This is a genomic window from Streptomyces caelestis, from assembly GCF_001279005.1.
Taxonomy (GTDB): domain Bacteria; phylum Actinomycetota; class Actinomycetes; order Streptomycetales; family Streptomycetaceae; genus Streptomyces; species Streptomyces heliomycini.
In genome coordinates, this window is record NZ_LGCN01000194.1 from 1 (window position 1) to 57,035 (window position 57,035).

At 73.2% G+C, this 57,035-nt stretch carries 48 protein-coding genes, 2 tRNA genes and 3 pseudogenes (1 of these 53 running past the window's edge); 27 read left to right on the top strand and 26 right to left on the bottom strand.

Going from position 1 to position 57,035, the window contains the following annotated elements; translation table 11 throughout:
- Positions 1-119: 119 nt before the first annotated feature.
- The 7 genes and pseudogenes from ADK41_RS16940 to ADK41_RS41710 form a co-directional block, all read right to left on the bottom strand.
- Positions 120-2,879: a helix-turn-helix transcriptional regulator gene (locus ADK41_RS16940; RefSeq protein ID WP_234318931.1), complete on the bottom strand. Its 2,760-nt coding sequence runs from the start codon at positions 2,877-2,879 to the stop codon at positions 120-122.
- A gap of 561 nt (positions 2,880-3,440) precedes the next feature.
- A complete protein-coding gene (locus ADK41_RS43210) occupies positions 3,441-4,682 on the bottom strand; it encodes a low temperature requirement protein A (protein WP_030831026.1) in 1,242 nt (413 codons plus the stop codon).
- The gene (locus tag ADK41_RS43215) at positions 4,679-4,972 is read right to left on the bottom strand and encodes a hypothetical protein (RefSeq protein ID WP_234318932.1); all 294 of its coding nucleotides are present in this window, start codon (positions 4,970-4,972) and stop codon (positions 4,679-4,681) included. The genes ADK41_RS43210 and ADK41_RS43215 overlap by 4 nt, the downstream gene beginning before the upstream one ends.
- Before the next feature lie 82 nt (positions 4,973-5,054).
- Positions 5,055-5,504, bottom strand: a pseudogene (locus tag ADK41_RS44275) (SDR family NAD(P)-dependent oxidoreductase); the annotation flags it as partial.
- Between the two features lie 60 nt (positions 5,505-5,564).
- The gene (locus ADK41_RS16955; RefSeq protein ID WP_199822406.1) at positions 5,565-7,022 is read right to left on the bottom strand and encodes an aldehyde dehydrogenase family protein; all 1,458 of its coding nucleotides are present in this window, start codon (positions 7,020-7,022) and stop codon (positions 5,565-5,567) included.
- Positions 7,023-7,192: 170 nt separating this feature from the next.
- Entirely contained in the window at positions 7,193-7,591 is a 399-nt protein-coding gene (locus ADK41_RS16960; protein ID WP_030831034.1) for a hypothetical protein, read from the bottom strand.
- Positions 7,588-7,758, bottom strand: a complete 171-nt coding sequence (locus tag ADK41_RS41710) for a hypothetical protein (RefSeq protein ID WP_158717691.1) — start codon at positions 7,756-7,758, stop codon at positions 7,588-7,590. Before ADK41_RS41710 ends, ADK41_RS16960 begins: the two co-directional genes overlap by 4 nt.
- A 98-nt stretch (positions 7,759-7,856) precedes the next feature.
- On the opposite strand from ADK41_RS41710, the pseudogene ADK41_RS42130 reads away from it, so the two are divergent.
- Both ADK41_RS42130 and ADK41_RS16970 read left to right on the top strand, forming a co-directional pair.
- Positions 7,857-8,030 (top strand): annotated as a pseudogene (locus ADK41_RS42130) (IS5/IS1182 family transposase); the annotation flags it as partial.
- Positions 8,031-8,094: 64 nt separating this feature from the next.
- Complete coding sequence (locus ADK41_RS16970; protein ID WP_030831037.1) at positions 8,095-8,694, top strand: hypothetical protein; 600 nt, start codon at positions 8,095-8,097, stop codon at positions 8,692-8,694.
- A 515-nt stretch (positions 8,695-9,209) separates the two neighbouring features.
- On the opposite strand, the gene ADK41_RS16975 is transcribed toward ADK41_RS16970, so the two are convergent.
- Positions 9,210-9,464 carry a hypothetical protein gene (locus ADK41_RS16975; protein WP_053635877.1) on the bottom strand — a complete coding sequence of 85 codons (255 nt, stop codon included), beginning with the start codon at positions 9,462-9,464 and terminating at the stop codon, positions 9,210-9,212.
- A 198-nt stretch (positions 9,465-9,662) separates the two neighbouring features.
- On the opposite strand from ADK41_RS16975, the gene ADK41_RS16980 reads away from it, so the two are divergent.
- Positions 9,663-11,552 (top strand): ATP-binding cassette domain-containing protein, encoded by a 1,890-nt coding sequence (locus tag ADK41_RS16980; RefSeq protein ID WP_380956357.1) that lies wholly within the window; start codon positions 9,663-9,665, stop codon positions 11,550-11,552.
- A gap of 808 nt (positions 11,553-12,360) precedes the next feature.
- Here the strand turns inward: ADK41_RS16980 and ADK41_RS16985 are convergent.
- Together ADK41_RS16985 and ADK41_RS16990 are read right to left on the bottom strand one after the other, a co-directional pair.
- A complete protein-coding gene (locus tag ADK41_RS16985; RefSeq protein WP_234318933.1) occupies positions 12,361-13,578 on the bottom strand; it encodes a nucleotide disphospho-sugar-binding domain-containing protein in 1,218 nt (405 codons plus the stop codon).
- A gap of 407 nt (positions 13,579-13,985) precedes the next feature.
- Complete coding sequence (locus tag ADK41_RS16990) at positions 13,986-14,366, bottom strand: DUF4190 domain-containing protein (protein WP_234318934.1); 381 nt, start codon at positions 14,364-14,366, stop codon at positions 13,986-13,988.
- Between the two features lie 295 nt (positions 14,367-14,661).
- Here ADK41_RS16990 and ADK41_RS16995 point away from each other — a divergent pair, with 295 nt between their 5' ends.
- The 15 genes from ADK41_RS16995 (at position 14,662) to ADK41_RS17065 (ending at position 29,470) form a co-directional block, all read left to right on the top strand.
- On the top strand, positions 14,662-15,039 hold the full coding sequence (locus ADK41_RS16995; protein ID WP_199822407.1) for an ASCH domain-containing protein: 378 nt from the start codon (positions 14,662-14,664) through the stop codon (positions 15,037-15,039).
- A 283-nt stretch (positions 15,040-15,322) separates the two neighbouring features.
- The gene (locus ADK41_RS17000; protein ID WP_030831050.1) at positions 15,323-17,455 is read left to right on the top strand and encodes a cellulose binding domain-containing protein; all 2,133 of its coding nucleotides are present in this window, start codon (positions 15,323-15,325) and stop codon (positions 17,453-17,455) included.
- An 886-nt stretch (positions 17,456-18,341) separates the two neighbouring features.
- Entirely contained in the window at positions 18,342-20,756 is a 2,415-nt protein-coding gene (locus tag ADK41_RS17005; protein WP_030831053.1) for a sensor histidine kinase, read from the top strand.
- Positions 20,753-21,199 (top strand): roadblock/LC7 domain-containing protein, encoded by a 447-nt coding sequence (locus tag ADK41_RS17010; RefSeq protein WP_037804750.1) that lies wholly within the window; start codon positions 20,753-20,755, stop codon positions 21,197-21,199. The genes ADK41_RS17005 and ADK41_RS17010 overlap by 4 nt, the downstream gene beginning before the upstream one ends.
- Positions 21,196-21,594 carry a DUF742 domain-containing protein gene (locus ADK41_RS17015; protein WP_030831059.1) on the top strand — a complete coding sequence of 133 codons (399 nt, stop codon included), beginning with the start codon at positions 21,196-21,198 and terminating at the stop codon, positions 21,592-21,594. Before ADK41_RS17010 ends, ADK41_RS17015 begins: the two co-directional genes overlap by 4 nt.
- Entirely contained in the window at positions 21,575-22,165 is a 591-nt protein-coding gene (locus ADK41_RS17020) for a GTP-binding protein (protein ID WP_030831061.1), read from the top strand. The genes ADK41_RS17015 and ADK41_RS17020 overlap by 20 nt, the downstream gene beginning before the upstream one ends.
- Before the next feature lie 881 nt (positions 22,166-23,046).
- Positions 23,047-23,223, top strand: a complete 177-nt coding sequence (locus ADK41_RS42145; protein WP_167353474.1) for a hypothetical protein — start codon at positions 23,047-23,049, stop codon at positions 23,221-23,223.
- A gap of 49 nt (positions 23,224-23,272) precedes the next feature.
- Positions 23,273-23,857, top strand: a complete 585-nt coding sequence (locus ADK41_RS17030) for a helix-turn-helix domain-containing protein (protein WP_030831065.1) — start codon at positions 23,273-23,275, stop codon at positions 23,855-23,857.
- A gap of 2 nt (positions 23,858-23,859) precedes the next feature.
- Positions 23,860-24,399: a GNAT family N-acetyltransferase gene (locus ADK41_RS17035; RefSeq protein WP_037804760.1), complete on the top strand. Its 540-nt coding sequence runs from the start codon at positions 23,860-23,862 to the stop codon at positions 24,397-24,399.
- A 30-nt stretch (positions 24,400-24,429) separates the two neighbouring features.
- The gene (locus ADK41_RS17040) at positions 24,430-24,816 is read left to right on the top strand and encodes an MmcQ/YjbR family DNA-binding protein (protein WP_037804753.1); all 387 of its coding nucleotides are present in this window, start codon (positions 24,430-24,432) and stop codon (positions 24,814-24,816) included.
- Positions 24,817-24,897: 81 nt separating this feature from the next.
- Positions 24,898-24,971, top strand: a tRNA-Pro gene (locus tag ADK41_RS17045).
- 252 nt (positions 24,972-25,223) lie between these two features.
- A complete protein-coding gene (locus ADK41_RS17050) occupies positions 25,224-26,507 on the top strand; it encodes an ABC transporter substrate-binding protein (RefSeq protein WP_199821881.1) in 1,284 nt (427 codons plus the stop codon).
- Entirely contained in the window at positions 26,504-27,433 is a 930-nt protein-coding gene (locus tag ADK41_RS17055) for a carbohydrate ABC transporter permease (RefSeq protein ID WP_030831077.1), read from the top strand. Before ADK41_RS17050 ends, ADK41_RS17055 begins: the two co-directional genes overlap by 4 nt.
- Complete coding sequence (locus tag ADK41_RS17060) at positions 27,433-28,266, top strand: carbohydrate ABC transporter permease (protein ID WP_030831079.1); 834 nt, start codon at positions 27,433-27,435, stop codon at positions 28,264-28,266. Before ADK41_RS17055 ends, ADK41_RS17060 begins: the two co-directional genes overlap by 1 nt.
- A 25-nt stretch (positions 28,267-28,291) precedes the next feature.
- On the top strand, positions 28,292-29,470 hold the full coding sequence (locus ADK41_RS17065; RefSeq protein WP_030831081.1) for an ABC transporter ATP-binding protein: 1,179 nt from the start codon (positions 28,292-28,294) through the stop codon (positions 29,468-29,470).
- 6 nt (positions 29,471-29,476) lie between these two features.
- Here the strand turns inward: ADK41_RS17065 and ADK41_RS17070 are convergent, their stop codons facing one another.
- The 5 genes from ADK41_RS17070 to ADK41_RS17090 all read right to left on the bottom strand — a co-directional run bounded on the left by ADK41_RS17070 (position 29,477) and on the right by ADK41_RS17090 (position 32,481).
- Entirely contained in the window at positions 29,477-30,004 is a 528-nt protein-coding gene (locus tag ADK41_RS17070; protein WP_030831083.1) for an NUDIX hydrolase family protein, read from the bottom strand.
- A gap of 31 nt (positions 30,005-30,035) precedes the next feature.
- Positions 30,036-30,845, bottom strand: a complete 810-nt coding sequence (locus ADK41_RS17075; protein WP_030831085.1) for an SAM-dependent methyltransferase — start codon at positions 30,843-30,845, stop codon at positions 30,036-30,038.
- 116 nt (positions 30,846-30,961) lie between these two features.
- A complete protein-coding gene (locus tag ADK41_RS17080) occupies positions 30,962-31,618 on the bottom strand; it encodes an endonuclease (protein WP_030831088.1) in 657 nt (218 codons plus the stop codon).
- Positions 31,619-31,623: 5 nt separating this feature from the next.
- Positions 31,624-31,956, bottom strand: a complete 333-nt coding sequence (locus ADK41_RS17085) for a DUF3140 domain-containing protein (RefSeq protein WP_030831090.1) — start codon at positions 31,954-31,956, stop codon at positions 31,624-31,626.
- Positions 31,957-31,998: 42 nt separating this feature from the next.
- Entirely contained in the window at positions 31,999-32,481 is a 483-nt protein-coding gene (locus ADK41_RS17090) for a Dps family protein (protein WP_030831092.1), read from the bottom strand.
- A gap of 371 nt (positions 32,482-32,852) precedes the next feature.
- On the opposite strand from ADK41_RS17090, the gene ADK41_RS17095 reads away from it, so the two are divergent.
- Complete coding sequence (locus ADK41_RS17095) at positions 32,853-34,040, top strand: thiolase family protein (protein WP_030831095.1); 1,188 nt, start codon at positions 32,853-32,855, stop codon at positions 34,038-34,040.
- A gap of 75 nt (positions 34,041-34,115) precedes the next feature.
- A complete protein-coding gene (locus ADK41_RS17100) occupies positions 34,116-34,889 on the top strand; it encodes a sulfite exporter TauE/SafE family protein (protein ID WP_030831098.1) in 774 nt (257 codons plus the stop codon).
- On the opposite strand, the gene ADK41_RS17105 is transcribed toward ADK41_RS17100, so the two are convergent.
- On the bottom strand, positions 34,875-36,278 hold the full coding sequence (locus ADK41_RS17105) for a diacylglycerol/lipid kinase family protein (protein ID WP_030831101.1): 1,404 nt from the start codon (positions 36,276-36,278) through the stop codon (positions 34,875-34,877). The two genes, ADK41_RS17100 and ADK41_RS17105, sit on opposite strands and share 15 nt — an antisense overlap.
- A 121-nt stretch (positions 36,279-36,399) precedes the next feature.
- Between ADK41_RS17105 and ADK41_RS17110 the strand changes: the two genes are divergently transcribed.
- Complete coding sequence (locus ADK41_RS17110) at positions 36,400-37,149, top strand: cobalt-precorrin-6A reductase (RefSeq protein ID WP_030831103.1); 750 nt, start codon at positions 36,400-36,402, stop codon at positions 37,147-37,149.
- 222 nt (positions 37,150-37,371) lie between these two features.
- On the opposite strand, the gene cobF is transcribed toward ADK41_RS17110, so the two are convergent.
- Together cobF and ADK41_RS17120 are read right to left on the bottom strand one after the other, a co-directional pair.
- Positions 37,372-38,145, bottom strand: a complete 774-nt coding sequence (gene cobF, locus ADK41_RS17115; protein WP_030831106.1) for a precorrin-6A synthase (deacetylating) — start codon at positions 38,143-38,145, stop codon at positions 37,372-37,374.
- A gap of 55 nt (positions 38,146-38,200) precedes the next feature.
- On the bottom strand, positions 38,201-38,731 hold the full coding sequence (locus ADK41_RS17120; RefSeq protein WP_030831108.1) for a DUF309 domain-containing protein: 531 nt from the start codon (positions 38,729-38,731) through the stop codon (positions 38,201-38,203).
- A gap of 100 nt (positions 38,732-38,831) precedes the next feature.
- Between ADK41_RS17120 and ADK41_RS17125 the strand changes: the two genes are divergently transcribed.
- A tRNA-Pro gene (locus tag ADK41_RS17125) sits at positions 38,832-38,905 on the top strand.
- 241 nt (positions 38,906-39,146) lie between these two features.
- The gene (locus tag ADK41_RS42525) at positions 39,147-39,593 is read left to right on the top strand and encodes a CU044_2847 family protein (protein ID WP_063756573.1); all 447 of its coding nucleotides are present in this window, start codon (positions 39,147-39,149) and stop codon (positions 39,591-39,593) included.
- Here ADK41_RS42525 and ADK41_RS17135 read toward each other — a convergent pair.
- Positions 39,554-41,236, bottom strand: coding sequence for a chloride channel protein (locus ADK41_RS17135; RefSeq protein WP_078662070.1), 1,683 nt, complete (start codon positions 41,234-41,236; stop codon positions 39,554-39,556). The two genes, ADK41_RS42525 and ADK41_RS17135, sit on opposite strands and share 40 nt — an antisense overlap.
- Before the next feature lie 253 nt (positions 41,237-41,489).
- On the opposite strand from ADK41_RS17135, the gene fxsA reads away from it, so the two are divergent.
- The 3 genes from fxsA to ADK41_RS17150 are packed head-to-tail and all read left to right on the top strand — an operon-like array spanning position 41,490 to position 44,298.
- Positions 41,490-41,783, top strand: a complete 294-nt coding sequence (gene fxsA / locus ADK41_RS41715) for an FxSxx-COOH cyclophane-containing RiPP peptide (RefSeq protein WP_158717692.1) — start codon at positions 41,490-41,492, stop codon at positions 41,781-41,783.
- Positions 41,784-41,785: 2 nt separating this feature from the next.
- Positions 41,786-43,018 (top strand): FxsB family cyclophane-forming radical SAM/SPASM peptide maturase, encoded by a 1,233-nt coding sequence (locus tag ADK41_RS17145; RefSeq protein ID WP_234318936.1) that lies wholly within the window; start codon positions 41,786-41,788, stop codon positions 43,016-43,018.
- The gene (locus ADK41_RS17150; protein ID WP_030831119.1) at positions 43,015-44,298 is read left to right on the top strand and encodes an aKG-HExxH-type peptide beta-hydroxylase; all 1,284 of its coding nucleotides are present in this window, start codon (positions 43,015-43,017) and stop codon (positions 44,296-44,298) included. The genes ADK41_RS17145 and ADK41_RS17150 overlap by 4 nt, the downstream gene beginning before the upstream one ends.
- Before the next feature lie 52 nt (positions 44,299-44,350).
- On the opposite strand, the gene fxsT is transcribed toward ADK41_RS17150, so the two are convergent.
- The 5 genes from fxsT to ADK41_RS17175 all read right to left on the bottom strand — a co-directional run bounded on the left by fxsT (position 44,351) and on the right by ADK41_RS17175 (position 54,166).
- The gene (fxsT, locus tag ADK41_RS17155) at positions 44,351-48,904 is read right to left on the bottom strand and encodes an FxSxx-COOH system tetratricopeptide repeat protein (protein ID WP_030831121.1); all 4,554 of its coding nucleotides are present in this window, start codon (positions 48,902-48,904) and stop codon (positions 44,351-44,353) included.
- Positions 48,901-50,007, bottom strand: coding sequence for a MoxR family ATPase (locus tag ADK41_RS17160; RefSeq protein WP_030831122.1), 1,107 nt, complete (start codon positions 50,005-50,007; stop codon positions 48,901-48,903). Before ADK41_RS17160 ends, fxsT begins: the two co-directional genes overlap by 4 nt.
- Positions 50,004-51,536, bottom strand: coding sequence for a hypothetical protein (locus ADK41_RS17165; RefSeq protein ID WP_030831125.1), 1,533 nt, complete (start codon positions 51,534-51,536; stop codon positions 50,004-50,006). The genes ADK41_RS17160 and ADK41_RS17165 overlap by 4 nt, the downstream gene beginning before the upstream one ends.
- Positions 51,533-52,576: an effector-associated domain 2-containing protein gene (locus ADK41_RS17170; RefSeq protein WP_051843363.1), complete on the bottom strand. Its 1,044-nt coding sequence runs from the start codon at positions 52,574-52,576 to the stop codon at positions 51,533-51,535. The genes ADK41_RS17165 and ADK41_RS17170 overlap by 4 nt, the downstream gene beginning before the upstream one ends.
- A gap of 633 nt (positions 52,577-53,209) precedes the next feature.
- Positions 53,210-54,166: an endonuclease/exonuclease/phosphatase family protein gene (locus ADK41_RS17175; RefSeq protein WP_199821882.1), complete on the bottom strand. Its 957-nt coding sequence runs from the start codon at positions 54,164-54,166 to the stop codon at positions 53,210-53,212.
- A 175-nt stretch (positions 54,167-54,341) separates the two neighbouring features.
- On the opposite strand from ADK41_RS17175, the pseudogene ADK41_RS17180 reads away from it, so the two are divergent.
- A pseudogene (locus tag ADK41_RS17180) lies at positions 54,342-54,742 on the top strand (aldo/keto reductase); the annotation flags it as partial.
- Positions 54,743-54,754: 12 nt separating this feature from the next.
- On the opposite strand, the gene ADK41_RS17185 reads toward ADK41_RS17180, so the two are convergent.
- Positions 54,755-55,540, bottom strand: coding sequence for a GntR family transcriptional regulator (locus ADK41_RS17185; RefSeq protein WP_030831136.1), 786 nt, complete (start codon positions 55,538-55,540; stop codon positions 54,755-54,757).
- A 32-nt stretch (positions 55,541-55,572) separates the two neighbouring features.
- A protein-coding gene (iolD, locus tag ADK41_RS17190; protein WP_030831139.1) for a 3D-(3,5/4)-trihydroxycyclohexane-1,2-dione acylhydrolase (decyclizing) crosses the window boundary here: on the bottom strand, positions 55,573-57,035 show its 3' portion. 409 nt of this gene lie beyond the right edge of the window; the window shows 1,463 of its 1,872 coding nt (coding positions 410-1,872); its start codon lies beyond the right edge, outside the window — the gene reads right to left on this strand; its stop codon occupies positions 55,573-55,575.

Consider the following 57,035-nt stretch of genomic DNA (forward strand, 5'->3'; position numbering starts at 1 on the left):
GATGTCTCCACGAGGATGGCCCGGCCGGCGTGCCGTCAGCCTCCGTCAGCCGACTGACATCCGGCCGACGGCTCGCTCACGTCAGTACCGGGGCAGTGCTGGGACCCGACCGGCGGCTCTCACCGCCGGGCGGCCGGAGGCTCGGGAGGCAGCGCCTCCAGAGCGTCGCGGAGCCCGGCCCGCGACGTGACCCCCAGCTTCGGGAACACACGGTAGAGATGCGACGACACGGTCCGCGGCGAGAGGAACAGACGTGACGCGATCTGCGGGTTCGACAGCCCCGTCGCCGCCAGCCTGGCGACCTCCAGCTCCTGCGGGGTGAGGGCCTCACCGGCCTTGCCCCGGCCGGCCCGCGTCAGCCCGGTGGCGCGGAGCTCCGCCGTGGCCCGGGCCTCCCACGAACGGGCCCCGAGCTCCTCGAAGCGGCCGCGGGCGGCGGCCAGCTGCACCCGCGCGTCGCGGTTGAGCCCCTGACGGCGCAGCCCCTCGCCGTACGCCAGATGAGCACGGCCGACCTCGAAGGGCCACTGCCCGACGCCCGGCAGTCCGAGCGCCTCCTCGAAGCACCGGACCATGTCCTCGGCAGCCGATGTCATCGCCGTGACCGTGGCCGAACTCAGCGCGAACCGCGACGAGAGGTGACCGACACCGGCCTCGCGCAGCGCGTCCGCGTGCCGCCGCGCCTCCGCGTGCCGCCCGGTGCGCACGGCGGCCTCGACGAGGTCCGGCGCGGACCACACGGCCTCGGGGCTGAACGGCGGCAGCACACCGGGGGCGCAGATCGCCGTGGCGTGCCGGAAGGCCGTCTCGAAGTCGGCGGCGCCGAGGGCCGCCCGGGCCGCCGCCTGGTGGGCGCAGTTCTCCAACCGCCGCAGGCCCCTGGGCCCCGACCAGCCCCAGATGTCCTCGCAGTGCTCCCGGCACGCGTCGAGGTCGCCGCGCTGGGCCGCGGCCATCGCGGCGACGTAGTGCCCCACCTGGGCGAACAGGTGGTACCCCGTCTCCTCGGACAGTGCGACGAGCTCGTCCGCGGCGTCGGCCGACGCCTGCCACCGGCCGACGTACAAGTCGTCCAGGGCGACGAACATCAGGGCCGGCATGCTCGAGCCCACCGCGCCGCCCTCGCGTATGACCCGGGACACGGCCTCGCGACAGCCCGGCAGCCGGTCGAGGTACGAGGCGGTCAGGGCGGTGCGGATGACCACGTCGGCGTCACTCTGGTCCCGCAGCCGCGCGATCTCCTCGTCCAGGCGGCGCAGCATGCCGTCGGTGACGGAGCCGAGGCCGTGGTGGACGCGCCCCAGCGACGCCGCGGCGGCGGGCGCCGCCTCGGGGAACCGGGCGAGCACGTCGACCAGGGGCCGCCAGTGCTCGGGCCGGCCCGAGTACTGGCTGGCGAGGGTGAGGGTGAACAGCGCGGTCTCCAGCTCCTCATGCGGCGGGCCGGGCATCACCGGGGCCTGCTCGACCGCCTCCATCAGGAGTGCGTGGGCCGTATCGGCGTCGCCTTCCGTGACGAGCACCAGGAAGCCGGCCGTCGCGGCCGCCGAGAGCGACCGGGCCGCCGGATTGCCCTCGACCTCACGCATGATCTCGTGGCTGACCTCCAGATGGCCCGCCACCCAGGCAGCGGCATAGGCGGCCTGCGAAAGGCGGCGCCTGCGGTCCGCTCGGTCGGGGCTCAGCTCGGCCGCGCGCCGCAATCTCGCTATCGCGCCGTCGGCGTCACCGCGCCGCAGGCTGCTCCGGGCCGCCGACTCCACGACGGCGGCTACCGCCTCGTCGGGCGCCGTCGTGGCTCTCGCGAGGTGATCACCGCGCCGCTCGGGCTGGCCGGCCAGCGCGTCGGCCAGCCGGCGGTGGGCGCCGCGCCGCTGTTCACCGGTGGAACCGTCGACCACCGCGGACCTGACCAGCGGATGCCTGAAGCGCACCGCGCGGCCGTTCTCCGTGACCATGACCAGGTGGTCACGCTCCGCGGGAGCGAGTTCCCCCAGGCTGCCCGGCCCGCCGGCCGCCTCAAGGACGCCGATGTCGCCGGAGCCCTCCAGAGCCGCGAGCAGCAGCAGGTCGCGGGTGCTCCGCGGCAGTCGTCCGACGCGGGCGCCGTACAGAGCGCGGACATCCCGCCCCGGGCCGCTCACCCACCCCGACCCTTGGCCGTGTTGGTCGCCGGACACCCCGGTGGACCCGGCGAACTCGAGCAGCGCCAGGGGATTTCCCTGCGCCTCGTGGGCCACGGTGGAAAGAACCCGGCGGGGAAGGTGAGCAAAGCGTCGGGACAGCAGCCGCAGGGCGTCCGCGTCACCCAGCGGCGCGACCTCGAGCTCCGACAGACCGGTGGACCGGAAGGATTCGCCGGACTCCGCCCGCTGCGCTCCGAGCAGCCCGATGCGGCGGCCCCCGAGTCTTCTGGCGACGAAACCCACCGCGGCCCGGCTCGCCTGGTCGACGACATGAAGGTCATCGACCACGAGGAGCAACGGCCGCTCCTTCGCGGCCTCGTCGAACAGGGACAGTGCCGCGTTCAGGACGGCGATCCGGCTCGGCGCGGGACCGGCGCCGAGACCGAGGGCGACCTCGAGGGCCTCCCGCATGGAACGCGGCAGACGACCGAGCTCGTCCGGCAGCGAGCCGACGAGCTGATGGAGCCCCGCGAAGCTGATGTCCGTCTCGTACTCGACACCGCTCCCGCGGACGACCCGCACTCCCTTCGCCACCGCCAGCTCGGCGGTCGCGTCCAGGAGCGCCGTCTTCCCCACGCCCGGATCACCGGTGAGCAGCAGGACGGCTCCGTCCATTCCGGCCGTGTCCAGGAACGCCGCAAGCTCGGCGAGCTCGCCCTCCCGGCCGACCAGCCCGGTCGGGCCGACGCCCATGCCTGTCCCTGACTTCGCCCACATCCGCCGCGTCCCTCGTCCTGCCTCGCGAAGCAGTCGAAACACTAGCCACGCACCTGACCAGGAAGTATTGCACCCACCGGCAAACGGAGCCTGAAGCCATCGGCTTCGCCGACACCCGCAGCTCCCGAACGAAGATCCTGCAGAACACCCGTCGGGCGCTGCAGCCCCACCGCAACGGCAGCACCAAGGGCAGTCAGCCTTCCCGGGGAGCCCTTCGAGTTGGCTGATGACGGTGATGTGGGTGGCGTCGACGTCGGCGGCCGCAGCGGCGTTGGGGACCTTGGTGGTCTCGGCTCCGTCGATGAGTGCGCGACCCACTGGGCGGTGCCCACAGCGCGTACGGTCGCGTGGGGCACCGCGTCCGCGCCCCGCCGTGAGGACGTTGTCCAGGGCCGGCGGGTTCGCGGTGCCGAGCGGGTGCGTCCCCGTCGTCGGCGTGAACAACGTGTCGCCGTCGTCGAGCAGGTGCACCGGGCGCACGGCACGGGCGCCGTCGTACGCCGTGCCGGCCAGGTTCCCGCGGCGGCGAGGGTTCCCTCACAGAACTGGCACCGCGACGCCTTCCTCGCCCCTCCCGCGCTCCGGGCTCGCCCCGAGCGCCGTCAGCGTCACCCCGGCCGCCACCGCCAGCGCCGCCACCAGCCCCGCCGCGAGCACCGCCCAGTGACCCAGGAACGTACAGACGACCACCAGCAGCGCCGTGGCCGGCAGCACCGACTGCTGGGCGATCCCCACCTTGTAGAAGCGCGAGTGCAGCGCCCACACCGTGAGCAGGAACAGCGCTGTCGGCAGCGTCACCGCCGCCGACGCCGACAGCGCCGAAAGGTGCGTCTTGCCCACCGCCTGCTCCACCGCCACCTCCAGGCCGGCCCCGATCGCGGCACCCGAGACGAAGATCAGGTAATGGCCGTAGCCCCAGAGGAAGGACTGCCGGTTGGACCGGAGGTGCCCGTGGATGGGGACCGCGAAGTACACCCACCAGGCGGCGAAGATGATCAGCAGTCCGCCGGCGGCGATGGGCAGCAACTCACCCAGGGCCTCGTGCTCGTCGATCCCCGACTTCACGGCGACGGTGGCCGCCGCGATGGTCTCGCCGAGCACGATGAGCGTGAGCAGGCCGTACCGTTCGGCGATGTGGTGGGGGTGCCACGGCGTGGGGTGGGCCCGCTCCGCATACAGCGGTACGGCCATCTCCAGCAGCGCCATCACCAGGAAGGCCCACGGGCGGCCGGCCTCCGGCAGGGCCAGTAGCCCCAGCCAGCCGATCCGGCACAGCCCGATGGCGTACCGCAGCGCCATCGTCCGCTCGGGGCCCCGGCTCGACCGCGCCACGCGCAGCCACTGCGCCGTCATGGCGAGCCGCATGATGACATAGCCCAGGACGACGACCAGGTACGCGTGTTCCTCGAACGCCTGGGAGACGCCTGCCGTCAGGACGAGCACGCCGGCTGTCTGGATCAGCGTGACGATCCGGTACAGCACGTCGTCGTTGTCGTAAGCCGAGGCGAACCACGTGAAGTTCATCCACGCCCACCAGATGGCGAAGAAGATCATCAAGTAGTTGAGGATCCCCTCGCCCGTGTGTCCCTCGACCATGGCGTGCACCAACTGGGCGCCTGCCTGGGCCAGGGCCACGATGAAGCACAGGTCGAAGAAGAGCTCCAGTGAGGAGACGCCGCGGTGGGTCTCGTCGCGGCCTCGCGCCGTGAGCCTGCGCAGTGGTCTGTGGTGTGCGGGCGCCGCGGAGCACACCGGCGGCGGAGCCGGGCTGCTTGTCATCTGGTGAGCCAAGCTCCGAAGTACCGCTGCAGTCGGGGATTGATCTGCCAGACCATCGCTGCTGCCGCCGCCGGGACGAGTACGGCGAGTCGCACCGGCAGGTACAGATCCTCCAGAACAGGATTCGTGGCCAGGCCCAGCAGGACGATGGTGGGGTAGATACCGCACACGGTGAGGAGCCACAGCTTCCAACGCCGGACGGCGGCCGGAACGGTGGGGCCGAGCCGGGGTTCGGCGTTCGCGAACGCGTTCCGGCTCTGCGCCCGGAGCGTGTGCCGGATGTCTGTCACTGCCGGTGGGCTTGGCAGTCCAGGATCGTCGGCACCGTAGGCATGGGAAACAGTTCTCTCGTTCATGGACCACTCCACATCGACATGCTGCGTATCGTTTTGATTCCATCGGTTCCTGCGCGACCGAGGCGATGTCGGCGCTGCGTGATGGGCTGCCCGAGCGCAACGGCGGCAGCAGTTGCCGGGTGATCAGCACAGGGCCCAGATGGTCCACCGCCGGCCGCTGCTGGTATCCGTCCGCTGACATGCTTCGGATGGTGCCGTTCCAGGTGAAGCCCACACCCGCGTTGTTGACCGGCACGTCGAGGCGACCGTGCCGTGCCGCCACTTCGGCCGCGAGTCGCTGGGTCTCGGCCGGAGCGGACAGGTCGGCGATGTAATGCTCGGCCCCGAAACGCTGCGCGATCGGCACCGGTCGCTGCGAGGCACGACCGTGCGGAAGCAATTGGTGCACGGCTTGTGCAAGCTCCTCCGCCAAAGCGAGACCAGGACCGTTCGTCGCTCCGGTGATCAGAATCGACGCCTGGCGCAACCTTCCCGCGCAGGGGACGGCCCGGTGCCCAGGTGGGCGCCGGGCCAGGTCATGATCCGATCAGTGAGCGGACTGGGTGTGGTCCTGCTCCACGTACACCTTGAGGGCCTGGAACTCCTCGATCGCGCGCGGGCCGCACAGGTAGCCGTAACCGCTTCCCTTGACGCCGCCCTCCTCGAAGTCCTCGCTGATGGCTCCCCAGGTGTTGATCCATACGGTGCCGGTGCGGATGCGCCGGGCGATCCGGCGGGCCTTCATCGAGTCCGAGCTGAACACCGAGGCGGCCAGACCGTAGATGGTGGCGTTCGCCTTGGTCACGGCGTCGTCCTCGTCGTCGAAGATCTCGAACGTCTGGACCGGGCCGAAGACCTCTTCCTGCACGATCCGGACGTCGGTGCGGTCCACCTCGATCAGGCTCGGCCGGTAGAACGCGCCGGCGGCCAGCGGACCGTCGGTGACCACACCGCCGCGCAGCAGTACCGTGCCGTACGAGGTGGCTTCCTCGACGATCGCGTCCACCCGCTGGGCGGACGCCCGGTCGATCACCGGGCCGAGCTGGGCCTTCTCGTCGTCGCCCGACCCGAGCCGCACCTGCGCGAGCGCGGCGGTAAGCCGAGTGCGTACCTGGTCGGCGATGTCCCGGTGGACCAGTACACGGGAGCCGGTGCAGCAGAACTGCCCGTTCATCAGCACCAGCGACTGCACCACGGTGGGGATCACCATGTCCAGATCGGCGTCGGGAAAGATCACCATGGGCGCCTTGCCGCCCAGTTCCAGACCGAGCCGCTTGAGTGTGGTGGAGGCCGCGGCCGCGATATGGCGCCCGACCGGCGTACTGCCGGTGTAGTTGATCACGTCGACCTTGTCCGAGGAGACCAGGAACGGGGCCCCGGTGTTGCCGGACTCGGTGAACACGCTGACCACGCCCGCCGGGATCTCCGGGACCGAGGCCAGGACCTGCGCGAAAAGCTCATTGGTCAGTGCCGTCTGAGCCGGAAGTTTGACCACGACGGTGCAGCCGGCGGCCAGCGCCGGGCCCAGTGCCCGCACGGTCAGCATGATGGGGGAGTTCCAGGGAGAAATGATCCCGGCGACACCGAGCGGCTCGGGCACCGAGTGGGTGTACTGGCCGGGTGCCGTCTCGGCGGCGCGCCCGGCGGTCTGGGTGCGCACAGAGGCCGCCGCGTACCGCAGCCACCCGACTGCACCGCTGACCTCCCACGTGGTCTCACCCAGCAGTTTGCCGTTCTCCCGGGACAACATGGCCGCGACCTCGGGTACCCGGGCCTCGAGGGCATCGGCCAGCCGGCTGAGTGCGGTCGCCCGGAGCGAGGGAGTGCGCGCCCATTCGGTGGTCTCGAACGCGGCGGCGGCTGCGTCCACGGCGGCCGAGGCCTCTGCCTCGCCACCGTCGTAGTACGAGCCGACGACGGTGCCGTCGGCCGGGTTGACCGATTCCAGAACCGACCCGGAGCCGGTCCACTGTCCGTTGATCCAGTGCTGCGCGATGGTGTTCATGGTCCGTTCCTCGTGGTAACGCCCGGGTACCGGGCGGATTCGATGTCTCCACGAGAATGGCTCGGCCACCGTGCCGACAGCCTCCGTCAGCCGACTGACATCCGGCCGACGGCTCGCTCACGTCAGTACCGGGGCAGTGCTGGGACTCGACCGGTGGCTCTCAGTGGACGTCAAGTCCGCTTCTGGTAGCGGCCTCGTCCGGGTTGAGTGAGGAAGCCTTGGCGGGTGAGGCGTCCGAGGCGGCTGCGGGTGATGTCGACGGATGCCTCGTCGGTGGGCATGCCGAGGCGTTCGTGCGGTTCATGGGCTCGGAACTCTTGATCGGGATGCTGGTCGAAGGTGTTCACGATGGCCTGGTGGGCGGTGTTCGTCTCGGGCGGTGCGGGTTGGCCTGAAGCCGGTGCGAGTTCGGCGATGACCTTCCAGGTGGTGACCAGGTTCGCGAGTCGTGCTTCGGTCTTGGCCAGGGCGGCGGTCAAGTGCTGGATCCGATCACGCAGTTCGTCGGCACGGGCTGCGGTCTTGTCCTGCTGGGCCTGGAGGTCGGCCAGGAGCTCGATGACGCTCACGTGGCCGGTCCGAGGGTGTCGCGCCAGGCCGGACTCGGTGTGGTGAGGCGGCGGGTCATGTTCGCGATCGAGGCCCAGTGGATGCGCGAGGCGGACGTGTCGGGCCGGTGATCGTACTCGCGGGCCGGTCTGCGGTGCAGCATCGACGTGCCGTTGACCTGCTCCACGATCCACCTCTTCGGTTGCGGGACGAAGCCGCTGCCCTGGTCGGCCGGGTTGGTTGCGGCGGACGACTGCGACGTCGGTGTCCAACAACGCGCCAGGAGGCATCGAATCCTCCCAACGCCTCGGCCGTCACCGTTGGACCGTGGAGCGCACGGTGGCATGACTGTCCGGGTGCCGCCGTCTGCACCGCCGATACGGGCGCAAGGACGAACGCTTCCTGGCCTTCGCCGACAACGCCGCCGCTCTGATCTGCTATCGCAGGCTGGCAGCCTGACCGGCGAGACCTCCGCGCTGGGATGATCCTGTCGCAAAGACGACACAAGCCAGCGAGGAACGCCATGACCGACTACCTGGCCGCCGCCATGGCGATGCTCGGCCCGGCCCGGAACCGTTACGCGGACCCCTCCGCCTGGGACCGGCTCCACGCAGAACGCGGCATCCGGCTGCCGACCGACTATCAGACCCTCGTGGACGCATACGCTCCCATCCAGCCCAACGGCCACCTGTACCCGCACCACCCCGCGACCGAACGCTGGAATCCGGGCCAGGACATACAGGACGCCATCCGTGCTTGGTCCGAGGTCTCCTGGGACGACCTCGACCCGGACGAGGACCCTCGCCTGCTGTTCGGCCTCACGGAGTTGAGCTTCGGCACCCGCAACGGGCTGTGGCCGATCGCGAGCACCGACCGAGGCGAGACGCTGTTCCTCGTGGCTGCGGACGATGCGGCCCCTGGGCTCCTGGCTGAAGACGGCGAAGGCAGCTGGGCTCGGTTCGAAATGAGCTTCGCAGAATGGCTCTACCGCTACCTCATCGGCGAAGACATGACTGGCCCCCATACCTTTGCCTTCTACCCCGGCCCGGTACAGCTGTGCCGACTTCCGATGACCGCTGACGAACGCCCGGAGCCATGGAACGGGCCGGACCGCGGTATGTGACCCTCCACGCCACGGCAGCCGCAGGCTGCCCTCCCAACCTCCCGGAGAACCGAACGAGACGATCTCCTGTCCCTGTCCGCTCATGCTGTGGTGACACCGAGCAACCATGTGCGGAGGCCGTCGGGGGCAGCGGAGCGCGCTGTGGCGCAGGTCGGCCGGCACCGAGTCGGCACGCCACGGACCCCGTGCTGGTTCCGTGCCGGCTTCGAAAGCCGGAATCACGGAAAACCGCAGGTCCTAGCTCCGATCGGATGAGTTGTCGTACCACTCGACGGTGGTGCCGATGAGGGACGCGGCGACGATGTGCTTGAGGTTGTTCGGGGCCGGTGGAGCGGTTGCGGGCGGGTGGAGCGGTTGCGGGCGACGACATCGGCGCCACTTCCTGGGGTGTGACGGGGACGTTTGCGTGTCGCCACACCGTAGGAATCCGCAGGTCAGGCGCACATGTGGCGGGGCAACATAGTTCGGGGGTCGGCTATGCGTGCGGCCGCCATGCCAGTTCGTGGAAAGCCGGTTCAGGGATCGACGGTGGTCAAAACGAGTGGCGTCCGGGCCGCGAAGACCTCCGGGAGGCGGTCCAGGTCCTCGGCCGTGACGGTGACCAGACGCAGGCCGTGATGGCGGGCCGGTTCCCGTGTGCACGCGAGCTTCGCCGCGTACGCCTCCTTCGTCATGAGGCCCAGGGCTTCGACGAACGTGCCGTCCGCCAGGCGCCAGTCGGCCCGTAGGCCGGTCGTGGGCGGTCGGCCGCTTGAAACCTCATGCGTCACAAGAGTTCCGAACGTCGGCGATTCGGCCATGGTGGGCCGCCGCCCAGGAGCGGTACAGCGGGCCCAGGGCCATACGGGCCGTGCGGCGCAAGGGATCCACGCCGTCCGGAATCGAGCGCGTTCGAATCCCGGTCGGCGTCGTTAAGCCGTGCACTGCCGAACCGCCCAGGTACGGCACCGACCTCACGGAGGGACCAGGTGACTGTGACCGCCGCCTCGACGAAGACCCCCGACACGCCTCCCCCGCCACCGCCGGCCACCATCAGCTTCGAGGGCAAGTTCGGCAAGAACCCACTGGAAGGAGCCGGCTTCGGGGCGATGTGCCGACGCTTGCCCTCCGTACTGGCCCACACCGCCCGCAAGGCGTGGGCCGTCGACAGGGCAGGCTCCGTTCTCCTCCTGGTGTGCCAGGTGCTCACCGGCGTCGCCGCCGCTGTCGTCCTGGCCTCCACCGCCCGCGCCATGACGCACGTCCTCGGCGGCGGCACCGTTTCCGAACGGCTGCACGGAGCGGTCCCCGCCTTGATCATGGTGACCCTGGCCGCGGGCGCCGGCCGGGTCTGCAGCCTCCTGTCCTCGTACGCGGATGGACGCATCACGCCCCTGCTGACCACCGAAGCCGACGTCGCGCTCGTCTCCGCCGTCCTGCGCGTGGAGTCGTCCGCCTACGGGAGGGACGGTTTCGCCGACCAGCAGGAGGCGGCCGAGATCGGCGTCACCCGCACACGCCTGATGGTGCAGGACGCGCAGCGGTTCATGTCCGCCCTGATCCGCATGATCGCCGCCGGCGGGGTCGTCACCGCACTGCACCCGCTGATGCTGCCGGTGCTTCTCCTGGCCGTGCTGCCCGCCGGCGTCGGAGCCGTGCTGTCGGCCCGCGTCGACTACCGCACGCACTTCCTCAACCTCGGCGACCGCAACGTACGCGCCATGATGCGCAGCTGGGCCACCCACTCCCGCTTCGGCGACGAGATCCGCGCCAACGGCATGACCGGCTACCAGATCTACTGGTACCAAGCCCTGTCCGACCGCATCGACCGGCGCACCCTGGAAGCGGCGCCGCAGATGCTGCGCATCCAGTCGTCCACCAGCGCCCTGGGCGGCTTCTTCCTGATGTGCACCTGGGCGACCCTCGCCGGCCTTGCCGTCACCGGCCGTATCGCGCTGCCCGTCGCGGCCACCGCGGTGGTCGCCGTCCAGACCGCGCTCGCCGCGCTCTCCCAGGTCGTCATCAACGGCGCTGCCCTGTTCCACACCTCGCTCTACCTCGCCGACATGCGGGCATTCCTCGACCTCGCACGCGAACGCGCCCCGAAGCGGGGTGAGCTGACGATCCCGGAGCGGATCGACGAGATCCGTATCGAGGAAGCCGTCTACCACTACCCCGGCAAGGAGGATCCGGCCGTCGCAGGTGTCTCCTTGACTCTGCGCCGCGGCGAGATCCTGGCCGTCGTCGGCGCGAACGGTTCCGGCAAGTCCACCCTGACCAGGCTCATCACCGGGATCGTGCTCGCCGACAAAGGGCGCGTCCTGTGGGACGGCGTCGATCTCGCCGACGCGGACCCCGACTGCGTGTGGAGCCGCACCTCACTGGTCCCCCAGAACTTCGCGTGCTGGCCGTTGCGGGCCCGCGAGAACATCACTCTGGGCCAGCCGCGCACCCAGGACGACGAGCCGGTGTGGGACGCCGTCGACGCCGTCGGCATGCGCGAGGAGATCGAGAGACTGCCCCGCCGGCTCGACACCCTGCTGGCCCGGGAGCTGTTCGGCGGCGCCGAACTGTCGGGCGGCCAGTGGCAGCGGCTCGTGTGCGGCCGCGCGCTGTACCGGCAGACGCCGCTCATGATCCTGGACGAGCCCACCTCGCAGATGGACGCCCGCGGCGAGCACGCGATCTTCACGCAGATCAAGCGTCTCGCACCCCGGTGCGTGACGATCGTCGTCACGCACCAGTTGGAGAACACCCGGCTGGCCGACCGCATCCTCGTGATGGACAAAGGCCGCGTCGTCGAGCAGGGCACGTACGACGACCTGGTCGGTGCGGGCGGCCAGTTCGCCGACCTCGTCGCCCTGGCCAAGGACCGCTGACCCACCCACGGAACCGAGACCCGCATGACTGACACCCGGCAAATGATCGCCGACCTCGCCGGCCGCCTCGACGACCGCTCCACGCTCCCCGCCCGGCAGGTCCCAGGGGGTGGGGGCGAGATCCTGTCGGTCGGCGCCTCGTAACGGTTCGAGTTCGGATTCGCGGGAACCCGGTTCCCTCTCGTCCCGCTTCCGTGCACGCTGCCGGTCGACGGCTGCGGCCGCCTTGTTCGTGTCCGTGACCGGAGCGGCGGTCGAATCGACACGGACGGGGGATCTCTGTGCTGAGCCGGTCGAGTGCCTCTTCCGCGGATACTGACATGGCGCGGCACCGTACGAGCGCGGGTACGGGCGCACGAAAGTGCGCATGAGCGCTCGCGCCGCCTCGGCAAGCAGGGGACGGCCGGCTCATCCCCGTCGGCTCAGGCCGTCGATGACACCGGGCAACCATGTGCGGAGGCCGGCGGGGGCAGTGGAGCGCGCCGCGACGCGGATCGGCCGGCACCGACCTCGCCTCCTCACCCGCACAGGGCGGTCGAGCCTCCGACCGGCACGGAGACCACGCTCCGGGACACCGGCGCACGGGCCCGTGACGGACGTCGGCTCCGCGTCCCGGTTCCCGCACGGGGGAGTGGGGGGAACGGCTGTCCGCGACTGCGCGGGAGGACGCCGCGGGCGCGCCGCTGGGACTGGCGGTGAGCGGACAGGGGACAGCCGGCGAGAACCGTGCCGCGCCCACGTCGGCAGTCCGCCGCGGGGCGTGAGCGGGCGGGAGCAGGGGCCCAGGTTCATCCGAGGACCGGTGGGATCACCCCGTGGCGGCCCGCTCGATCAGGTCCGCGGCGGTACGCAGGCCGTCGCGCGCCCGGATCGTCTCGCCGGTCCCGGTGAGGGTGCGTCGCAGAGCCGTGTCGCCGAGCAGGCGGTCGATCGCGTCGTGGAGTCGGGCGTCGGTGAAGCGGTACGGGTCGAGCCGGACGCCGTACCCCAGTTCGGCCATGCGCTGGGCGTTGTCGTGCTGGTCCCAGAACAGCGGCAGCAGGATCATGGGCTTGCCGAAGTGCAGGGCCTCGGTGGTCGTGTTGTTGCCGCCGTGCGTGATGACGAGATCGACGAGCGGGAGGATCCGGGGCTGCGGCAGGAACTCCTCGCCCCACATGTTCGGCGGCAACTCGATCTCCTCGTGCAGCGGGCCTTTGGAGACGATGCAGCGGTGCGGGGTGCGGGCGAGCGAGGCGATGACCCCGCGCATGAGGTCCACGTCGGCCGAGCCGAGCGAGCCGAGGCTGAAATAGATCAGCGCGCCGTCGCCGTCGGCCAGGACGGGCGGCAGCGTGAAACTCTCCCGCGTCTCGCGGACCGAGGAGTCCAGCCGGTGCCAGGTGGGGCCCAGCGGGCGGGCGTCCGTGTAGTCGGCCGACTCGGGATAGACGTACAGGTTCAGATCGCCCTCGTGGATGAACTCCAGGTCGGGCAGCGGACGCGCGCCCTGCTCGGTCACCCAGGCGTTGAAATCGCTCCACAGGCTCCGGTGCGTGCGGTCGTACTCGGCGCGGAACTCGTCCCACCCGCTCCGTTCCCCGGTCGGGTATCCGGAGAACGGCGGCGGAACGCGCTCGCCCTTCATCTCCAGGGGGTTGCACGAAACGACCCGCACGAAAGGAACGCCCGCCGTGGTCAACGCCGGGAAGCACACGACGTTGTCCTCGACGATCACATCCGGCCGGACCCGGTCGATGATCTCCTTCAGCCGCGGCTCGCAGTACCGGGCGCCGGAGACCAACTCCTCCCACACCGGCTTGATCCAGGTGCCCAGTTGCTCGAGGGTCGGCTTCCGGAACTCGGGCGCGGTGTCGCGTACGAAGTCCTTCCAGAACTGGCCCGCGTCCTGGGGCTGTTCGGGCGGCGGAGCCAGATCGACCAGTTCCTCCTCGAAACCGAGCGGCGTGAGGCGGCCCTTCCAGGACGCCTCCGCGGCGAACACCACACGGTGCCCCCGGCGGCGCAGCACGTCTCCGATCCCCACGCAGTTGTTCGTCGGCCCGTACGCGCTCTCCGGTGCGAAGAGGATGGTCAGGGGCCGTAACGGTCCTCCCGTAGGCGACAAGACCAACTCCTCTGACGACGAAGGCGGTTCCGAAGTCTCGCACCGGATCCGAACGCCGGGCAAGACCACCGGGACCGCCGTCCGGCGACGGCACCCGGCCCACTCGCCCGCCTGCTCGGCCAGGACGGACCGGACCGGCGGCGGCGCCATGGCTCGCGCTGCCGTGAGTGCCGGTCATCGGCTCCTGTCGTCCGGCCCGCAGCAGGCCGCATCGGGCAGGGCCTCGTTCCCCGGTCGGCGCCGACTCCAACGGGCCGGCGGCGGAAGAACCGCGACTCCCGGCGCCGGTCGGACGGGTCGCCCTCGCCGGGGCAGGCGTCACCCGGTCAGTTGTCGATGTCCTCGTCGAAGTCCTTGGCGCACGCGTCGCGCTCGCTCTGCGTGTCGGCGTGCCTGACGCAGTCGTTGAAGTCCTTGAACTCGTCCGAGTTGAGGATCGACGCACCGATTGCGATGATCACGACGGACGCGATCGTTCCCAACGCGCCGAGGACCGCGCCCACGATGGACATCGTGCCGTGCGGGGCCCGGCCGCCACGCGCCGTGCGCGCACCGACGATGCCGAGGACCAGCGCCAGGATACCGAGCACGACACCGCCGACGACGGTCCAGAAGAGGACGACCGACAGGATGCCGAGGACGAGCGCGGCGATCGCCGGTCCGTTCCCCCGTCTCGTGCCCGGCTGCGTGAGGTCGTTCCGTGGCATGGGGTTCTCCGGGAAGGACATGTCGTCACCCTCGTTTCCGGGTTCGTTCCAGTGGGCCGTCGTACACGCCGTCTGCCCCGGTGCCGGGGCCGAATGCCTCCGGCCGGGCCGACCGGAGGCGGCGGTGAACCGGTCCTCGGCTCATGGGGAATCCCGAAGGCGGTGCGGCGACCGTTCCCCACGCGGTCCGCGGGGTGGCGTGCCGGAGGCGCATGATGATCGTTCCGAAGCGGTCAACGCCCGTCGTGCCGGCGATCGAGTGAGGCGATGGGTTGTGCGGCCACGAGTCGACGGCATGCGCACGATGGAGCCCGGCACCTCGGGCGGGCTGCGGGGCCGGCTCGACTCGCTGGTCCTGGCCGGGCGGAAGACCGCCACGACCTGCCTGCCGGCCGAGTACGTCGAGGAGGCCGAGGGCCTCGAGTCCGTCGGTGAGCGGATGGCCCTCCTGGACGACGACGGTCACGCGATCGCCGTCCTGGAGATCACGGGGGTGGAGCAGAAGCCCTTCGTCGAGGTCACGTGGGAACACGCTGCCGCCGAGGGCGAGGGTGACGCCTCCCTCGAGGAGTGGCGCACGGTGCACCGCGGCTTCTGGAGGAGCGGGGGCGCACCGGTCGAGGACGGCACTCCCGTCGTGTGCCTCACCTTCCGCGTCGTGAAGACCTCCTGACCGCAGGTCCCGGCACCGGCGGGAAACGGCCGCCACGGGCGGCCGGTACACCCGCGGACGGCCCGTCTGTTGACAGGACGTCACACCCCTCCCATCATGGGAGCGCTCCCACCGACGGAATCCGCCACGCGCGGCCCGTGCACGACCGCACCGCATCCACGCACCGCTTCCTGTGCCGCCGGCGCGGAACGTCCTGTTGCCGTGCCGGCAGTCCGCTTGTCCGGCCGCACGGTCCGGCGTCCGCCGCCCGTTCGTGCCGCCGGACCCCGAGGGAGGACCCCCCATGTCCTTGCCGCAGAGATCCGGCCGGCCGGCCGGTGCCGGCGTCCGCCACCTCGCACGCGTCGCCGCCGCCCTGGCCGTCGCGCTCGCCCTGCTGTCCCCGCTGAACACCGCCGGCGCCGCGTCGGCCGCGGCGCCCGAGGAGCCCGCCGCGGACGTCGGCGTCCGGGTCAACGCGCAGGCGTCACTGGGCCGCATGTCCGACACCGCACGCGGGGTCAACACGGCCGTCTGGGACGCGCACATGAACGATCCCGAGGTCGCCGACCTGATGAAGGCGGCCGACGTCGGGGCGATGCGCTACCCCGGCGGCTCGTACGCGGACATCTACCACTGGGAGACGCACACGGCGCCCGGCGGATACGTCGCCCCCGGCACCGGCTTCGACGCCTTCATGGGCACCGTCCGCGCCGCCGGCGCCCAGCCGATCCTGATCGCCAACTACGGCTCCGGCACACCGGAGGAGGCGGCCGGCTGGGTCCGGTACGCCAACGTCACCAAGGACTACGGTGCGCGGTACTGGGAGATCGGCAACGAGATCTACGGCAACGGCCATTACGGCAGCGGCTGGGAGCACGACGAGCACGAGGACAAGAGCCCCCGGGAGTACGCCCGTCAGGTCCGCGCCTACGCCGAGGCCATGAAGGCCGTCGACCCGACCGTCAAGATCGGCGCGGTGCTCACCACCCCGGGCGAGTGGCCGGACGGCATCGTGGGCGAGGGCGATCCGGGCGACTGGAACCACACCGTGCTCTCCGAGGTCACCGACGTCATCGACTTCGTGAGCGTCCACTGGTACGCGGGCGGCGCCGACACCACCGCCGAGGACGCCATGACGAGGCTGACCAGGCTGCCCGGTGAGCTGCGGGAGGTGCGCAACCAGCTCGACCGGTACGCGGGCGCCGACTCCCCGCGCATCGGCATCGCCCTCACCGAGATCAACACCAACACCGGCGGCGCCATGCTCACCGCCCGCCCCAACGGCCTGTTCGCCGCCGACGCGTTCCTGACGGCCCTGGAGAACGGCGTCTTCACCGTCGACTGGTGGAACACCCACAACGGCGCGGGCCGGATCACCACCGTCGACGGCGAGACGGACTACGGCGACATGGGGATGCTCTCCAGCGGCGCCTGCACCGGCGACGTCTGCGAGCCGGCGCCCAACACGCCGTTCCACCCCTACTACGGCATGAAGATGACCGGTGAACTGGGCACCGCGGGCGACACCCTGGTCGCCGCCGCGTCCTCCGCGCAGGACGTCTCCGCACACGCCGTGCACCGCCGTGACGGACGTCTGAGCGTCCTGCTCATCAACAAGGACCCGGACGCCGCCCGCACCGTGGACCTCGCGTACACGGGCTTCACCCCGTCCGCCGCCGCACCCGAGGTCAGCCGTTACGCGCGCGGGGACGGCGACGTCACCGACGTCACCGACGGCGGGGCGTCCGCCTCCCGGGTCACCGTGCCGCCGTACGGGATGCTCGCCGTCACGCTCACCCCGCAGGCCGGCACCGGGCCGGACGCCTCCGGCGCCGAGGCCCCGGGGACGCCGCGGCTGGCGGCGGTGACCGACACCACCGCGAAGCTGTCCTGGGAGGGCGCCGCGGGCGCCGCCCGCTACCTGGTCCAGGAGCGCGACGGCGCGCACACCCACGTGGTGGGCGAGACCACCGGCACGTCCGTGACCCTGCGGAACCTGCCCCCGGGCAGCACCCACACGGTCAACGTGCTGGCGGCCGACGCCTCGGGCCGGCTCTCCGCGCCGTCCACCCCGCTGACCTTCACCACCGGCAGCCCGCCGGACGCCCCCTGCGCGGTGACCTACCACCACGACACGAGCTGGGGCAACGGCTTCGTGGCCACGGTCACCCTCCGGAACCTCTCGGACACCCCGATCACCGGCTGGACCGTGGACTGGGACTGGCCGACCGACCGTCAGTCGGTGTCCTCCGGCTGGAACGCCACGTTCCACCAGACCGGCCGGCACGTACGGGTGACCGCCCCCGAGGGCGCCGGGCCGCTGGCCCCGGACGGCGGGTCCACGGCCTCGTTCGGCTTCGTCGGCGCCAACGACGGGCCCAACCCGCAGCCGACGGCCTTCCGCCTCAACGGCGCCGTCTGCTCGGGAGGCTGACACCCGGTCCGCCCGGGACCGGCGGCGGGGTGACCCGCCCCCGGGCGGACCGGTCTCCCGCGGGGTGAGGGACGCACGACCGTCCGGCCGCCGCCCGCCTGGCACGGCGAGCGACGTGCCTTTCGAGTCAGCAGGAACTGCCGCAGGACGACGAACCGCTCCCGCACGACGACGAACCGCTCCCGCACGACGAGGAACTCCCGCAGGAGGAGCCGCTCCCGCAGGACGCGGAACTGCCGCTGGAACTGCGGTCGGCACAGTCGCTCGGCGAGCCTCCGCTCGCGCCTCCCTCCCACCAGGACGGCTGGTGGAGCGTGTTGCCCGTGTCGTGCGCCGACGCTCCGCCGTGCGCGGCGCCGGTCCCGGCCGGCCACGTTCCACGGCCGGCCCCGGCACCCGGGTGGTGCGCGGTCGCCCGCATGCCCGGATCGTCCCAGGCGCGGCGCCACGCCCGGCGCACCATCCAGGTGACCCCCGTGACGAGCACCAGCACGCACCCGCCCACCCACACGAACGCGATCCCCATGACGTCCCCCCTTCCGCCGGGCCTGCGCGCCGACTGTCCGCAGGCTGCCCCGCCCGCCGGTGGCCCGAAGCGCCTTTTGAGCAAGTCCAGAGCTTCGGCGCGGCCACGCGCGCACCGGTGCGGACGGTCCGGCGGCGCCTGCGGGGCCGGCCGGTCGCGGTCGTGGTGACGGAAACGCCGGAATAAAACATTCCGTTACGGGGCGACAGGTCCGTTTTCGTGAGCGGCGTTCGCCCGCACCGTCGAATGTGCTTTCGGCCTTCGCGCACTGTATGGCTAATATCAGGCCATCAACCGCTACTGTCTGGCGCGTTCTTGTCACAGGTGCGGCCGACCGGTGACGAGGAGGGTGTCCGGCGGGTGAGCGGATCGAACAGGGACGGGCGGCGCGGAAGGAACGGCGCGCGGGCCGGTCGCCGGCGCGGGGGCGCGCCGGACGAGCGGACGCGGACGGCCGGTGAACGGCGCCTGCCGCTGCGCGCGGTGCTGCTGGTGCTGCTGCTCGTGCCGAGCGTGGCGCTGGTCGGGCTGTGGGGCCTGGCCACGTACGAACTGGGCAACGAGTACCGGGTGCAGGCCGCCCAGCACGACTTGAAGACGACCGTGGGCCCGCGCAACGCGGCCCTGTTCAACGCCCTGCAGCGGGAACGGCGGCTGACCCAGGAGGTGCTGGCCGCGCCCGAGGCGTCCCGGACCGCCCTGGTCGGGCAGCGCGCGGCCACCGACCGGGCCCTGCGCGCCTTCGAGCCGCTGGTCTCCGCGGACACCAGCGACGGCCAGCAGGGCCTGGCCGCCGCGATCTCCCGGACCGTGCGGGTGACCGACCGGCTCGCGCAGGAGCGCCGCGCGGTGGACGCCGGGACCGTCGACGAGGAGCGGGCGTTCACCTACTACACCGAGGCCATCGCGGCCGGCACCGAGGTCTTCGCCGCGATCTCCCGCGGCGCCAACGGCGAGGTGACCGGCCTGTCGCAGGTCCTGTTCGACCTGAACGGGGCCGTGGACATGATCAACCGCGAGGACGCGGTGCTGGCTCGGGGCTGGCCCTCGGGCCGGCTGTCCGACGAGGACTACGACCTGGTCACCGACGCCGTCGGCACCCACGAGTACCTGCTCAAGTCGCGTGTGGCGCCGAACCTCAACGCCGAGGAGAGCCGGCTCTACACGGCGATGACCAAGAGCGAGGAATGGCGGAAGCGGGTCGAGCTGGAGGAGCGGCTGCAGGCCTCCGACGGTGAGGGCGTCGCGCTGTCCCCGGCCCGCGCCAAGGAGTGGCGGACCGCGGCGGACGCCTCGGTCGCCCGTCTCGAGGAACTCATCGGCGCGCACAGCCAGGTCTCCGACGCCGCCGGCGCCGCCGCCGTGCGGGAGCTGAAGCTGTACCTGTACTCCGTCGCGGCCCTGGGCCTGTTCGCCGTCGTCCTGATCGTGCTGATGACCTGGCGGCTGACCACGCTCCTGCGCCGGCGCGTCCTCGCCGTGCACGATCAGGCGCGGGACCTGGAACAGCGGCTGCCGCAGGTGGTCGCCCGGCTGGAACAGGGCGAGAACGTGGACGTGGACGCGGAGGTCCCGGAACTGTCCCCGGCCGCGGACGAGTTCGGCGAGCTGAGCCGGGCGCTGAACCTGGCCGGCCGCACCGCGGTGCACACCGCGGTGCGCCAGGCGGAGCAGCACCGCGGCTTCGAGCGGCTGCTGCAGCGCATCGCGCGCCGCACCCAGCTCCTGATCGGCCTGCAGCTGAAGAAGCTGGACGCGTTGGAGCGCCGGCACGAGGACCCACAACTGCTGGAGGACCTGTTCGACCTGGACCACCTCACCGCCCGGCTGCGCCGCTACGAGGAGAACCTGGTGATCCTCGCGGGCGGTCAGCCCCGGCGCCGCTGGCGCAGACCGGTGCCGCTGCTGGACGTCCTGCGCGCCGCGCAGGGCGAGGTCCAGGACTACCGGCGCATCGAGATCGACGTCGAGGGCCGGCCGTGGATCTCCGAACGGGCGGTGGGGCCGTTGATCCACATCCTGGCCGAGCTGATGGAGAACGCGACCGCGTTCTCCAAGCCGCCGGCTCCGGTCGAGGTCAAGGCGGCGCCGGTCAGCCGGGGCGTCGTGGTGGAGATGGAGGACCGCGGGCTGGGCATGGAGGCCGAGCAGTACGAGGCCGCCAACGCCCTGATGCAGGAGCCCCCGCAGATGGACGTGATGACCCGCGCCGACGACGTGCGCCTGGGCCTGTACGTGGTGGCCCGCCTGGCGGCGGGCCTGGGTCTGCAGGTGGAACTGCGGCCCTCGGCGTTCGGCGGCACCCGCGTCATCGTCCTCGTCCCGCAGGACCTCGTGGCCGAGCGGCCCCGGTCGGTGCCGGACGCGGCCGGCGACCCGTCGCCGAAGGACGCCGGCACCCCCCTCACCCCGTCGCGCCGGCACGCCGAACCCCGCCCCGCGGACGGCGCGGACGAGCTGCCGGTACGGTCGCGGGGACAGGCGATGGCCGACGTCACCGCACCGGCGCCGGCCCCCGCGGGCCCGCCGGCCCCACAGACCGGGCCCGTACCCCTGCCCCGCCGGACGCGTCAGGCCAGTCTGGTGGCCGAACTGCGCGCGCCGGCTCCGCACGACCCCCCGGTCTCCCCGGCCCCGTCCAGCGCCCCGGCCCGCTCCGGCGCCACCATCGGCGCCTTCCAGCGGCAGTCCCGCAAGAACCGCGCCGCCGGCGCGCGGCCGTCCGCGCCCGGCACCGACCAGTCCGAACCGCCCACGAGGGAAGACCGAGGATGACTCAGCGAACCACCGCCACCGACGCAGACCTGGACTGGCTCCTGGACGGACTGGTCGACCAGGTGGCCGGCACCCGGCATGCCGTCGTGCTGTCCGACGACGGCCTGGTGATCAGCCGCTCGAAGAGCGTCGAGCGCTCCGACGCCGAGCGCCTGGCCGCGATCGCCACCGGTCAGCAGAGCCTGGCCCGTGGCGTCGGACAGCTCTTCCAGGGTGGTCCGGTCCACCAGGTCATCGTCGAGATGGCGGACCTGTGGCTGTTCGTCACCGCGGCCGGCCGGGGCACCCACCTGGCCGTGGTCGCCTCCCAGGAGGTCGACGCCGAAGTGATGGCGGTCGCCATGCACACCCTGGTCCAGCAGGTGGGCCAGAAGCTGGGCACCGAGGAACGCACCCCGCAGTCCGACCCGCCCCCGCCCGCCGGCCCCGGGGCCGGCGCATGAGGCACTGGACGGAGGACCTGGAGGACGACGCGGACGAACCGCTGGTCCGCCCCTACACCATCACCGGCGGCCGCACCACCGCCGGCCGTGACGACCTGACCCTGATCACTCTGATCACGGTACGGGCCACGCCCGGCACGGACACCGCGGCCGGCCGGCCCGCACTGCAGCCGGAACACCGCGCCGTCCTGCGCCTGTGCGCGCGCAGGCCGGTCGCGGTGGCCGAGATCGCCGCCGAACTGGACCTGCCGGTGTCGGTGACCAAGATCCTCATCGGCGACCTGATCGACGCCGGCCGGGTACGGGCCCGGCCGCCCCTGGCCTTCGCGCACAACGGCGCCCACCCCGACATGACGATCCTTGAGGCGGTGAGAGATGGGCTTCGCGGGCTCTGATCCGGCACAGACGGCCCAGGCCGTGAAGATCCTGATCGCCGGTGGCTTCGGCGTGGGCAAGACCACCCTGGTCGGCGCGGTCAGCGAGGTCGCCCCCCTGCACACCGAGGAGTACCTGACCCGGGCCAGCGTCGGCGTGGACGACCTGGTCGGCATCGACGCCAAGACCACCACCACCGTCGCCCTGGACTTCGGGCGCATCACCGTCAGCGACGAACTGGTGGTCTACCTGTTCGGGACCCCCGGCCAGGAACGCTTCTGGTTCATGTGGAACGACCTGGTGCTCGGAGCCCTGGGCGCGGTGGTACTGGTCGACACCCGCCGTCTGGAGGTCAGTTTCGCCTCCATCGACTTCTTCGAAAGCCGCGGGGTCCCGTTCGTCGTGGCGGTCAACTGCTTCCACAACGTCCGCGACCGCACGCCCGAGGAAGTCCGCACCGCCCTGGACCTGGACCCGCAGGTTCCCCTGGTGATGTGCGACGCACGCGAACGGACCGACGGCAGGGACGTCCTGCTCACCCTGATCGAACACCTCATGGCCCGTCGCTCCGCGCCCCGGCCGACCGTGTGATCCCTGACCGTGCCGCCCCTCCCGGAGCGGCACGGTCCCGGCGGGGGCGACACCGCCACCGCCTCCCCCCGCTCCCACCGCGTCGTGAACGTGTGCGTGCCCGGCCCGGCCGTCGTCCTTCTCCGGTGGGCGATCTCCCGGGGCACGCCGGCCCGGGGCACGCCGGCCCGGGGCACGCCGGCCCGGGGCACGCCGGCCCGGGGCACGCCGGCCCCGGCCCACGCGGTGCGCCCGTACACGGACCGCACGGCGCGGACGGTCACGCCGGGGGTGCGGGGCCGTGACGCCACCGGCCCACCGCCGGACGCGGGCCGCCCGGTCGCGCCCCCTCCCGCACGGGGCTCCGGGGCGTCGGCCCCCTGACGCGGCGGGTACGACGGACGGCCGTGGACGAGTCCGCCCGGTGCGCCGGCGGGCGAGGCGGATCCGGGCCAGGTGTCCTCGGCCCGAGTGGCGCCGGACGCGTCGGTCACGTGGGCGGCGCCGTCGGCGCGGTCGACCACCACGATGTCACCGGAGCGCTCGTCGGCGGCGACCGAGAGGGCGCGGTCGCCGGTCGCCGCGGACTCGGTCGCAGTGGCCGACACGCTGCCGTCCGCGCTGCTTGGGAACCGCTCGAGGAGGGCGGTGCCGTCGAACGTGACGCCCGGGGGCGCACCGGGCGACCGCCGCCGCCCCGGCCGCCCGGTGGCTGACCGGCTCGGCGCTGCTGCCGGTCGGCTGTGGAACCCCTGCGGGGCCACCGCTCGGCGGCCCGGTTTGCCGTACTGCGAGTAACAAGATCAAAGTTGATGTGTGCGCCTCAGGCAACCGTTTGAGGTGACCCCATCCCCTTGCGGCGCCCGTGATCCGTGGCGCCCGGACGACCGTCAGGAAGTCGCATGCAGCCGTCGTACGACCGCCTCGAGCAGAGCCGCCAGGACTACGAACAGCACCTTCGAAGCTGCCGCCAATGCGGGGCGGACGGCATGCAGTGCCCCGTGGCCAAGCACCTGAGGCGGCTGCACAACAACCTCGCCCGAACCGCTCGCCCCCGCCCGGAGGCTCCCGCCCGGTGAACCTCTCCCGGCCCCGACGCGTTCTCTGATGCGGGATGCCATCCCGAATATGAAACATCGAGAGGGTGGGCCGGCCCCGGACCCCGTCGACGTCCGGCTCGGCGCGCGACTGGCCGAGCTCAGGGGCGAGCACGGCCGGCCCCTCGGAGAGCTGGCGGAGCGCAGTGGGATCAGCCGGTCCACCCTCTCCAGGGCCGAGCGGGCGGAGACCAGCCCCACCGCCTCCCTGCTCAACCGGCTGTGCGCCGTCTACGGGCGGACCATGTCCCAGCTGCTCAGTGAGATCGAGGCGGAGCCCGCGCCGGTGGTGCGGGCCGCCGACCAGCCGGTGTGGCAGGACAGGGCCTCCGGTTTCGTCCGCCGGTCCGTGTCCCCGCCGCACGGCGGGCTGCGCGGCGAGCTCGTCGAGGGCCGACTCGACGCCGGTGCGGACATCGCCTACGACCGGCCGCCCGTACCCGGCCTGGAACAGCACATCTGGGTCCTGAAAGGGGTCCTCGCCGTGACGGCCCGGGACGTCGAGCACCGTCTCGGGGGCGGCGACTGCCTCAGACTCCGCGTCTGGGGGCCCACCCGGTTCCGTTGTCCCGGCCCCGAGGGCGTGCGCTACGTGCTGGCGGTGGTGCGGCCGTGAACATCGAGAGCCTGGACGCCGCTCGACTCCGGGAACGGCTCCAGGGGTTGGCCGAGCTGCTGGCCGACACGGTGGACGGCGGCGCCTCCGTCGGCTTCCTCGCTCCGCTCGACCGCGCGGAGGCGGCCGTCTGGTGGCGGGAACGGTCCGCGGCCGTCGCCGCCGGCCGGCTCGCGGTGTGGGTGGCGCACGAGGAGCCCGCAGGGGTGCTGGGCACCGTGAGCCTCGCCCTCCCCGACAAGCCCAACAGCGCCCACCGCGCGGAACTGGTGAAGCTGATGGTGCACCGCGCGGCCCATGGCCGGGGCCTCGGCCGACGGCTGCTGACCGTCGCGGAGGAGGCGGCCACCGCGCGGGGTGTCACCCTGCTGCACCTGGACACCGAGACCGGCAGCCCGGCCGAGCGCCTCTACCGCTCCTCCGGCTGGACCCCCGTCGGCGCCATCCCCGACTACGCGGCGGACCCCGCCGGGGTGCTGCGGCCGACGACGATCTACTACAAGCGTCCGGGAGCGGGCCCCGCGTCGGCCGTCGTCGGGTGAGTGTCAGTGCCGGCCGCTACGGTGCCTGCCATGCCGGATGCAGAAGACGTACGACGGATCGCCCTGTCCCTGCCGGACACCACGGAGAAGGTCGCCTGGAGCATGCCCACGTTCCGGGTCGCGGGGAAGATGTTCGCCACCCTCCCCGAGGACGAGACCTCCATCGCCGTGCGCTGCCCCAAGGAGGAGCGTGACGAACTGGCCCTCGCCGAACCGGAGAAGTTCTGGATCGCCGGCCACGAGGCGCAGTTCGCCTGGGTCAGGGTCCGCCTCGCCGCACTGGAGGACGAGGGCGAGCTGCGCGACATCCTCGCCGACTCCTGGCGCCAGGCGGCCCCGCCCCGGCTCCTCGAGGCGCACCCCCGGCTGGGCCTGCCGCCCGTGGACGCGTGCGCCGGGCAGATCCCGCGGCCGTAAACGGGTGCGCGCTCACCGCCTGGAGTGCGGTATGGTTTCCGTGCGCGTTCGGCCCGGGGAATCCCCAGGTCAGACGGGCAACGGGACGTGGCGCAGCTTGGTAGCGCACTTGACTGGGGGTCAAGGGGTCGCAGGTTCAAATCCTGTCGTCCCGACTTGTCGAGCAGCAGGTCGGAGGCCGTATCGGGGAGACCCGAGACGGCCTCTTCGTCGTTTCCCCACGCGCCGGCCGGAGGGACCGCCGGACGACTCCACCCACCGCACCGGAATCCGTGCGTCGAGCGCCATGAGCGAGCCATGGGCGAATGTCCTTGATGTAAGCGTATGCCCTGTTTAACGTTCGCCGGGTAGGCACCGCCGCGGGAACGGACACCCGCGCCGCGATCCGGGAAGCGAGGTGGGGGCGCGTGCACGCGAGGCGCGGACGCACCGGAGGGCCGCGACGGACGCGGGCGCTGGTCGTGCTGACCCTGCTGGCATCGACGCTCGCCGCCTGCGGCGGCGACGAGGGCGCCTCCCGGCCCACCCTCAACTGGTACAACTTCCCCGACGACTCCGGCGCCCTGCAGAAAGCCGCCGACCGCTGCAGCCGGGCCTCCGGCGGCCGCTACCGCATCAGCTACGACAAACTGCCCCGGGCCGCCGACGGCCAGCGCCAGCAACTGGTGCGCAGGCTCGCCGCCGAGGACGACTCCCTCGACATCCTGGGCCTGGACGTCACCTGGGCCGCGGAGTTCGCCGAGGCCCGCTGGATCCGGGAGTGGACCGGCGAGCCGAAGCGCCGGGCCACCGAGGGCACGCTCCGCGTCCCCCTGCAGACGGCCACCTGGAAGGGCAGGCTGTACGCGGTCCCGTACAACACCAACACCCAGCTCCTGTGGTACCGCGAGGACCTGGTGCCCACCCCGCCGAAGACCTGGTCCGAGATGCTGACCATGTCCCGCAGCCTCGCCCGGCAGGGCAGACCGCACTACGTGGAGATTCAGGGCGCCCAGTACGAGGGCCTCACCGTCTGGTTCAACTCGCTGATCAACAGCGCGGGCGGCACCATCCTCGACCCGAGCGCCACCCGGCCCTCCCTCGGCCCGCCCGCCGTGCGGGCCGCCTCGATCATGCGGGAGCTCGCGAACTCCCCGGCCGCCGACCCCTCCCTGCCCAACCAGATGGAGGACCAGAACCGCCTGGCCATGGAGTCGGGCGTGGCGGCCTTCGAGCTCAACTACCCGTTCGTCTATCCGTCGATGAAGACGAACAACCCGCGGCTGTTCGAGAACTTCCGCTGGGCCCCCTACCCCCGCGTCGACGCCGACCGCCCCGCCCGCCCCACCATCGGCGGCATCGACCTCGCCGTCAGCGCCTACTCCCGCCACCCCGACCTGGCCTTCGAGGCGGCCCTGTGCCTGCGGAACCGGGAGAACCAGCTCACCGCCGCGCTCGAGGGCGGACTGCCGCCCACCCTGCGCGCCCTGTACGACGAGCCCGCCTTCATGAAGGAGTACCCCTTCTCCGAGGAGGTGCTGTCCGCCCTGGAATCGGCGAGCGTACGGCCGCTCACCCCCGCCTACCAGAACGTGTCGATCGCCGTCTCCCACACCCTGTCCCCGCCGTCGGAGATCGATCCCGGGAGCGCGGTCGACACCATCGGGGAACAGATCGACCAGGCCCTGCGATCCGAGGGTGTGATCCCGTGAGCACGAGGGCGGAGCCCACCGAGGGCAAGACGAAGGGCGGGAAGGCCCTCTCCGCCGGCGCCAGACAGGAGCGCCGCCTGGGCCGGCTGCTGTGCGCACCGGCCGTCCTCGTCATGACCGCCGTGACCGCCTACCCCATCGGCTACGCGGTCTACCTGTCCCTCCAGCGCTACGACCTGCGCTTCCCCGCTCAGGCCGAGTTCGTGGGCCTGAGCAACTACGGCGCGGTGCTGTCCTCCCCGTTCTGGTGGGACGCCTTCTGGGTCACGGTGTTCCTGACCGCCGTGTCCGTGGCCATCGAGCTCGTCCTCGGCATGGGCCTCGCCCTGGTGATGCACCGCACGCTCTTCGCACGCGGCACGGTGCGCACTGCGGTCCTCATCCCGTACGGCATCGTCACCGTCGTCGCCGCCTTCTCCTGGCAGTACGCCTGGACCCCCGAACTCGGCTACCTCGCGGAGCTGTTGCCCAGCGGCGACGCCCCGCTCACCGAACAGTGGCCCGCACTGTGGCTGATCGTCCTCGCCGAGGTGTGGAAGACCACCCCGTTCATGGCGCTGCTCCTGCTGGCCGGCCTCGCCCTCGTCCCCGAGGAGACCCTGAAGGCGGCCATGGTCGACGGCGCCACTCCCTGGCAGCGGTTCACCAAGGTCATGCTGCCGCTGATGAAACCGGCCATCCTGGTCGCGCTGCTCTTCCGCACCCTGGACGCGTTCCGGATCTTCGACAACATCTACGTCCTGACCGCGGGTGCCCACGGCACCGGCTCCCTGTCGATCCTCGGCTACGACAACCTGTTCACCGCGCTGAACCTGGGCATCGGGTCGGCGATCTCGGTCCTGATCTTCCTCTGCGTCGGGATCATCGCCTTCACCTTCGTCAAGCTGTTCGGCGCCGCCGCACCGGGCGCGGAGGTGAAGCGCTGATGGCCGCCGCGGGCACGTCGCACGCCACCCGATGGGGCGTCGTCAACGTCGTGGTGGTGCTGTACGCCCTGTTCCCGGTGTGGTGGATCGTCGCGCTGTCGTTCAAGGACCCCGGCACCCTCACCGACGGCGACTACATCCCCCGGGACTGGACCTGGGAGAACTACCGGGGCATCTTCGCGACCTCCGAGTTCACCCGGGCGCTGGTCAACTCGATCGGCATCGCCCTGATCGCCACCGTGATCGCGGTGATCCTCGGCACCATGGCCGCCTACGCGGTGGCCCGGCTGCGGTTCCCCGGCAAACGGCTGCTGATCGGCATGTCGCTCCTCATCGCCATGTTCCCGCCGATCTCCCTGGTGTCCCCGCTGTTCGACATCGAGCGGAGCATCGGGATCTTCGACACCTGGCCCGGACTGATCATCCCGTACATGACCTTCTCGCTGCCGCTGGCGATCTACACCCTGTCGGCGTTCTTCCGGGAGATCCCCTGGGACCTGGAGAAGGCCGCCAAGGTGGACGGGGCCACGCCCGCGCAGGCCTTCCGGCTGGTCATCGTGCCGCTCGCCGCTCCGGGCGTGTTCACCACGGCCATCCTCGTGTTCATCTTCTGCTGGAACGACTTCCTGTTCGCGATCTCGCTGACCTCCACCGAGTCCGCGCGCACGGTCCCCGCCGCGATCGCGTTCTTCACGGGCAGCTCGCAGTTCCAGCAGCCCACCGGGTCGATCGCCGCGGCCGCCGTGGTGATCACCGTCCCGATCATCATCTTCGTCCTGCTCTTCCAGCGGCGGATCGTCGCCGGACTGACCTCCGGGGCGGTCAAGGGATGAGCGTGAAGGCAAGGAGGCGCCGCCCATGGCCGAGATCGTCCTAGAGGGAGTCACCAAACGCTATCCGGACGGATCCCTCGCCGTGCGGGACGTGGACCTCGACATCGCCGACGGCGAGTTCGTGATCCTGGTCGGCCCGTCCGGCTGCGGCAAGTCGACCACCCTGAACATGATCGCCGGGCTCGAGGACATCACCGAGGGCACCCTGCGCATCGGCGGACGGGTCGTCAACGACCTCGCCCCCAAGGAGCGCGACGTCGCCATGGTGTTCCAGAGCTACGCCCTGTACCCGCACATGAGCGTGCGGGAGAACATGGGCTTCCCGCTGCGGCTGGCGAAGGTGGACAAGGCCACCGTCGACAGCAAGGTCGAGGAGGCCGCCCGGGTCCTCGACCTGAGCGAGTTCCTGGACCGCAAGCCCGCCAACCTCTCGGGCGGACAGCGCCAGCGGGTGGCGATGGGGCGGGCGATCGTCCGCGACCCCAAGGCGTTCCTCATGGACGAGCCGCTGTCCAACCTGGACGCCAAGCTCCGGGTGCAGATGCGCACCCAGATCTCCCGGCTGCAGCGCCGCCTGGGCACCACCACCGTGTACGTCACCCACGACCAGACCGAGGCGATGACGCTCGGCGACCGGGTCGTGGTGATGCGGCAGGGCCTGGTCCAGCAGGTCGGCACCCCCGCCCAGCTCTACGACACGCCGCGCAACCTGTTCGTCGCGGGCTTCATCGGCTCCCCGGCGATGAACTTCCTGGGCGCCTCCCTGTCCGGCGGCGTCCTGCGCACCCCGCTGGGCGACCTGCCGCTCGACGACCGCGTGCGCCGGGAGCTGGAACGGCGGGACGTGCCGCGCGAGGTGATCGTCGGACTGCGCCCCGAGGCCTTCGAGGACGCGAGCCTGGCGCACGGGACGGGCGGCCCCGTCGTCACCGCCACCGTGGACGTGCTGGAGTCGCTGGGCTCCGACGCGTACGTCTACTTCAGTGCGGAGGGCGGGCCGGTGACCACCGCCGAACTGGAGGAACTCGCCGCGGACTCGGGCGTGCGCGACACCGGGGCCCGGGGAGCCCAGCAGGTCGTGGCCCGGCTGAACGCCGCCACCCGGGCGCGCGAGGGCGTACCCGTCGAGCTCCGGGTCGACATGGGCAAGGCCCATGTCTTCGACCCGTCGACCGGCGCCAACCTCACCCGTGCGGGGGACTAGCCGGCGTCAGATCACACAGCCCGCGTGGGCCAGCGCCTGCTTCAGCAGCACCCCGTGACCGCCCGGCATCTCGCTCTGCACCGCCTGCGACAGGGCCTCCTGCGGACTGAACCACACCAGGTCGAGGGCGTCCTGCCGGGGCCGGCAGTCACCCGTCACCGGCACGATGTACGCCAGCGACACCGCGTGCTGGCGGGGGTCGTGGAAGGGGGTGATGCCCTGGGTGGGGAAGTACTCCGCGACCGTGAACGGCTGCAGCGACGCCGGGACGCGCGGCAGGGCCACCGGGCCGAGGTCCTTCTCCAGGTGGCGCAGCAGGGCGTCCCGGACCCGTTCGTGGTGCAGCACCCGGCCGGAGACCAGAGACCGGCTGACCGTCCCGTCGGGCCCGATGCGCAGCAGCAGGCCGACGCTGGTGACTTCACCGCTGTCGTCGACGCGCACGGGCACGGCCTCGACGTACAGGATCGGCATCTGGGCGCGTGCCATCTCCAGATCGTCGGAGGACAGCCAGCCCGGCGTGGTTTCGGTCATGTCAGACATTGTTTGATCATACTTTCAGCGGTCAGGGCTTCACGGCCACCGCGCCGTACTGCGGCACCGCGGCGGAGTCGGACGTGGCGCGCCACTGCGAGCAGGACACCAGACCGGGCTCGACCAGGTCCAGTCCCTCGAAGAACGCGGTGATGTCCGCGGCGCTCCGGGCGGTGATCGGGGGAGTGGCGTTCTCGTTCCAGAACTCCATGGCCGGAACCTGCAGTTCGCCGCCGACCTCGGGGTCGTAGGTGGGGTGCGTGAGGACCAGGAAGCTCCCCGGGGGAACCGCCGCCATGATCCGGCGGACGATCTCCCGGGCCTTGTCGGTGTCGAGCACGAAGTTGAGGATCCCCAGCATCATCACCGCGACGGGCCGCGTGACGTCCAGGGTCCCGGTGGCGCGTTCCAGTATGGCGTCCGGGTCGTGCACGTCGGCGTCGATGTAGGCGGTGGCGCCCTCGCGCGTGCCGGTCAGCAGGGTGCGGGCGTGGACGAGGACGATCGGGTCGTTGTCGACGTAGACGATCCGCGAGTCCGGCGCGATCCGCTGCGCGATCTCATGGGTGTTGTCGGCCGTCGGCAGGCCGGTGCCGACGTCGAGGAACTGCCGCACACCGCGCTCGGCGGTCAGGTACGTCACCGCCCGGCCCAGGAAGTCCCGGTCCGCGCGGGCGATGTCGCGGACGACCGGGTTGATCGAGGCGACGTGGTCGCCGACCCGCTGGTCGACGTCGTAGTTGTCCTTGCCGCCGATCCAGTAGTTCCACACGCGCGCGTTGTGCGCCACACCGGTGTTCAGCCTCGCCGAGCCGCTCGGCGGGGTGTGGCTCTCACTCACGGTCTCTCCCTCTCCCTCACCCGTACGGCCGCGATCGGGCCGCCGCGGCCATTGTGCCGCGTGGTGATCACGTTGTCCCGTGAATGGGGGAGCGGAAAAGCCCTGTTGACGCGAGGTCATGGGGTGCCGGCCCGGCCGAGCACGTCCTCGGCCACGTGCCTGTCGAGCGCCGCGCGGACCAACGCCGCAGCCAGGACGGCCGGTTCGGTGCGTTCCGCGAGGCCGAGGAGCCGGTCCGGATCCTGCGGCAGTTCCAACCGCCGCGCGCCCTGCAGGGCCTTGGCGTCCAGCCGTGGCGCGGCCTCCGGCCAGACGCGCTGGACCTCGCGCAGGAAGATGTCGGCGCCGACCGGGCCCACGCCGGGGAACTCCTGCAGCAGGCGGCGCAGTGCGCCGACGTCGCCGTCCGCCTCCTCGCGGAGCCGACGCAGGTCGCCACCCCAGCGTTCTGTCAACAGCTCGGCTTCGTCACCCAGTTGGGTCGCGGTGCGCTCGTCGTAGCGCCGGTAGCCGCCCCGGCCGAGCGCGTCCACCCGTTCCTGCCAGGTCGCCCCGGCCATGCGGCGCGGATCGCGCAGCCCCGCCTCGTGCAGGGCACGGGCGGAGGCCACGGCGATCGCCCCCTTGATCCGGGCGCTGAGCAGATGGGCCAGCACCAGCAGCCGGTACAGCGGCTGCGGGGCGTTCTTCAGTTCGATGCCGGCCTCCTCCGCGTACGTCCGGCCGTACGCGTCGACGAGGGCGCGGACCACCCGCCCGTCCCGGCCGGCCACGGCGGCTACGGCTTGAGCGGGTCGTGGCCGAGGGTCATCAGGCGGTGCCGACGGGGTGCGTCCTCGGCCACGGGCTCGTTCTCCGGGTCCGTCTGCGCGGTGACGGTGTCCACGACCTCCTCCATCACCCGCAGGTCGTCCGCGGTGAGGTCGGTGCGGCGTTTCTGGAGGATGGCGAGGACGTGCTGCCCCGTCTCGCCGCCCGCCCGGTCCGGCAGCGGCTCGGTGGTCTCGGCGGCGTCGCTCACCCGCAGCCAGGCCGCCAGTTCCGCCGAGGTCATGTTCACCACGCGGTGGAAGTCGTCCCACAGCGCGTCCCTCTCGAGGGCGTCGCTCATGATGTGCCCCTCACATACGTGCGTTCTCCGGCGCCGGGGCGGTCAGGACCGGCCCGAAAAGTTCTCCGCCTCGAACATCCAGCGCTGCTTCTCCAGGTCCGCGGTGATCGAGATCAGCAGGTCCTGGGTGACCAGGTCCGCCTTCTCGGTGACGTCGATGCGCTCGCGCAGGCGCGTGACGGCCGTGCCGAGCGCCTCCGTCATCACCTCCACGGCCTCCGAGTCGCGCAGCCAGCCCTCCTTCGGGGCCGGCAGCGAGAAGACCTTGGCGATGGTCTCCGGGCGGCCGTCCGGCGGCACACCGAGCGCCGCGGCCCGCTCCGCCACCGTGTCGGCGTGGGCGCGCGCGGCGGAGACCACCTCGTCCAGCTGGAGGTGGACGGAGCGGAACCGCGGACCCACGACGTTCCAGTGCGCCTGCTTCCCGATCAGTGACAGCCCGAGCAGGTCCACCAGGGTCTCCTGGAGGGCCTCGCAGGAAACCCGGCGGGCCTCGTCGGGCAGGGTGCTCCTCACAACGGTCATGGGGTGCTGTTCCTCCTTCTCGAATCGTCCGTGGTCCCGCGGAGCGGTGTCCCGCGCGGTCACCCGCCGCCGTGCATGCACACGCCCGACGGCGACGAGGTCCCGCGAAGCCGGCCCCGTCGATCCGGCGGGAAGGGCGCCTTCGGGCCCTCTCCCGTACGGGCCGCGCTCCGCAACCACTTCATGAACGCGCGGGTGCCCCCGGCCCTCCCGCACAAACACGGCCCCGGCCGCGCGGGCGGGGCGCGACCGCGGCCGCGGGATCTTCCCAGCGGGCCGTTCCGCGGTCTATAGTCCAAAACTAGCGGTGCTAATTAAGAGCAGTCGCCGATCCCACAGCACAGCCATCGGCATCGGTCAGGAGTCCTGTCGTGCGTCCCGTCCACTTCGCGGCCGCCCGCCGCACCCCCATCGGCAAACTGCGCGGAGCCCTCTCCACCGTACGGCCCGACGACCTCGCCGCCGCCGTGATCCGCGGCCTGGTCGCCGACGTGCCCGCGCTGGACCCGGCCCGCGTCGACGAGGTCTACTGGGGCGCCGCCAACCAGGCCGGCGAGGACAACCGCAACGTCGCCCGCATGGCCGCGCTGCTCGCCGGGCTCCCCGAATCCGTCCCGGGCGCCACGGTCAACCGGCTGTGCGCCTCCGGCCTTGAGGCCGTCACCACCGCCGCCCGCACCATCGCGGCCGGCGAGGCCGACATCGTCGTCGCCGGCGGCTCCGAGTCGATGAGCCGCGCCCCCTTCGTCCTGCCCCGCCCCGACGAGGCCCTCCCGCACCGCATGGAGACCGCCGACACCCGCCTCGGCTGGCGGCTGGTCAACCCCGCGATGAAGGAACTCCACGGTGTGCTGGCCATGGGCGAGACGGCCGAGGAGGTCGCCGTCCGGTACGGCGTCGCGCGCGAACGCCAGGACGAGTTCGCGCTGCGCAGCCACCGGCGCGCCGCCGAGGCCCGCGAGAACGGGCACTTCGACGACGAACTCCTGCCCGTGACCCGCCCGGACGGGGTGGTCGTCGACACCGACGAGTGCGTCCGCGCGGACACCTCCCTCGAGAAGCTGGCCCGGCTGAAGCCGGTGTTCCGCGCGGGCGGCTCGGTCACCGCGGGCAACGCCTCCCCGATGAACGACGGCGCCGCCGGCCTGATCCTGGTCAGCGAGGAGGCCCTCGACGAGCTGGGCCTGGAGTCGCTCGGCCGCTACGTCGCCGGCGCCTCCGCCGGCGTCCACCCGGACGTCATGGGCATCGGCCCCGTCCCCGCCACGCGCAAGGTGCTCGCCCGCGCCGACTGGGCGGTCGGCGACCTCCAGGAGGCCGAGTTCAACGAGGCGTTCGCGGCGCAGGCCCTGGCCTGCGTCGACCAGCTCGGCATCGACCCCGACCTGGTCAACCCCAGCGGCGGCGCGATCGCCCTGGGCCACCCGCTGGGCTGCTCCGGCGCCCGCATCCTCACCACCCTGCTGCACCGCATGCGCCGCACCGGCGCGGAACGCGGCCTGGCGACCATGTGCGTGGGCGTGGGACAGGGGAGCGCGGTCCTGGTCGAGAGGCACTGACCATCGCGCCGGGGCGCCATCGGGCGAGACGTCCTCACCGGCGTCGTCCGCCTGCGCATAGCATCTGTCCTCGCAATGAACATGATGACGCTCTGGCACCTCAACGGCTGGGAATTCGCCGCGCTCGCCTTCGCGGCCCTGCTCGTCGGCTTCTCCAAGACCGCCGTCAGCGGGGCCAACACGGTCAGTCTCGCCGTCTTCGCCGCCGTACTGCCCGCCAAGGCCTCCACCGGAGTCCTGCTGCCCATCCTGATCGCCGGGGACGTGCTCGCCGTCCTCACCTACCGCCGGCACGCCCACTGGCCCACGCTGTGGCGGCTGTTCCCGGCGGTCGCGGCGGGCGTCGTCGCCGGGACCCTGTTCCTGGTGTGGGCCGACGACGGGATCGTACGGAGCTCCATCGGGGCGATCCTGCTGCTGATGGCCGGGGTGACGATGTGGCGGCGGCGGACGGCCGACGCGGACCGGGGACCCGACGCGGTCGCCACCCGGGCGGGCCGTGCCAAGGCCCGCTCCTACGGCGTGCTCGGCGGCTTCACCACCATGGTCGCCAACGCGGGCGGCCCGGTGATGTCGCTGTACCTGCTCTCCGCGGGCTTCCGGAAACTCGGCTTCCTCGGCACCTCGGCGTTCTTCTTCCTGATCGTCAACACCTCCAAGCTGCCCTTCAGCGCCGGTCTCGGCCTGATCGACGCCGACTCGCTGCTCCTCGACGCGGCGCTCGTGCTGTTCGTGGTGCCCGGCGCGCTCCTCGGCACGTGGGCGGTGAGCAGGATCGACCAGCGGCTGTTCGAACGGCTGGTGATCGCGGCGACGGTGGTGGGCGGCGTACAGCTACTGGTGCCCTGAGCGGGGCCCGGCCGGCCGCTGCGGCCCGTGGGGCGCCCCGTGGGAGTGGCGCAGACGGCTCGGCGCGGCGGTACGGCCGACCGTCGCCGCCAGCTTGCGCAGCCGCCGCCAGTCCAGTCGCGGCGGGGCCTGCGTGACACCGGGCCGCCTGCGCGGGACCCGGACGCGCAGCGCGCCGGGCGCGATACGGCAGTGGACGGGGGCGGGCAGCACCATGGCCTCCCCGTCGACCCCGGCCTCGATCTCCGCGCGGTCCGCCTCGATGAGGACCTCGGTGGCGGTCATGATGGTCAGCCCGCTCGGCTCGGGGTTCAGCAGCAGGGCGGCGGCGCTGATGGCGCCCTCCAGCTTCACCCCGAGGACGCCGAGCGCGGCGGAGTCGAGCCGTTCCCGCCGGCCGAGGCCGAAGGGGTCGCCGGTGCGGTAGGGATTGTTGCTGACCAGCACGGCCTGCGGCGCGACGAGCGTCGTGCCCCCCGCGCGGGCGACCAGCCGGGGCCCCTGCTGACCGGTGAGCAGATCGGGCAGCATCTCCAGGCTGGTGCCGATCTTGTCGTCGCGGTAGGCGGGGCTCTGCACGATCGCCGCGTACGCGCCGAAGGAGGCGTTGTTCACGAACGGCTGCTCACCCGCGAAACCCAGGTCGACGCGGAGTTCGACGCCGTCCGTGAGCGCGTCGAGACAGGCGGCCGGGTCGCCGCGGTCCAGGCCGAGGTCCAGGGCGAAGTGATTGCGCGTCCCGGCGCTGATGACGAGGAACGGGATGTCGTGCTCGGCGGCCACGGCCGCCACCAGCGCCTGCGTGCCGTCGCCGCCGGCCGCGCCCAGCAGGTCCGCGCCGTCCGCGACGGCGGCCCGGGCCAGCGCGGTCACGTCGTGCTGCCTGCCGGGTTCGAGCAGCACCACCCGGGCGCCCAGGCGCTCCGCCTTCTCCCGCAGCCGGAACCTGCCCACCTTGCCGCCGCCCGACCGGGGATTCATGATCAGTACCGGCTTCCGGGGCGGCGGCAGCCGCCGCTCCCGCACCTGGACCTGCCCGCCGCCCGTGCCCCGCAGCGCGAACCTGCCGCTCCACACCGCCAGGCCCCACAGGGTCAGGGAGACCAGCAGCGCCCAGAACAGCGTCACCGCGAACAGGGCGATCAGACCGGCCGGCACACACACGGCGACCAGCGCGGACACCCACCGCAGCGGGCCCCGCAGGGTCAGCGCCCACCACACGGCGGCCGCGCTGAGCCCCAGTCCCGCGACCCCGCACACCAGCAGCAGCAGACCGCGCAGCCCCCCGTAGACGAGGGGAGTCGCCACCGCGAGCGCGGCGGCGGCCAGCGCCCCCCGCGCCGCCCACCGCTGGGCGTGATAGCCCCGCCCGCTCCAGTCCACGGCCATGCCTCCTCCAGTCACCCGGCGTCATCGTAGGGCGTGCGCGCAGGCGTGTACGACCGGATGCCGATCTTCGACGGGCGGGCCGGCGCCGGACACGGCGTCCGGGCCCCGTACCCTCGGCGCCATGTCCCCCCACGTCCTGGTCCTCGGCGGCACCACCGAGGCACGCGCACTGGCCGGCGAGCTGTCCGCCCGCCCCGGAACCAGGGTGACCACCTCCCTCGCCGGACGGGTGAGACGGCCGGGCGCGGTCGCCGGCGAGCTGCGCGTCGGCGGTTTCGGCGGCGCGCGGGGGCTGGCGGACTGGCTGCGCGAGCAGCGCGTGGACGCGGTGGTCGACGCCACGCACCCCTTCGCGCGGGCCATCACGGCGAACGCGGCCCGGGCCGCCGGCGCGACCGGACTGCCGCTGGTGGTCCTGCGCCGACCGGGCTGGCGACCGGGCCCGCGCGACGACTGGCACCCGGTCCCGTCACTGGACGCGGCCGCCGACCTGCTGCCCCGGCTCGGGCACCGGGTCCTCCTCACCACCGGCCGCCTCGGTCTCGCGGCCTTCGCCCACCTGACGGACCTGCGCTTCGTCGTCCGGTCGGTCGAGCCCCCCGAGCCGCCCGTGCCGCCGCACACGCACGTGCTGCTGGCCCGCGGCCCCTTCACCGTGGCCGACGAGACGGCCCTGCTGCGCGAGCACCGCCTCGACGTCCTGGTGACCAAGGACAGCGGCGGCACGGCGACCGCCGCCAAACTCACCGCGGCCCGCGACCTCGGCCTCCCGGTCGTCGTGGTGCGCCGCCCGCCGCTGCCGGACGGTGTCACGGCGGTCGAGGACGTGCCGACGGCCCTGCGCCGACTGGACGCCCTCGCCCGGCCCTGAGCCGGACGGCTCGCCTCGAGCCCGGCCGTGCGGGACGCGGTCGATCGTCGGCTTCACCGAGGTCCGCGGCCCGGGCTTCCGGGCCGTCGTGGTGCGCCGTCCGCCCCCGCCGTGCGGTGTGACCGCCGCCGGCGGCGTCCCGGGGCCCGCGCCGAGCGGACACCCCCCGGCAGGCCGTGACCGGCAGGCCGTGCCGACGGCCCGGCACACCCGGCCGGCCGCTCAGCCCTCGGCCGGCCTGCGGCGCAGCAGATACGTGTCCATGATCCAGCCCTTGCGCTCGCGGGCCTCCGCACGGAGCCGCTCGATGCGGGGAGCCGCCTCGGCCAGCGGCCCGGAGACGAGGATCTCGTCCGGCGTGCCGATGTAGGCGCCCCAGTAGATGTCGACGTCCTGGTCGGCGTACGCGCGGAAGGCCTGGTGGGCGTCGAGCATCACCACCACGTCGTCCACGCCCTCCGGGAACCCCTCGGCGAGCCGCCGGCCCGTGGTGATCTGCACCGGACGGGCGACCCGGCTGAGCCCCGTGCGGTGCCGGGCCACCAGGGCCGAGACGCTGCTGACGCCCGGTACGACGTCGTAGGCGAAGGCGACACGGCCGCGCTCCAGGACCTCCTCGAGGATGCCGATCGTGCTGTCGTACAGCGCCGGATCGCCCCACACCAGGAACGCCCCGGTCCGGTCCTCATCCAGTTCCTCGGAGATCATCCGCTCGTAGAGGTCCGCGCGGGCGCTGCGCCAGTCCCCGACGGCGGGCGAGTAGGCCGGACCTCCGGCAGCCCGGTCCCGCTCCGGGTCGCGCGCCTCGACGACGCGGTAGGCGCCCTCCGGCAGGTGCGCGTCGAGCATGTCCCTGCGCAGCCGGGTCAGGTCCGCCTTCGCCTCGCCCTTGTCCAGGAGGAAGAACACGTCCGTGCTCCGCATGGCCTTGACCGCCTGCAGGGTCAGCTGGTCGGGGTCGCCCGCGCCGATACCGATGACATGAATCTCTCGCACGCCCCGAGTCTGCCGCACGCCACCGACAGCGCGTGCACCGCACCCGGTCCCTCCGTCAGGAGACGGTCCCCCGCAGCCGGGGCGCCCGCGCCCCCGCGTCCACCGGAGCGCCCGCCTCCACCTCGGCGGCCAGGGTCCGGGCCCAGGCGATCACACCGGAGAGGTCGATCCCGTGCGGCCGGCGCCCGCCCCCCGCCGTGGCCCACGCCTCCGCCGCACCGGCCCCGCGCCGCAGCAGCCGCGCCCCGCCGGTGGCGTTCCCGCGCGCGGCGTGGGTGAGCCCCACGGCGAGCTGGGCCAGCCCCCGCCACAGTTCGCGCTCCTCCTCAGGCCCCGACTTCCAGGCGTCCTCGAACACCTCGTGGGCGTGGAACGGCTTCCCCTCGTCCAGCAGCCGCTGCGCCTCCGCGACGCTCTCCTCCGGCCGCCGCACGACCCCCTCGGGCTGCCGGGGCACCCCCGGCGCGCCGTACGGCAGGGGCCGCCCGAGCCCGTCCCGCGGCCGGGCGTTGCGCGCCCGCCCCTCACCGTCCCGGTCCCGCGCGGTGGCCGTCCGGCCCGAGGATGTGCTCTCCGTGCTGCCCATACGCCGATTGTCCCGCGCCCGGCCCGATTCGGGTCGCCCCGGGGGCGTGGGGTAAAGTGCTGTTCGCGCGATCACGCGGATTCACCCCACGCGATCGCACCGGGACGTGGCGCAGCTTGGTAGCGCACTTGACTGGGGGTCAAGGGGTCGCAGGTTCAAATCCTGTCGTCCCGACTTTGCGAAGTCGTGGTCCGAGGGTCATTCCAGCGAAGGTCTGGAATGGCCCTCAGTCGTTCCCGGACCGTCTGTGCCCCCGGTCCCGGAACCGATGTGCCCGGTTCTTCATGGCCCGCTGCTCCGTCGGGCCTGTCCGGCGAGGGAGTCGAGGACGGTCCGCGCCGGTGTGTTCCGGCGCCTCGCGCCGTAGGCTGGCGCCGCCGGGCGCGCGGCCCGGTCCGGAGCGGGCGGAGGGGACATGCCGGAGGAGTTGGCGCGGTTCGGACTCGGCGACGGGGACGCCGCGGTGTACGTGGCTTTCGAGGACCAGGACCCGGAGATCGTGCGGGCCCGGAGCCGTGACCGGTCGGGGAACGGTGCCGTGGACGTCGCGGCGGGACGGTTCGAGGAAGGGCTCGACCAGGTCCGGCAGATGGCCGGGCGGACGCTGGAGCGGATGGTGTCGCTGCCCGCACCGCCGTCGACGGTGGAGCTCGAGTTCGGGGTGAAGTTCAACGTGGAGACCGGTGCGGTGATCGCCCGTACCGGGGTCGAGGGGCACCTCAAGGTCAAGGTGGTCTGGGAGCGGGGTGAGCGGCGCCGACGGCCCGAGGAGGACGAAGCGCCCCCGGCCGGAGGCGGGAACGGGGACGACGCGGCCGGGGGTCAGTCGGGCGCGCAGGCCGGGGCGGACGGCGAGGGCTGAGCCGCCGACGGCACCGTGGGGCCGACGACGGGCTCGGCCGCCGGGTCGGCCGCCGCCGGGCCCGTCGTGGAGCCGGCCGCCACCGTCGCCTCGCCGGTGGCCACGGGTGCGGGCTTCGGCTCCGGCGGCGGCCCGGACTCCCGGACCGGAGTCCGGGCCGCCGCCGGAACCGGGTTCGAGGTGTGCACCGTCCCGGACCGGCTCTCCGTCGCCTCGTCCTGCTCCTCGGCCGTCTCCCGCGGCCGACGCTCCAGCTGGCTCCGGTACAGCGTCGTGCGCCCCGTGACCGCCGACGCGCACAGGACCGCCAGCATGCCCGGCCCCAGGAGGGAGGCGTCCGCGACCATCTCCGTCGCCATGACCAGCACCCCGAGCGGCGCGTTGGCCACGGGACCCAGGCAGGCCGCCATGCCCACCACCACGTACGGGAGCGGTCCGGCCGACGGCAGGGACAGCGCCTCGCCGAGGCGCCAGGCGAGCGCGCCCGTCCCCGCGCCCACGACCATGCACGGTCCGAAGATGCCGCCGGAGCCGCCGGAACCGACGGTCAGGGCCGTGCCCGCGATCTTCGCGAGCGGGATGGCGAGCAACAGCACCACGGGGAGCCCGGCGACGAGTTCGCGGTCGGTGAGCGCCTCCATCAGGCCGTAACCCGTCCCGAGGACACCGGGCACCAGCAGCCCGAGGACGCCCACGAACAGGGCGGCGGCCACCGGGGCGGCGATCCGGGCCGGTAAGGACCGGACGCGCTCCTCGGTGCGCAGGTGCACGGCGTAGAAGGCGCCGGTGTAGAGCCGGCCGGCCAGCCCGCACAGCAGCCCGGTCACGGCGATCAGGACGAAGTCGCCGGCCCCGAAGCCCGGTCCGTCCGCCGAGTGCCGCCCGAGGACGGGGGCGAAGCCGTAGCACGCGCCGAAGACCAGCCAGCCCGCGCAGGCGGCCACGAGCGCCTTCGGCAGCACCCGGGCGTCCGTCTCCCTGCGGTACAGGAGCTCCGCGCCGAGCAGCGCCCCGCCCAGCGGGGCCTGGAAGATCGCGCCGACGCCCGAGGCGAGACCGATCACCAGGGCGGTGCGGGCCTGTCGCCGGGACATGCCGGTACGGCGGGCGATCACCGAGCCGAATGCCGCCGAAATCTGCGCGGCGGGCCCCTCCGTACCGCCCGAACCGCCGGAACCGATGGTCAGTGCCGAGGCGATGAGCTTCACCACGGTCGTCCGGCCGCGCATCCCGCACGGATCGTGGTGTGCGGCGGCGATCGCGGCGTCCGTCCCGTGCCCGCGCGCCTCGGGGGCCAGCCAGAGGGCCAACGCGGTGGCGACGAGCGCGCCCCCGGCGGCCACCAGCGGGACGGCCCAGGGGCGCTCGGACGGGACCAGTTCACGGAAGCCGCCCTCGGCGGAGGTCCGGTACGGGCGGAATCCGGCGATGTCCTGGAGGAGTAACTCGGTGCACAGATGCAGGAGTCCGAACAGCGCCACCGCGCCCAGTCCCGCCACCGCGCCGATCAGCAGGGCCGGCACGATCCAGCGGGACAGCGGGTCGGCCGATGCCCCCGGCGAGGGGAACAGCCGGGCCGCGGACCGTGGCAGAGGGCGATCGGCGGTGGAGCGAGGGCCTGTGGTCTTTCGCTTCCAACTCATCGGAGCTCCCTGGTTGTTCGGGCCGCGTCGCACGTATTGTGGCCCAGGGGCGGGCGGGCCCGCGCCATCGCCGCGCCGCCTCGATCACGCGCCGCGCCGTCTCGATCACGCCATCGACGAATCGGCCGTCTGTTTGGCGGGGGCGATGGGTGGCCATGACATGGAGAGGAGCCCGCACGGCTCCGCGCACGACGGAGCGCGGAGACACCGGAGGCGGGCGGGCCGTGGGACACGCGCGCGACAGGGGGAGTGCATGAGGGCCGGTCCACTCGAGCGAGGTCCGGACGTCGTACCGCCCGCGGGGGCGCCGGAACCGATGGACCGGGCGGACCCGGCGGACCCGCCGGATCTCCCCGGGGTTCCCCGCCCCCCGGACATCCCGGACATCCCTGATCTCGCGGGGCTTCCGCTGGAGGAGCTCCTCGACGCGCCGAATCCGGTGCTCGCCCGCGCCGCCCGGCGTGTCCTCGACCGGCTGACGGCCGAGGAGGCTCCGCTCGCCGCCTACAACTCGTCCGCCGTGCCCATCGACGACCACCCGGTGTGACCGTGCCCGAACGGTCCGGGCCGCCGCTCCCGTTCCGGGAGTTCCTGGTCAAGGTGCACAGCCGCTGCAACCTCGCCTGCCGCTACTGCTACGTGTACGAGAGCGAGGACCGGGGCTGGCGCACCCAGCCGGTCGCAATGGCCCCCGCGACGGCCGGGCGGCTCGTCCTGCGGATCGCCGAGCACGCCCGCCGCCACGCCCTCCGTTCCGTCCGGGTGATCCTGCACGGCGGCGAACCCCTGCTCGCGGACGGGGAGTCACTCGCCCGGCTCGTCCGCGGACTGCGGGCCGCGCTGCCCGCCGGCACCCGTGCCGAGGTGGCCCTCCAGACCAACGGCACCCTCCTCGGCGAGACGGTCCTGAGGCTCTGCCACGCAGAGGACATCCGGATCGGAGTCAGCCTGGACGGCCCACCCGCCGTTCACGACCGGTACCGCCGCGATCCGGCCGGCCGCGGCAGCCACGCCCGGGTGGCCGCCGCGCTGGAACTCCTCGCCCGCCCCGAGCACCGTCCGCTCTGGAGCGGACTGCTCACCACGGTCGACCCCTCGACCGACCCGCTCGCCACGTACGACCACCTGCTCTCGTACGATCCGCCCGCCCTCACCCTCATCCTGCCGCTCGGCAACTGGACCGTCCCCCCGCCCGGCCGCGTCCCGGACCCGGCCCGGACCCCGTACGCCGACTGGCTCGCCCAGGTCTTCGACCGCTGGTACGGAAGCACGGGCCGGGCGCCGCGCATCACCCTCTTCGAGTCGGTGATCGACCTGCTGCTCGGCGGCGCCTCCGGCAGCGAGGTGATCGGCGGCGGCCCGAGCCGGCTCGCCGTGATCGACACCGACGGTTCGCTCACGCTCTCCGACCATCTCAAGACCACCTACGACGGGGCCGACCGGACGGGACTCAGCGTGCACCGTGACCCGTTCGACGCGCTGCTCCGCCACCCGGGCGTCGCGGCCCGTCAGGCCGGCCGGGCGGGGCTCTGCGCCGACTGCCGGGCCTGCCCGCTGGTCGCCGTGTGCGGTGGCGGCCACTATCCGCACCGCTACCGGGCGGGATCCGGCGGCATGGGTCACGACAACCCGTCCGTGTACTGCCCCGATCTCGCCCGGTTCATCGGCCATGTGGCACGGACCGTCGCCGCCGACCTCCCGACGACGGCGAAGGCGGTGACGAAGGTGACGGCGGAGGCGGGGCGGATTCCGGACCGCCGGGGGGCGGAGCACCGCGGATGAGCTCCCGGTCCCTGTCCCCGCGTGCCTCCCGGCAGGATTTCTGGGAGTCCCTGGCGGCCGGCACCCCTGGTCCGGCGGCCCTCGCCGCTCTGCGCACCGCCCGCCGCAACCGCAACCTCCTGCTGCTCCGCGTCGCCCACCGGTGTCACCGGGCCGACCCGCACTGGGCGGCGGCCGTGGCCCTGCTCGCGGAGGTCCGACGCGTCCGGCCGGAGGTCTTCGCCGAACTGCTCGGTGACCCGGAGGCCGGCGCCTGGCTCGCGCGGCACGCCCCTCCCCGTGCCCCCGAGGACGGCGCCGCGGGCGGCACCGAGGGCGAACCCGCTGCCGGACTCGCCCGCCTCGCCGCCGCGGCGGCCCTCCGCGCCGGGCTCCGCTTCCGGATCCGGGTGCCGGTCGCGGACGGTACGGCGCTCGTTCTGCCCGGGCTCGGCGCCGTCCTCTTCCCGGCTCCGGGCCCCGGCGCCGCCACCGTCCTGTGCGACGGGAGCGGCGCCGCGGCCCTACGGGACGGGGAGCGGCCGGTACCGATCCACGGTGCTCCGGCGGCCGGGCCCGACGGCGCCGGGGGCTGGTTCCCCGTGCCGCGGCTGCGCCTCGGCGGCGGGGCCGCCGTACGGCTCGACACCCTCGACCCGCTGCGGCTCGGCGGCCCCGCGCCCCTGCCGCCCCGCCCCCTGTCGCCCGCCGAGCACACGGGCTGGGCCCGCCGGCTCGACGGCACGTGGCGCTTGCTGACGGAACGCCACCCCGAGCGGGCGGGGACGGTCGCGAAGGTGCTGCGCGTGCTCGTGCCGCTCACGGAGGAGGACGGAACCGGCTGGCGCAGCGCCTCGTTCGGCGACGCGACCGGACTGGCCGCGCTCTCCCCGGTCGACGACCCGGCCGAACTCGCCGCGGACCTCGTCCACGAGACCCAGCACTCGCTGCTCTACGCCGCCATGGACCTCGTCGAACTGCTCGACTCCCCGCCCGGGGCCCGGGCCGCCGTCCCCTGGAGCGATCGGCCCCGCCCACCCGCCGCGCTGCTGCAGGGCAGCTCCGCCTTCCTCGTCACGGCCGGCTTCTGGCACACCGAACTGCGGCTCGGCAACCCCGCCGCCCGGCGGCCGTACGAGCACGGCCGGCGCACCGCCGCGACCGCCCTCGCCACCCTCACCGCCCACGACGACTGGACGACGGAGGAGGGCCGGCGGCTGCTCGGCGCCCTGCGCACCGTCCTCGCCTCGTGGGAGGAGCGGGACCGCCGGGAGGAGCGGGACCGCCGCCCGCTCCCGTGAGGCCGCCGCCCGGCCCAGGGGCGCGGGCGACGGCCCCACGGATGCCGGAGCGTCACAGCGGGGGCGGCTCGATGTCGCACTCCGCGCGTCGTCCGGCCTCCGCCGACAGCGTCTCCCAGTGGTCGCCCCCCAGGGTTTCCCGGTAGCGGCGCACCACCGAGGCCAGCAGCTCCGCGCCCCGCTCCTCCTCCCCGCAGGACACGAGGTCGAGCGACACGTTGCGCAGGGCGGCCAGGGTCGCCGGATGCCGGTCCCCGTAGCGCTCCTCCAGGGTCCGGGCGCACCGCTCGCCCAGGTCCCGCGCCGCCTCGTGCTCGCCCGTCTTGGCCAGTCCCGTCGCCAGGTTGACGTGCGCGAGCAGCGACCACGGATGCGTCTCGTGCAACACCCGTTCGAGGCCGGGCGCGGTCTCCTGGTCGAGCCGGAACGCCTGCGGGAACTTGCCCACCGCGCGCAGCGCGGCCCCGTGGTTGACGGCCGCCACGTGCGTCAGCGGGTGCTCGGCGCCGAGCACCGTCCGATACCGCTCCAGGGCCTGCGCGCCCTGCCGCTCGGCGGCCTCCGCGTCGCCCGTCAGCCGCAGGTCGTTGGCGAGGTTGGCGAACGCGGCGAGCGTGTCGATGTGCATCGGCCCGAGGATCGCCAGGTACAGGTCGAGCACCTCCTCGGCCAGCGTCCGCGCCAGGTCGAACCGACCGGCCTTGCGGCAGGTCACCGACATGTTCTTGATCGCCCGCAGGGTGTGCGGATGCCGGTCGCCGTACTGCGTGCGGTACTGCGCGAGCGTCTGCTCCTGGAGTTCCAGAGCCGCCGCGTACTCGCCGCACTCGCGCATGTCGCGGGCCACGTTGTTGACGGAGAAGAGGGTGGAGAGCGCGGTGGCGCCGAGGACCGTGCGGAGGTCGTGGTGGACGCGCCGGTCGAGGTCCAGGGCCTCCCCGTAACGCCCGTTGACGCGCAGGCTCACCCCGTAGTTGTGCCCGGCCCGCAGGGTGAACGGGTCCTCCGCCCCGTAGACGTTCACGCTGCGCCGGTACGCGTCCTCGTCCAGCTCCAGGGCGTCCGCGAACCGGCCCGCCGTCCGCAGGTCGGCGGCGAGTACTCCGGCGGCCGTGAGCGTGTACTCGTGGTCGTCGCCCACCGTCTCCCGAAGCCGGCGCAGCACCTCCTCGCTCAGCGGCCGCGAGAGGGCGAACTCGGCCAGCTGCCAGTGCGCGCTCGCCCAGTGCCGCATCGCCCACAGGGTCTGGAGGTCGTCCGCGCCCAGGAACGACTGCCAGTCCGTGCTGATCCGCTCGCCGAGCTGCGCCGCTCCCCGCAGCACGCCCCGCGCCAGCAGGTAGGAGATCATGTTGATCGCGGTGTCCCGGATGTGCCGGTCCTCGCAGCGGGGCAGTTTCGTCGGCTCCAGGTGCGGAAGGATGTCGGCGTAGTTCTGCCAGTGCTCGGGCCGCTGGGTGTCGCCCGGGTCGTGCGCGGCGATGACCTGGTGCACCAGGTGCCGCGTCTCGCTCTGCTCCTGGGCGGACAGTTCGTCCTGGAGGACCGCTCGCACCAGTCGGTGCATCTGCACCGTCCCGGCCACGTTGTCGACGGTGAGCAGCGAGAACTGGTTGATCGCCCGGATGGCGCGGCCCCGGGACAGGGGGTCGCGGGCGAGCCGCATGAGCGTCGGGGGCAACGGCAGCATCCTGGCGTCGTGCAGGAAGTCCAGCGCCACCGGCTCGGACCCGAAGAAGGCCAGCAGCCGCAGGAGTTCGAGCGCGCCCGGCGTCTGCGCGGCCAGCGTCTCCATGGAGGCCCGCCACACCACGGCCACCGGCAGGGTGATCGAGTCGACCCCCTCGGCCAGCACCTCGGCCCGGCGCCGCTCGATCATCGTCAGGAAGTCCGGTACCGCGATGCCGGTCTGCCGCTGCAGCGCCGCGCACTGCTCCAGGGCGAGCGGCAGATCGCCGAGGAGTTCGGCCAGCTGGTCCGCCTGCTCCGGACCGGCCCAGGGGGCGCGCGCCCGCAGGAAGTCCAGGCTCTCGGCGCGGGTGAACACGTCCACCTTGGTCGTGAGCACCCGGTCCGACCAGCCGGCGTGGCGCGAGGTGATGAGGATGCGTCCGGCCCCCTCGGAGTCGCCGATCAGCGACGGCAGGTAGGGGATGACCTCGTTGGGCTGCCCCGCGTTGTCGAACACCAGCAGCCAGCGGCTGTGCGGCGTGCCCGAGGCCAGCGCTGCCAGCACACGCGCCACCGTGTCGCTCTGCGGGTCCGGCACCAGGCCGAGTTCCGGTGCCAGCATGGTCAGCTGGGCGCGGATCACCGCGGGCTGCTCGGCGTCGATCCACCACACCCGGTCGTACTCGTGCCGGTGCAGCTGGACGTACTTCAGGGCGAGCTGCGTCTTGCCGACCCCCCCGAGGCCGTGCAGTGCGTGCGGCAGGACGGCGGCCCGTGTACTCACTCCCAACTTCCGGTGCAGCTCTGCCAGTTCACTCTCGCGCCCGGCGAAGTGCGGATTGGGCAGGGGGACGGAACGGGGTGAGCGGGACTGGCCGGAAGGGGCCGGCCCCTTGGGGCCGGCGTCGCCGGGGCCGGAGGGCGTGACACCCGGTGCGGTGCCTCCCGCCGCTGGAGGTTCCATGGTGGTGGTGTCCTTTGCGTTCGGGGGCGTTGTGCCGTTGTCCTGAGGGGAGCCGGGGTCGGTTCCGGTTCCTGCCCCGCTTCCGGGGGGAGCGCCGTCTCCTTCTCCACCCGTCCCGCCGTCCGCGGGCCCGCCGGTCCGCGAGGCGACGGCCGCCGGAGCTCCCCCCGCCGGGGCCGGTGCCGGGTCCTCCTCCGCCGTCACCTCTTCCCCGGTGGTGACCGGACCGAACGGAGTCGCCCCCCGGACCGGGTCCCAAACCGCACCATAGGGTGGACCGAGCGCCCTGAGCGCGGGTCCCGCGGCGTCGAGGAGCTCGCGGTCCATATCGGTGAGGGTGTCCGCGTCGGGCTTCTCCCGGCTGCCGATCACGGTGCGCAACAGGTCCGGCCGGGCCCCGACCGCACGTCCGGCCAGCGCGGAGGTCTCCTGGAGCGCGCGCAGCAGCTCGGTGCGGCCCAGCCCGCGCAGCAGCCGGGAACGCACCCCGTCCAGGAACTCGAACATGTGCTCCTCGCCGGTCCGCCCCAGGGCGGCCGTGGTGCGCAACGTGAGCAGTCCGCCCAGCAGGATCTCCGCGAACGGCAGCGGTCCGCCGGCCGCCACCGGACCCCGCCGCACCGCCTCCACCGCCTCGGGCCGCAGCGGCACCATCGCGAGCCGGGCCGCCAGCCGCCGCGCGGCCGGGGAGGCGTGCTGCAGGAACCGCCGCACCGCCAGGTCCGGCGGCACCGGACTGCGCCGCTCCTCCCAGGTGAACGGAGGCAGACAGTGCGGCGTGAGCCCTTGCTCGTCCACCAGCAGCGAGGTCGTCTCGGCCCACGGCAGAGCGCCCCCGGTCACCATCCGGGCCCAGCCCGCGAACCAGCCGGGTTCCAGTTCCAGCACGGGTACGGGGACGGGCAGCGGATCGGCCGGGCCGCTGTCGCGGGGGCGCTCCCACCGGCCGTACCGCAGCAGTTCGAGATGGGAGTTGGGGAGTCCCGGCGCGGAGGCCCGCACCCGCAGGTCCATCGGCACGCCGTCGCAGAGGTCCCACAGATGGGTCGGAAGCGGCTGCAGCACCGCGACGGGCGCGCGTCTGCCCCAGGTGTGCAGCAGCCGGGGCGCGGCCCCGCCCGCCCAGGCGTCGCCCACGCAGTCGCTCATCACCAGGACGATCCGGCGCCCGTCCGGATGGAACAGTTCGGCGGGGCTGTGCCGAAGCCCCCCGTCGGCCGAGCGCAGCACCGCGTGCTTGCCGTCCCGGGTGTCCAGCGACCAGAGTCGTACGTCGGCGAACGCGCCCTGTCTGCGCAGCAGTTCGGCGAACGCGTGGGCCACCGGCTGCCATACCGTCATGGACACGCTGCGCTCCACGACGAGGGCCACTTCGAACCAGCGGTCGGGTGGCCGGGTGAGCACCGGGTGCCATTGGCCGGTCTCGGCCGCCCGTACCGCGGTCGCCTCCTCGTCCAGCACCCGTCGTCGGGCGCCGCCCGGCAGCCGGCGATTGAGCGGCCGCAGGGCCCGGGCCAGGCCCCGGGCGTCGCGGAGCGCGCCGGGTAACTCCTCACCGGTGACGGACCCCCGGCCGGTGGAGAGCGTGTGGGAGATCCGGGGGAGGGCGGGCAGCGGGCCGTCGGGGACGGCCGGGCCGGTGGCGCCGGCGCCCGGGGGACCGTGCGCCGTCGCCGTCGCCGTTCCGCCCCCGGGGCCCGTCCCGGGGTCCGTTCCCGTTCCCGCGCCGCCGTCCGCCGCTTCGGACGTGTCCTCCGGCGTGGGAGGGACATCGGAAGGACTGCCGGGGACCGCGCCGGTCTCGTGGCCGTCGGCGCCCCGGTCGCCCGTGTCCCGGTCGTCCGTGTCCCGGTCGTCCGCGGCCCGGGCGGGGCCCGGCGGCCCCTCCCGCTGCCCGATCACCTCCGCGAGCCAGATCGCCTCCGCCCATTCCCGGGCCGTGGGCCCTGCGGAGCCCTCGGGTCCGGTCATGGTGAGGTGTCCGAGGACAGGTTCCGCCAGAGGGCGTCGCGCAGTTGCAGCCAGGAGGCGTCGTCCGCCTCGGCGGCGCCGTTGGTGAGCATGTGCACGGTGTTGAGCAGCTGGTCGATGGCGAGGTCGGCGCTGTCGCCACGCTGCTCCACGAACTCCCGCACCAGCTCACGCGTCCGTTCGTCGAGCGCCCCGCCGAAGTGGGAGGCGACCATCGCGGCGAGCCGCTGCCCGTCCGGTGCGGGCATCCGGACCTCCAGACACCTGCGGCGAAAGGCGGGTGGGAAGTCGCGCTCCCCGTTGCTGGTGATCACCACGATGGGGAACTCGGCGCAGCGCACCCGGCCCGCCGTCACGGTGACCCGGTGGTCGTGGTCGGCGGTGGCCACCTCCACCTGGCGCCGCGACTGGGCGAGCCGCTCCAGCTCGGGGACGTGGTATTCGCCCTCCTCGAAGATGTGCAGCAGGTCGTTGGGGAGGTCCACGTCGCTCTTGTCCAGCTCGTCGACGAGGAGCACCCGGGGCCGCCGCCACGGCAGCAGGGCCGTCCCCAGCGGTCCGAGCGTGAGGTAGCGGCCGATGCCGGGCAGCGGGCCCTTCTCGGCGGGGGAGCGGTGCCCCGGCTGCGGGGCGTCCTGGACCCGGCCGATGGCGTCGTAGTCGTACAGACCGTCGCGGAGCGTGGTGCGGCTCACCACCGGCCACCACAGCACCCTGCCCAGCCCCAGCTCGGAGGCGATCTGGTGGGCGAGGGAGGACTTCCCGGTGCCCGGCGCGCCCGTGACGAGCAGAGGGCGGCGCAGATGGATCGCGGCGTTGACGACGTGCAGCACCTTCGGGTCCAGTGTGCCGCCGCGCCGCCTGCCGAGCCGGCGCCGGGTGTGCCGGTCGTCGGCGGGCAGCGGCACGTCCAGCGGACCGCGTTCGGACTCCGGCCGGAAACGGCGCCAGGCCGGCGGCGGGGGAAGCTTCGGCAGCACCTCGTCCCGCGGTGAGCGGTGTTCACCGGTGTCCCGGAAGACCCACCAGCCGGGGACGGAGGATCCGTCGGTCCCGTCCGCACCGTTCGCGCCGCCCTTCACACGGTGCACGGTCCCGCTCATGGCAAGCCACCCCCGGTCGACGGATGCCCCAGTGCGGAGTCCGCCCCCTCCAGTCCGTCACGACCGTCCCACACTAGGCTGATGTGCCGATGCAGGTCCAGAACGGAGAAGGCCTCCGCGTCCGGCCCCACTTCCCCCCTCAGCATCCTTACCCGCTCGGGCAGTTCCATGAGCCTGCCGGCCAGTACTTTCCGTGTTTTTCGTTCCGCCTCCGGATGGCCGCCCACCTCGCGCACCGCCACGATCACCGGCATCCCCATCTCCAGCAGCACGTTGACCGCGTCCCCCTCCAAACCACCGGTGTACGGAGGAGGTTCGAGGAACAGCCAGCCCAGCTGCTCGCGGTCGTGACGCAGCTGCCGGAGCAGCTCGACCGGCCGCAGCCGCTCGCCGTACGGCACCACGCGCACGGCGGCCGACTCGAAGGCGGTCTCCGGGGCGATGGTGAGGAGGTCGGACCGGGCGTGGAGCCGCGGACGCCAGTGCGGCTTCGCCCACCGGTCCCGGCTGCGGACCAGGACCGTGTGGTCGGCGCCGATCGGACGGGCCACCGAGTCCGGCGGCCGGACCGTGATCTGGTCCACCGGCAGCCACAGAAGCGGCCTCGGCAGCAGGAACTCGACGACCATTCCCGCGCTCAGCTCTCCGAGCTCCTGCACGCAGGACAGATAGCGGCCCGCGACCTCGTCCTCCATCGCGGCCCGTGAGGACAGCTGCGCCGGCTCGCCGTACGGCCGTGCCCCGTCCGGGCCGGGCGGCACCACCCAGGACCGCACGGTGTAGAGGTCGGGCACGGGCGTGCGCGCGGTGATCTCCACGAGGAGCCGGTACGGGGAGAGCGGCCGGCCGGCCCGGGCGGCCACCTCGTCGCGCAGCCGGGTCAGCCGCAGCGGACTGCGGCAGCCCAGACGGGGGGCGACCCGCCCGCTCCAGGCGTGCAGCCGGGCCCGGAGCGGGGTGTCCTCCAGGACGGCGACGGTCTCGACGAAGACGAGCAGGGGGTGCGGCTCGTTCTCCCAGCCGTACGGCAGGTCCTCGAAGACCGCCAGCAGAGCCGAGACCTCGTCGTGCCGTTCGTCGTGTCCCCGGCCGGACCCCCAGTCCGCCGGGGAGACGGGGCCGGCGCCGGTCTCGTGCAGGACGCGCAGGGCGAGGGGGCGCAACCGGGACGCCTGCTCGCAGGACTCCAGGAGTTCGCACAGGGTCAGGCGGTGGTGCCGCTCCAGGAGCTCCGGGGGGAAGAGCTGCCGTTGCAGCCGCTCCACCGCCTGCCAGCTGGTCGTCTTCTGGTGGCCGCGGGAGAACTCCTCCAGATAGACGGACAGCCCGCCCGGATGGTCGGCGCAGTAGGCCAGCTCCAGGGCGAGCGCCTCCACGGTGTTGCTCTCGGGCGAGCGCGGTGCCGCCCCGCATTCCGACGCGACCCGTCGAAGCGCCGCCCGCCGGGCCGAGGCGGTGTCCGCGGACGAGCGCTGGAGCCGGGCCATCTCGTTGGCCAGCGCCCAGTACGGATCGCGGGAGCCGCTCATCGGGCGGCTCCACCGTCGGACCTCCGCGCACGCAGCCGGGCGACCTCGCGGTCGAACTCCCGCATCGGCAGCGAGTCCGGCTCGTACCAGCGCAACGCCGCCGCGAACCGGTCGATGCCGTCCTCGTACTCCAGACAGAGCCCGAGCACCGCCCGGGCGTCGTTGATCAGGACCCCGGTGCGCTCGACGTGGAAGGCGATGTGGTCCCCGGCGTCCCGCAGCACCCGCTCGCGGCGGTGCGGATCGGCGAAGCTCCGCACCTTCACGAGCACCCGGGCGAGATCCCGCTCGGCGCCGGCCGGCCAGGGCGGCGGAAGGACGTCTTCCAGGCCGGGGTCGCCGTACGGCCGGTACGGGTGGGGCCCGTCGGCGCCCGGGGCCCCGTCCGCTCCGGCGGCGGGGCCGGTCACCGCGTCCGCGAGATCGGGGCAGTACCGTACGACGACCTCGACCGGGATGAGCCAGCCGGTACGGCGCTCCGCGCGGGTGTCCTCCGCGACCACCAGGCCGATCACGTGCCCGGATGCGTCGACGACTCCCGCTCCGCTGTAGCCCTGCCGCAACCGGTCACCGGCCTCGCTCGCCGCCTCGAGCTGCATCCACTCGGGGCTCAGCCCGCCCGATCCCACCAGCCGTGCCCGCAGCCACAGTCCGGCGGGCGCGCCGGCGACCTGCCCGAAGGCCCGGACGATCCGGTCGCGGGCGGGGCCGCACGGCCGCAGCCCGGCGGGCCGGCAGTCGACCGGGGCGTCCCCGTACAGGTCGAGCACCGCGACGTCGGCCCGCTCCTCGTCCGGCGGGGCCCAGCCCCGGGGCGCGACCCCGGCGCGCACCGGCCCGGCGCCGGGCGCGAGGGAGCCGGGGAAGTCCACCGTGAGTTCCGCCTCCCGAGGGTCCCCGGCATCGGCACCGAGCGCCCCCTCCACGACGTGCGCGCAGGTCACCACCCTGCCGCCGGTCACGAGCACCCCCGCGCCGGCCGGTGTCCCCCGCGCGTCCAGGATCCGTACGCGCCACGACTCCGCGAGCGAATGTCCCACCCCTGCTCCCCCGTTTCCCGCTCCGCGAGCCTCCGCCACACATCCCGTCCGCCGGGGCTGGGCACGGCCGCGGTGAACCAGGTGCTGGAGGCGCGCGTGTTACGGCCATGCTAAGCAGCAATACCCGGTCGGCGTCCCGGCAAGACGTCCGAATCGGACGGGAGGGCCGAAGAGTGGCCGAAATGCCGTTGTCGGGGGTTCCCGCAGGCCGAGACGGTCGGCGCCGGGACGACGGCCGGCGACGAACCGCCGGACGTCCCGCCGGCCGGGGCGCCCCGGTGGCCCGTGAACCCGAACACGTGACGTCGGCCGATCGTCCGGAGCCGGACCGGCGCCGACGGGACGGCCGTCGACCACGTCGGGCCGGTACGGGGTCCGCTTCGGCTCGCGCTCGACGGCTCGGGCGATCCGGCGGGGGTCCGCCGCGGCGCGGCCGCCGGTCTCGCGTCCTTGGCGGCAGCCGGGAACCCTCGGTCGTATACGAGACGTGGAACGGCCGCCCGGCCGGCGTCTTGGCCCTGACCGGGGTCCGCCGCCGGCCCGGCCACCCATGTGCGGGCGGAACACGGCGGAGCCGGTCGGCACGGGCGGTCGTCCGAGGCGGCGTGTCCCGTGAGGAGCTCCGGTCCCCTCTCAGCGCGGTGTGACCCGCGCCGCGACCGGCAGGTGGTCGCTGCCGGTGGCGGGCAGGGTGCGGAGGTGGGCGACGGTCGCCGAGCGGGCCATGACCTGATCGATCCGGGCCAGGGGGAGGGCGGCGGGGAAACTGAGGGCGAAGCCCCGCTGCGCCACGTTCATCCGTGAGGTGAGCGGGGCCAGCCCGCGGTCGTCGGCCGTGCCGTTGAGGTCGCCCAGCAGGATCACCGTCTTCAGCGGCTCGGCGGCGAGGGCCTCGCCCAGCAGACCGGCGCTCTCGTCGCGCCGGGAGGACGCGAGCCCGCTCACCCCCACACGAACCGAGGGCAGGTGCGCGACGTACGCCGCGATCTCGCCGTGCGGCGTGTGGACCGCGGCCCGCAGGCCGCGACTCCAGGGATCCGCGACGCCCACCGGTTTGATGTCCAGGCGACGGGCGCCGGAGAGCGGATGCCTCGACCACAGCCCGACGGTGCCCCGGACCGCGCGGTACGGGTAGTCCGCGGCGAGCGTCCTCTCGTACACGGCGAGTGCCGGGGGCACCAGCTCCTGCAGCGCGATGAGATCGGGCCCGGCGTCGGCCAGCGCGCGGGCCGTGCCGGCCGGATCGGTGTTCTCGTCGCTGACGTTGTGCTGCACCACGATCAGGTCGTGCGGACCGGACTCCCCGACGGGCAGGAGCAGTCCGCCGAAGAGGTGGGTCCAGGCCGCCGTCGGCAGGAGCAGCGCCACCAGCGCGGTGGCCGAACGGCGCAGCAGGGCCCAGCCGAACAGCACGACGATCACCAGGCCGAGCCACGGCAGGAACGTCTCCAGCAGACTGCCCACCCGGCCCGTGGAGTTGGGCACCACCCGGTGGAACGCCAGCAGCCCTGCCGTCAGCACCGCGAGAGCGGCGGGTACCCGCCCCCGTTCCCACGCCCACCGGCCCCACGTCCCTCGGGTCGCCGCCACTGCTCGCTCCACCTGGTTTCCCGTCCGCTCGACTCGTCGTCCAGGACGAATCGCGAGGAGGATCGGTTTCCGTTCCGCCTCGACGTGCCGCCAACGCGCTTGACTTGCAGCGCTCTCCGAGCGGAGGACTCCCGGTCCGTGCCCCGACGACGGGGTACGGAAACGGGAGGGATCACACAGCTGTCTGCGCCCCCGCACCGACCTCCCCGACGACCTCTTCCCCGACGGCGGCCTCGGTCACGCGGGCGCGGAACCGGCCGGCTGCCTGCGGGCCGAGCCCGCCCTGACCCCGGTCGCCTGCCGCCGCTGCTCGAGGGCGCCTGCGCCCGCCCCGAACGCCTGCCCGCCGACTACGGCCACCCGGGCACCCCCGCTCGCCTCGCCGTGCTGCACGAGGTCGCCCGGGAGACCGGGGCGACGCCGGGCCGGACCGTGCCGGCCCGGCAGATCGGCCACGAGCTGCCGGTCCTCCCGCCGGCCGGAGTGTCGTCACTCGCGCAGGGGGAGGAGGACCTGGCCGCGGTGGACCCGGAACTGCCGGCGGAGCAGCGGGCCCGGCTGGACGCGGCCCGCTGAACGGCCCCCGCCTCACGGTCTGACCAGCAGCTGGAAGTCGAACGAGTAGTGGGACGCACGGTAGACGTGGGTGCCGTACTCCACCGGCCGGCCGGTGTCGTCGTAGGCCGTGCGCTGCATGGTGAGCAGGGCGGCGCCCTCCTTCTCGTCCAGCCGGCCGGCCTCCGCAGCGGTGGCCGCGCGGGCGCCGACGGTCTGGCGGGCGCTGTGCAGGGTGATGCCGGCCGAGCGCATCATCCGGTACAGGCCGGTCGACTCCAGGCGGGCGCCGTCGAGGCCGAGCAGGCCCGGCGGGAGGTAGTTGCACAGCAGGGCGACCGGCCGGCCGTGGGTGCGGCGCAGGCGTTCCAGCAGGACCACCTCGCCGCCCTCGGCCAGGTGCAGGGCGGCCGCCACGCCCGGGGGCGCGGGGACCGTCTCGTTGCGGACCACCTGCGTGGTCGGTTCCTGCCCGGCCGCCTCCAGGTCGTCGTAGAGACTGCTCAGCTCCAGGGGGCGCCTGACCTTGCTGTGCACCACCTGTGTGCCCACCCCGCGCCGCCGGACCAGGAGCCCCTTGTCGACGAGGGACTGGATGGCCTGGCGGACGGTGGGGCGGGACAGGCCGAGCCGCACGGACAGGTCGACCTCGTTGCCCAGCAGGTTGCCGGGGGCGAGGGCGCCCTGCTCGATCGCCGCCTCCAGCTGCTGTGCGAGCTGGTGGTACAGCGGCACCGGACTGCCCCGGTCCAGAGCGAAGTCCAGGGTGCTGAGCGCGGGTCCGGTCGCGGCACGTGCGGGGTCACCGGTCTTCGCCATGGACGTACCTTCCTGTAGCGGCGCGGGCGGGTTCACAGGTGCCGGCGGCGGCCGGCGACCTCGGAGTCGTACCGTGCGCGGGCCCGGGCGGCGGCCTCGCGGGCGGACACCTCGGCCACCGGCACGTCCCACCAGGCCTCGGCCGGGGGAGCGGTGGGGGCGGGGTCGGTCTCGACGTACACGCACGTCGGGCGGTCACAGGCGCGCGCCTCGGCCAGCGCGTTCCGCAGCTCCCGCACGGTCTTGGCGCGCAGCACCTCCATGCCGAGGCTGGCCGCGTTCGCGGCGAGGTCCACGGGCAGCGGGGCGCCGGTGAAGGAGCCGTCGGCGGCCCGGTGGCGGTAGGCGGTGCCGAAGCGTTCGGCGCCCACCGACTCCGACAGGCCGCCGATGGAGGCGTACCCGTGGTTCTGCACCAGGACCAGCTTGACGGGGAGGTTCTCCTGGACGGCGGTGACGATCTCCGTCGGGTTCATCAGATAGGTGCCGTCGCCGACCAGCGCCCACACCGGGGTGCCGGGCGCGGCCTGCTGCACGCCGAGCGCGGCCGGGATCTCGTAGCCCATGCAGGAGTAGCCGTACTCCAGGTGGTACTGGCGGGGGCTGCGCGAACGCCACAGCTTGTGCAGGTCGCCGGGGAGCGAACCGGCCGCGTTGATCACCACGTCCGCGTCGCCGACGACCGCGTCGAGCGCGCCGAGCACCTGCGTCTGCGTCGGCACGGCCGTGTCGTCGTCGGCCCGGTAGGCGGCCAGGACGACCCGCTCCCAGCGCTCCTTGCCGGCCCGGTACTCCGCCTCGTACGACGGCTCCACGCGATGGCCGGCGAGCGCCCCGGCCAGCTGCTCCAGACCCGTGCGCGCGTCGCACACCAGGGTGCGCGCCGCCAGCTTGTGCGCGTCGAAGCCGGTGATGTTGACGTTGAGGAAGCGCACGTCCGGGTTCTGGAAGAGGGTGCCGGAGGCGGTGGTGAAGTCGGTGTAGCGGGTGCCGACGCCGATCACCAGGTCGGCGGTGCGGGCGAGTCCGTCGCTCACCGCCGTGCCGGTGTGGCCGATGCCGCCGAGGTCGGCCGGGTGGTCGTGGCGCAGGGACCCCTTGCCGGCCTGGGTGGAGGCGACCGGGACGCCGGTGGCGTCCACGAACGCCTTCAGCGCCTCCTCGGCCTCGCTGTGGTGGACGCCGCCGCCCGCGACGACCAGCGGCCGCCGCGCCGCCCGTACGGCCTGCGCGGCCGCCGCCAGCTCCACCGGGTCCGGGGCGGGACGGCGGACGGACCAGACGCGCTCGGCGAAGAACTCCTCCGGCCAGTCGTACGCCTCCGCCTGCACGTCCTGGGGGAGGGCCAGCGTCACCGCGCCGGTCTCGGCCGGGTCGGCGAGCACCCGCACGGCGTTCAGGGCGGAGGGGATCAGGGCCTCCGGGCGGGTGATCCGGTCGAAGTACCGCGACACCGGACGGAGGGTGTCGTTGACCGACACGTCGGCCTCGGCCG

Excerpts from the sequence above, each read along its gene's own strand:
- ADK41_RS16940 (WP_234318931.1), bottom strand. The coding sequence starts at position 2,879 with ATGGGCGTCGGCCCGACCGGGCTGGTCGGCCGGGAGGGCGAGCTCGCC.
- ADK41_RS43210 (WP_030831026.1), bottom strand. The coding sequence starts at position 4,682 with ATGACAAGCAGCCCGGCTCCGCCGCCGGTGTGCTCCGCGGCGCCCGCA.
- ADK41_RS16955 (WP_199822406.1), bottom strand. The coding sequence starts at position 7,022 with ATGAACACCATCGCGCAGCACTGGATCAACGGACAGTGGACCGGCTCC.
- ADK41_RS16970 (WP_030831037.1), top strand. The coding sequence starts at position 8,095 with ATGACCGACTACCTGGCCGCCGCCATGGCGATGCTCGGCCCGGCCCGG.
- ADK41_RS16990 (WP_234318934.1), bottom strand. The coding sequence starts at position 14,366 with ATGCCACGGAACGACCTCACGCAGCCGGGCACGAGACGGGGGAACGGA.
- ADK41_RS16995 (WP_199822407.1), top strand. The coding sequence starts at position 14,662 with ATGCGCACGATGGAGCCCGGCACCTCGGGCGGGCTGCGGGGCCGGCTC.
- ADK41_RS17000 (WP_030831050.1), top strand. The coding sequence starts at position 15,323 with ATGTCCTTGCCGCAGAGATCCGGCCGGCCGGCCGGTGCCGGCGTCCGC.
- ADK41_RS17010 (WP_037804750.1), top strand. The coding sequence starts at position 20,753 with ATGACTCAGCGAACCACCGCCACCGACGCAGACCTGGACTGGCTCCTG.
- ADK41_RS17015 (WP_030831059.1), top strand. The coding sequence starts at position 21,196 with ATGAGGCACTGGACGGAGGACCTGGAGGACGACGCGGACGAACCGCTG.
- ADK41_RS17020 (WP_030831061.1), top strand. The coding sequence starts at position 21,575 with ATGGGCTTCGCGGGCTCTGATCCGGCACAGACGGCCCAGGCCGTGAAG.
- ADK41_RS42145 (WP_167353474.1), top strand. The coding sequence starts at position 23,047 with ATGCAGCCGTCGTACGACCGCCTCGAGCAGAGCCGCCAGGACTACGAA.
- ADK41_RS17030 (WP_030831065.1), top strand. The coding sequence starts at position 23,273 with ATGAAACATCGAGAGGGTGGGCCGGCCCCGGACCCCGTCGACGTCCGG.
- ADK41_RS17040 (WP_037804753.1), top strand. The coding sequence starts at position 24,430 with ATGCCGGATGCAGAAGACGTACGACGGATCGCCCTGTCCCTGCCGGAC.
- ADK41_RS17060 (WP_030831079.1), top strand. The coding sequence starts at position 27,433 with ATGGCCGCCGCGGGCACGTCGCACGCCACCCGATGGGGCGTCGTCAAC.
- ADK41_RS17065 (WP_030831081.1), top strand. The coding sequence starts at position 28,292 with ATGGCCGAGATCGTCCTAGAGGGAGTCACCAAACGCTATCCGGACGGA.
- ADK41_RS17070 (WP_030831083.1), bottom strand. The coding sequence starts at position 30,004 with ATGACCGAAACCACGCCGGGCTGGCTGTCCTCCGACGATCTGGAGATG.
- ADK41_RS17085 (WP_030831090.1), bottom strand. The coding sequence starts at position 31,956 with ATGAGCGACGCCCTCGAGAGGGACGCGCTGTGGGACGACTTCCACCGC.
- ADK41_RS17090 (WP_030831092.1), bottom strand. The coding sequence starts at position 32,481 with ATGACCGTTGTGAGGAGCACCCTGCCCGACGAGGCCCGCCGGGTTTCC.
- ADK41_RS17100 (WP_030831098.1), top strand. The coding sequence starts at position 34,116 with ATGAACATGATGACGCTCTGGCACCTCAACGGCTGGGAATTCGCCGCG.
- ADK41_RS17105 (WP_030831101.1), bottom strand. The coding sequence starts at position 36,278 with ATGGCCGTGGACTGGAGCGGGCGGGGCTATCACGCCCAGCGGTGGGCG.
- ADK41_RS17110 (WP_030831103.1), top strand. The coding sequence starts at position 36,400 with ATGTCCCCCCACGTCCTGGTCCTCGGCGGCACCACCGAGGCACGCGCA.
- ADK41_RS17120 (WP_030831108.1), bottom strand. The coding sequence starts at position 38,731 with ATGGGCAGCACGGAGAGCACATCCTCGGGCCGGACGGCCACCGCGCGG.
- ADK41_RS42525 (WP_063756573.1), top strand. The coding sequence starts at position 39,147 with ATGCCGGAGGAGTTGGCGCGGTTCGGACTCGGCGACGGGGACGCCGCG.
- ADK41_RS17135 (WP_078662070.1), bottom strand. The coding sequence starts at position 41,236 with ATGAGTTGGAAGCGAAAGACCACAGGCCCTCGCTCCACCGCCGATCGC.
- fxsA (WP_158717692.1), top strand. The coding sequence starts at position 41,490 with ATGAGGGCCGGTCCACTCGAGCGAGGTCCGGACGTCGTACCGCCCGCG.
- ADK41_RS17150 (WP_030831119.1), top strand. The coding sequence starts at position 43,015 with ATGAGCTCCCGGTCCCTGTCCCCGCGTGCCTCCCGGCAGGATTTCTGG.
- fxsT (WP_030831121.1), bottom strand. The coding sequence starts at position 48,904 with ATGACCGGACCCGAGGGCTCCGCAGGGCCCACGGCCCGGGAATGGGCG.
- ADK41_RS17160 (WP_030831122.1), bottom strand. The coding sequence starts at position 50,007 with ATGAGCGGGACCGTGCACCGTGTGAAGGGCGGCGCGAACGGTGCGGAC.
- ADK41_RS17165 (WP_030831125.1), bottom strand. The coding sequence starts at position 51,536 with ATGAGCGGCTCCCGCGATCCGTACTGGGCGCTGGCCAACGAGATGGCC.
- ADK41_RS17185 (WP_030831136.1), bottom strand. The coding sequence starts at position 55,540 with ATGGCGAAGACCGGTGACCCCGCACGTGCCGCGACCGGACCCGCGCTC.